Here is a 56,446-nt window from a genome sequence, read left to right as displayed (position 1 = left end):
TGGCCGTCCTGGTGGACGCCGCGCGGACCGGCGAACTGGAGGAAATCCTCGACGGTTTCGCCGAGCACTGGACGGACCGCGTACGCCTGCGCCTGCTCGGGCCGATGGCGTCGTACGACTTCGTCCTGGGCCCGGGAGCCGGTGAGGGCTGATGGGACTGTTCAGCATCCTGTTCACCTGGCCGCTGGCCCCGGTCCGCGGCGTCGTCAGGCTCGGCGAGCTGATCCAGGAGCAGGTCGAGCGCGAGCTGTACGACCCGGCGGCCCTGCGGCGCGAGCTTGAGGCGATCGAGGAGGCCAGAGACGCGGGCCGCGTCTCGGAACAGGAGGCGGCACGCGCCACGGAGGACGTACTGGCGCGCATGACCAGCGGCCCCGCCACGCCCGCGCCGCCCCCGGGGAGGACGACATGACCCAGGAGAACGCCGGGCGGGCACGCGCCTCGCGCAGCCTGACCGCGGGCGCCGCAGGCACGGCCGGCCTGCGGCACATCACGGAACTGACCGGCCGTGAGCTGGAGGGCATCACGCTGGTGAAGCCGCAGGACGACGGATGGCTGGTGCACGTGGAGGTGGTGGAAGACCGCCGAATCCCGTCCTCGGGCGACGTCCTGGCGCTCTACGAGGCCGAACTGGACGCGGATGGCGGCCTGCTCTCCTACCGGCGGCTGCGCCGCTACCGGCGCGGCAGCGGCGACACGGGATGAGGTGACGCGACGATGGAACCCCTGAGACCCGCAGGGCCCGCCGTCCACGCGTCCCCAAGGGGGGCGGCCGGCCAGCGCGAACCGGCCAACCTGGCCGACATCCTGGAACGGGTGCTCGACCGCGGCGTGGTGATCGCGGGCGACATCCGAGTCAACCTCCTCGACATCGAACTCCTGACGATCAAACTGCGGCTGATCGTCGCCTCGGTCGACACCGCCAAGGAGATGGGCATCGACTGGTGGGAACACGACCCGTGGCTGACCGGCCGCAACGAGCACCTGGAGGCGGAAAACCGCCGCCTGCGCCGCCGCCTCGCCGAACTGGAGGACGCTCCACCGCGTGGCCGCGCCATACGGGCGACGGCGGAGCCCGAACCGGCGGAGGCGTACGACGACGAGTCGGAGCCCGCCCGGCGACGTCCCGAGACCGAGAGACGACATGACGGGTGAGGCGACATGACGGGTGAGGCGGGCACCTACCTCTACGCATTCGCGCGACACCGGATCCGCCCTGTCCGGCGGCCTCCCGAGATCGGGAGTTGGCATGACGGGTGAGGCGGCATGATGAGTGCGGCGGGCACCTACCTCTACGCGGTCGCGCGCGACGCCGGCCCCGTCCCGTCCGACGGCCTGACCGGCGTGGCGGGCACACCAGTGCGCCGAATCGGCCATCGCGGCCTGGCCGCGTACGTGAGCACCGTGCCGCTGGACCGGTTCGGCGAGGAGCCGCTGCGGCGGTCGATGGAGGACCTGGACTGGCTGGACGACACCGCCAGGGCGCACCACCGCGTCGTGGAGGCGGTCGCCGCGAGCGGTCCCACGGTCCCGGTGCGCCTCGTCACGGTATACGGCGGCGACGAGCAGGTCCGCGCCCTGCTGGAGCGGCGACGCGACGGCTTCAACCAGGCGCTCTCCCGCATCGCCGGACGGCGCGAGTGGGGCGTGAAGGTGTACGCCTCGCTGGCGGAACGAGCCCCGAAGCCGGGCGCGGCATCCGGAGCAGGCGGTCCCGGAGCCGCGTACCTCAAAAGGCGTCAGGCGGGCCTACGCAGCCGCGAGGAGCTATGGCGTCAGGCGAGCGCCCGCGCGGAACGGGCACACGAGAGCCTCGCCGCCGTCGCGACCGCCGCCCGGCTGCACCGCCCGCAGGATCCACGGTTGTCGGGACGCAGAGACCCGATGATCCTCAACGGCGCCTATCTCGTCGAGGAGGACCGAGGCGAGGAGTTCCGACGCGTCGTGGACGAGTTGCGGGCCGGAGGCGACGCGGTCGAACTCACCGGACCGTGGGCCCCCTACTCGTTCGCCGAACTGGACGACGAGCCGGGCAAAGGGGAAGAACCATGACGATCCAGGAATACGCCCGCGCCGAGCCGTACGCGAGGGAACGGCCGATCGCCGAGCGGCTGGCGCTGGTGGACCTGCTCGACCGGCTCCTCGCCGGTGGCGTCGTACTCAGCGGCGACCTCGTCATCTCGGTCGCGGACATCGACCTCGTCCGCGTCTCCCTACGCGCGTTGATCATGTCGGTACGGAACCCGGAGTGGCCGGATGACCACGGCGAACGACGGTAACCTCCAGCCGCGCCCGCCCCGGATCCGCATCGAGACCGACCCAGAGGCGGTCCAACGCGACCTCTCGCGGCTGGTACTCACCCTGGTGGAACTGCTGCGCCAGCTCATGGAACGCCAGGCCGTACGGCGAATGGAACAGGGCGACCTGTCCGACGAGCAGATCGAAAACCTGGGCCTGACCCTGATGCGCCTCGAGGAGGCCATGACCGAGCTATGCGAACGCTTCGACCTGTCCCCCGAGGACCTCAACATCGACCTCGGCCCACTCGGCACCCTCCTACCGCAGGAGTGATCGGCCGCCACCGGGGCCGGATCACGTGCGGGATCCGCACGTGACCTCTACCTGTACAAGGGGTCGGACAGCGATCTTCCGGGAGCACTCTGCTCCCGATTTGCCCCCGTTTCCATGGTCAACGATCTGGACTTGGAGGATCCCCAGGCCGTTGGTGGTGGGCGATACTGGGATTGAACCAGTGACCTCTACCGTGTCAAGGTAGCGCTCTCCCACTGAGCTAATCGCCCTCGCGCGGATGCTGGAGGTGGAGACGGGATTTGAACCCGTGTACGCGGCTTTGCAGGCCGCTGCCTCGCCTCTCGGCCACTCCACCGGGCGCGGCCTCACCGCTATCCGAGCGGACGACGGGATTCGAACCCGCGACCCTCACCTTGGCAAGGTGATGCTCTACCAACTGAGCCACGTCCGCGTGCTTCGGCCTGGAGTCTTGCGGCTCCCGGCCTCACACCGTGAACTCTAGCGAATTCCCGGCGACTCCCCAAACCGGAGCCCGCCGTACCCGCTGATCCCGCCGGAACGGGCACGACCACCCGGTGCCGGTTCACCCCGGTTCGACCGGATCGGGCCCGGCCCCGGTCGTGACCGCCGCATCGGACGAAGGCTTTGTCACAGCCGCGTCTGCGGGAACCGAGCGTGCGAGGGACGGTCTCCACGCGCTCCATCCGGGAGTCACACCCCATCGAGATGTAAGGGGCTAGCATGGTTTACGGACATTACGGATTGGGGTGTGCCCGTGGGGCACGCCTCGGGTAACCGCCCGCAGAACGTGGTAGGGGAGCTCTTCCATGCACGACAACGAGGTGCACGACAACGAGGTCGTGGACGTCGGTCCCGCGCCGCTCACCCCCGAGGACGTCGTCAGGGTCGCCCGGTACGGCGCGCCCGTACGCCTCACCGAAGACGCCGTCGCCGAAATGGCCGCGTCCCGCTCCCGCGTGGAGGAACTGGCCGAAGGCGAACTCCCCGCCTACGGCGTCTCCACCGGTTTCGGCGCCCTCGCCACCCGCCACATCCCCACCGAGCTGCGCGCCAGGCTGCAACGCTCGCTGGTCCGCTCCCACGCGGCCGGCTCCGGCCCCGAGGTCGAGACCGAGGTGGTGCGCGCGATGACGCTGCTGCGCCTGCGCACCCTCGCCACCGGCCACACCGGCGCCCGCCCCCGGATCGCCGCCACGCTGGCGGCCCTGCTCAACGCGCACCTGACGCCGATCGTGCACGAGTACGGCAGCCTCGGCTGCTCGGGCGACCTCGCCCCGCTCGCCCACGTCGCCCTGACGATCATGGGGGAGGGCCGGGTACGCGACGCCACCGGCGCGACCCGCGACGCCGCCGAGGCCCTCAAACAGGCCGGAATCGAGCCGGTCGAACTCGCCGCCAAGGAGGGGCTGGCGCTGATCAACGGCACCGACGGCATGCTCGGCATGCTGCTGCTCGCCGCCCACGACCTGGAACGCCTGCTGACCACCGCCGACATCGCCGCCGCGATGAGCGTGGAGGCGCTGCTCGGCACCGACCGCGTCTTCGCCGCCGACCTGCAGGCACTGCGCCCCCACCCGGGCCAGGCCGCCTCCGCCGCGAACCTGCGCGCCCTCCTCGCCGACTCAGAGATCATGGCCTCGCACCGCGACGGATCGTGCACCCGCGTCCAGGACGCCTACTCGCTGCGCTGCGCCCCCCAGGTCGCCGGGGCCGCCCGCGACACCCTCGACCACGCCCGCGCCGTCGCCGCCCGCGAGCTCGCCTCCGCCATCGACAACCCCGTCGTCCTCGCCGACGGCCGAGTGGAGTCCAACGGCAACTTCCACGGCGCCCCCGTCGGCTACGTGCTGGACTTCCTCGCCATCGCCGCCGCCGACCTCGCCTCGATGTCCGAACGCCGCACCGACCGCATGCTCGACGTCGCCCGCTCCCACGGCCTGCCCGCGTTCCTCGCCGACGACCCGGGCGTCGACTCCGGCCACATGATCGCCCAATACACCCAGGCGGCCATCGTCTCCGAGCTGAAACGCCTCGCCGTACCGGCCTCCGCCGACTCGATCCCCAGCTCGGCCATGCAGGAGGACCACGTCTCCATGGGCTGGTCCGCCGCCCGCAAACTCCGCCGCTCCCTCGACGGCCTCACCCGCGTACTCGCCATCGAGATCCTCACCGCCGCCCGAGCCCTCGACCTGCGCCGCCCGCTCCGCCCCGCCCCGGGCACCGCCGCCGTCGTAACCGCCCTCCGCGACTCCGTCCCCGGCCCAGGCCCCGACCGCCACCTCGCCCCCGAGATCGAGGCCACCGTACGCCTGGTCGCCGACGGCACCCTGATCCGCGCCGCCGAATCCGCCGCGGGCCCCCTGCGCTGACTACGGCCGACCGCCTCGGCTCTCCCGGCGCCCCGCAGAGGGTGACGGGGCGCCGGGACCGGGTGTCACCTGGGGATGGCCGCCACCACGTCCACCTCGATGAGCAGGCCGGGGCGGAACAGGCGGGGCACCTCCACCGTGGTGCTCGTCGGGGGCTCGCCGGTCATGCGCCGCATGCGTACGGCCCCGTACTCCCGCAGGCGGGAGATGTCGGTGAGGTAGCTGCGCATGTTCACCACGTCGTGGAACGTGCAGCCCTGGTCGGCCAGGATGCGTTCGAGGCAGTCGAAGACGAACTCCGACTGGGCGGCCAGGTCGCCCTCGCCGACGACCTTGCCATTCTCGTCCAGCGCCGCCTGGCCGGACACGAACAGCAGGTCGCCGGTGCGGATGGCGTGCGCGTAGTGCCCGGCGGGGGCGGGGATCGACGGCGGGTTGATACGCACCGCGTGACGAGTGTCGTCTGAGGCGGTCGCGGAACTCGGCGCGCTGGACGCGGGGGCGGGCGCGGCGTCGCCCGACGCGGTCTCGGTGGCGAGTACGCGGGTGGGGGAGGGCAGGGCGCCGGAGGCGAGGGCGGCGGTCAGGTCGTGGTCGCCGTGGCCGGCGGTGGTCGCGGCGAGCAGGCGGTCGCGGGCGGCGGCGGCGAGGGTGAGGGACGGGTGGGCGGCCAGGCCGAGGTCCTTGGCGGCGAGGTCGAGGGCGTACCCGGCCCTGGTGGGGGCGGATTCGGCGGCCTGCCGCAGGCGTGCGGCGAGGGGGCCGAGGAAGGTGCCGTCGAGCACCTCGGCGAGGGCGTCCCGGGGTACGCCGGCCGCGTCCGCGTACGCGAACGTCTCGGCGAGGAGCACCTGCGCGGGCACCAGGGCGCTCATCACGGCGAGCTTCAGCGCGGCGCCGGCGCCAAGCGGGCCCGCGTGCCGTACCCGGCCGAAGACCTCCAGCACCTCGCGGCAGCCGGACAGGTCGGACAGGTCGCCTCCGGCCAGGACCGTGAGCGTGCCCTCGGCGGCGGGTCCCACGCTGCCCAGCACCGGGGCGTCCACCAAGCGCACCTCCGCGGGAAGCAGGGCGCGCAGCCGCGCCACCGCGTCGGGGCCGATCGTCGACATCTCCACCACGGTCGTGCCCGGGCGCAGCCCCGGCAGCGCCTCGGCGAGCACCGACGCCACCGCGTCGCCGTCGCGCAGCATCGTGATCACAAGATCGGCGTCGGCGACCGCGGCGGCGGGGGAGGGGGCGGTGACCGCGCCGTCGATCGTGCGCGGCGTCCGGTTCCACACGGTCGTCCTGTGCCCGGCCGCGACCAGCCGCCGGGCCATCGGCGCGCCCATACGTCCAAGTCCGAGGAAAGCAATCATGCGATTACGCTAAAAACCCCGAAGCCATTCCACCAATGAATTGTTCGTATGCTCGGCATGCCCGGGAGGAATGTGTACGAGACCGACGCCCTTCGCCTTCTCGACGCCGTCGCCCGCACCGGATCGTTCACCGCCGCGGCCGACGAGCTCGGCTACACCCAGTCGGCGGTGTCGCGCCGGATCGCGTCGCTTGAGCACCGCGCCGGCGGGCCGCTGTTCGAACGGCTGCCCCGGGGCGTACGGCTGACGCCCGCCGGGGAGCTGCTGCACCGGCACGCCCGGGAGGTGCTCGACCGGCTCGCCCACGCCCACGCCGAACTGACCGCGCTGCACGCGGGCACGGCCGGGCCGCTGCGCGTCGGCGCGTTCGCCACGGCCGCCGCCGCGCTGCTGCCCGCGACGGTACGAGCGTTCAGGGCGGCCTGCCCGGGCGTCGAGGTCGGCATCGCCGAGGGCCTGAGCCGGGAACTGATGGCCCGGCTCCGCGACGGCGACCTCGACATCGCCGTCGTAAGCGACTACCCCCTCGGCCTCGAACCGCCCGAAGGGACCCGGCTGCAGGCCATCCTCGAGGACGAACTGCTCGTGGCGCTCCCCGCCGACCACCCGCTCGCCGGCCGCGCCGCCGTCGACCTCGCCGAGCTGCGCGACGCCAACTGGATCGAGGGCGCGCCGCCCGCCCGCGAGACGCTGCTGGTCACCTCCTGCCGCCGGGCCGGGTTCACCCCACGGGTCGGCGTCCGCATCGGGGAGTGGACGGGCAAGCTCGGGTTCGTCGCGGCGGGCCTGGGCGTCACCCTGGTGCCGCGGATCATGGCCCCGGCGGTCCGCCCCGACGTCGCGTTGTGCTCGCTCGGCGCGTCGGCGCCCCGCCGTACCGTGTTCGCGGCCCTGCCCGCCGCCGCGCCGCTCCCGGCCGCCCGCACCCTGCTGCGGCTGCTCACCGAGACGGCCCGCGCGTACGGCGGACCCGAGCGCGTGGCGGCCGCGGACCCGGGCGTGTCGGCCGGGCCGCCTGCCGTACGGGAATAGCCTGGGAACGCGACGCGGAGCGGGAAGGAGCCGGTGCCGCCCCGCGTCCCCGGCCGAGGCGCCGGACGAAGCGACCGCGCCGGCGAGGAGGCGACGACAGGTGACGAGCACGGTTCCCATCTGGGTCAACGGGGAACTCGTTGACCCGGCCGAGGCGACGGTCTCGGCGTTCGACCACGGCCTGCTGGTCGGAGACGGGGTCTTCGAGACCATCAAGAGCGTGCGGGGCGAGGCGTTCGCGCTCACCCGGCATCTGGACCGGCTCGCCGTCTCCGCCAAGCGCATGGACCTGCCGCCGCCCGACATGGCGGCCATCGCCGGGGGCGTGCGCGCCTGCCTGGCCGCCGCCCCGCCGTGGGAGCTCGGCCGCATACGCATCACCTACACCAGCGGCCCCGGCCCGCTCGGCTCCGACCGCGGCCCGGGCGGCGGCACCGCGATCGTGATCGTGGCCGAGCAGCCGCGGCTGCCCGCCACCGCCGACGTCGCCGTGCTGCCGTGGCCGCGCAACGAGCACGGCGTGCTCGCCGGGGTCAAGAGCACCTCGTACGGGGAGAACGCCCGGGCGCTCGCCTACGCGAAGGAGCGCGGCTGCGGCGAGGCGATCTTCGGGAACGTCGCCGGCGACCTGTGCGAGGGCACCGGCAGCAACGTGTTCGTCGTCACCGGCGGGCGGCTGGTCACCCCGCCGCTGTCGGCGGGCTGCCTGGCCGGGGTGACCCGCGCCCTCGTGCTGGAGTGGTTCGGCGGCGAGGAGGCCGACGTGCCGCTGTCGGCCCTGTACGAGGCCGACGAGGCGTTCCTGACCTCGACGACCCGCGACGTGCAGCCGATCCGGCTGGTCGACGGCTCCGGCGATCCGGGGCGCGGGGCCAAGGTGGAGCTGCCGGCCGTACCGGGGCCGATCACCGCCGAGGCGATGGAGGTGTTCGCCGGGCGCGCCGCCGCCGACCTCGACCCGTGATCAGCTCTCCGGGTACGACGTCTGGGTCTGGGCGTTGAGCTCCTTCATCGTGACCTTCGCGGCCGGGTCGGTCAGCGGGTCGTCGATGCGGATCACGTCCAGGCCCTTGGTGATGTCGCTGGAGTAGATGTAGCCGTTGTAGTAGTAGGCCGACCAGGAGCCGCCGATGCCGCCCTCGTCCTCGCCGAGTGGGCCGCGCTCGAAGTAGCCGATCTCCTTGGGCCGGTCCGGATCGGAGAAGTCGATCACCGACACCCCGCCCAGGTACCAGGACTGGACCATGATGTCCTTGCCAGGCACCGGGATGAGCGAGCCGTTGTGCGCCACGCAGTTCTCCGACTGCGTCTGCTCCCGCGGGATCTTGAAGAAGCCGCGCCGCCGCAGCTTGCGGTCGGGCGTGATGTCGTACACGGCGTCGGCGCCCCGGGTGGGCCCGGTGCCGCGGTCGCAGGTGGGCGCGACCCCGCCGCCGAGCTCGTCGCCGAAGACGACCCGCTCGGCGTCGTTGTCGAAGATCGCCCAGTGCCAGATGGAGAAGTTCTCGGTGTCGGAGACCTCCTGGAGCACCCTGGGGTGCACCGGGTCGGAGATGTCCATCAGAATGCCGTTGCCCAGGCAGGCCCCCGCCGCGAGGTCCTTCTCCGGGTAGACGGTGATGTCGTGGCACCCGGTGGTGTCGGCGCCCTCCTCGCCCACCTCGTTCTCGGTGAGCCCGCCGTCGGCGAACAGCACCGGCTGCGCCACCACCTTCGCCTCCTGCGGCGCGTCGAGCGGCACCTCGACGATGGAGATGCTGTCGTGCGGCGGCTGGCAGTTCGGCGCGCCCGGAAGCGGGCCGAACGAGGAGACGTAGACGTACACCTTGTCCTTGTTGTCCCCCTTGCCCGGCACGAGCGTGTGGGTGTGCGAGCCGCAGGACGTGGGGATCGCCTTGACGTACCTGGGCTTGGCCTTGTCGCTGATGTCGAAGATCCGCAGGCCCTCCCAGCCGGAGAGCGGGTCGCCGCGCCCGCTCTCGCAGGTGTCGCCGGAGCGGGGTTCGTCGATCGACAGGATCAGCAGGTGGCCCGTGACCGAGATGTCGTTCTGCCCGCCGGGGCAGTGCACCCGTGAGACGATCTTCGGCTTGGTCGGGTCGCTGATGTCATGGACGGTGAAGCCCTCGTAGTTGCCCGTGAAGACGTAGTCGCCCTGGAAGGCCAGGTCCGTCCCCCAGTCCTCTCCCCGTTCGAAGGGCGCGCCGAGCGGCACGTTCGCCACGAGCCTCATGTTGGGGCTGGTCCCGATTTGATCCAGCTTGAGCGCCGTGCCGGAGAGCCCGGCGGAGGCGGAGGCCGAGGAGTCCGGCGTCGTCGCCGAGCCGCCGGTCTCGGGCGCCGCCGAGGGTTCGGGCGTCCCGCTCGCGCATCCCGCCAGCACCAAGATCCCCGCGCTCAGCAGTGCGCCCGCGGCGGTCCGCCACCTTCTCACATCGCCCCCATCGAGTCTCGCATTGTGCCCCAGTATGGAAACTATGTCGGGTTGGCGAGTCGCGGGCGGGCTTTTCGTGATGATTGCCGTGTTGTCGGTGGCGGGCGCGTGCTCCGGGGATCCGTCCGAGGGGGAGCGGCCGCGCGTGGCGGGCGGCGACGCGCCCGTGATCGTCCCCGGCGGCCCGGGGGACGCAGGCCGTACGGCGACCCCGGGGGAGCGGCTGGGAACCGCCCAGGCGCGCCTCACGGCCGCCGACGTCCTGTTCGCCGAGGCGATGGTCCCGCACCACCGCCAGGCCCTGGAGATGGCCGCCCTCGCCCCCGAGCGGGCCGCCGACAAGGAGGTCAAGGCCCTCGCCGCCCGGATCTCCGCCGGCCAGGGCCCCGAGATCAAAGTGATGTCGTCGTGGCTGCGCGCCCTCGGCCGCGAGGCGCCCACCGGGCACGGCGGCCACGCCGCCGCGTCCCCCCAGGCGTACGGCATGGCGACCGCCGACCAGCTCAACCGGCTGCGCGCGGCACGCGGACCCGAGTTCGACGACCTCTTCCTCCGCCTGATGATCACCCACCACGAGGGCGCCGTACGCATGTCGGCCGAGGAACTACGCTCCGGCGCGGACCGCGTAATGCTCAAAATGGCGCAAGACATCCAAAACGGTCAGCGCATCGAAATCTCACGCATGCGCGCCCTGCGGGCCAAGATCGCCGACTAGCACGGGCCGCCGTGCCGCTCAGGAACTCCACAACATGTTCGACAGTTCCTCGTCGAGATCCATGAAGTCGGTCTCCCGCCCCGCCGGCACCAGCTCATAGGTGCGGTGCAAAAACTCCGTCAGCGGCGCCAGCGGCACCTCGAAAAGCGCCTGCCCGAACGGCGAGGTCAGGCTGATGTTCAGCGTCCGCTCCCCGTCGGACCGCGCCGGCCACACCTGCACGTCCCCATCGCCCACCCGCCGGACGATGCCCACCGTCAGCAGCTCCCGCGCGAAGATCCACTCAACCGGCTCGTCGTTGCCCACGTGGAAGGCCATCCTGATCGCGTACGGGTCGGTCGCGGTGTAGCTCAACCCCGCGAGCAGAGGCACGGTGGCACGGTCGGGGACCACAAGCCGAAGGACCAGCTCGGCGGAGACGGTGGTGCTGTTCATCGTCAGCCAAACCTTTTCGTCGTCGGGTCCCCCGTACAGGGGCTTGCTCTGCTCCAACGGACCTCGTCCAGAGCCCATGACATCAGAACGAAGAAACCTCCAGGAAGGATTCCGCTCCCGGCCCCTCCTGTAACGCGCCTCCCAGCGCGACATTTAGGGTACTACCTGCGCAAACATGGACAGACCACCCCAAGTTTGCCCAGCTTTTGCGTGTCCTACCGCCCTCCCCATTGAGGTGCCTCGTCCTGTGGTCCAGGCCATGCGTTCCGGTTGAGTGTGGAGCATGACGATGCTATGCCACCAGAGCCCCTCACAGTGGGTCTCCGGCCAACCTTTCCTCCCCGAGTCGCGATTCCCCCCACCCACACCCTCCCCACCCCACCCCCCACAGGCCCCGCACCCGCGACCCACCCCGCCAATCGCTTCGCGACCACACCCTCAGGTGCGGTATGGTTTTCCCGTCGGCGCCACACGGCACCGGCCATCCCGGGCGATTAGCTCAGCGGGAGAGCGCTTCGTTCACACCGAAGAGGTCACTGGTTCGATCCCAGTATCGCCCACCCAGCTCGAAGGCCACTTGCGATCACCGCAGCCTTTTTGATCTTCTGGGTGACTAGGTGAGTGACCAAGGCTCGTCGGCGCCCGTCGAGAAGACGGCGTTCATGGCCTCTGCCCCCTCCAGGATGACCGGGCGGATCTGCTTGCGGTACACCTTCTCCGTCACAGTGGTCTTGCCGGCCCCGTTGCTGCCGATGAAGCCGAAGATCTTCCGGCGGGGACGGTGAAGGACATGCGATCGAGCGCCAGGCGGTCGCCGTAGCGTCTCGATATCGAGTCAATGGACAGGGCTTTCACCTGCGACCTCCCATGTTCGCGCGCTGACCGTCTGCGCGTTCCCCGCCGTCGGCGGCGTCGGCGCCTTCGTCCCGCCGGGGCGTCTCGGCGACCGGCGGGATCCGTCATGGTGATTCCTTATGGGAACAGTAATCCAAAGAGAATGAACTTGCCGAGTACTGGCGGGACGGCGGCCTCGACGCCGTACGGGTGCGTCGAGTACGCGATTACAGCAGTGCGCTCACCGGGGCGGGTCGGCGGCAGGCCGGCCATCTCGCGGGCCGGGCTCCAGACAGCTCAGGTCGGGCTCTTCGTGGACGATCCGGTACATTGCACGACATCGGAAACCCCCTGAATTTACGGTTCAGGGGGGTTTCTCGGAGTATTGGCGCTGGCGGGCGCGGACGTGGCCGCAGGACGATCCGCAGCATGTGCGGGACGTACTGGAGCTGCGTTACCACGCGCACGCGGCCGGTGACGTGCCGAGCCCGATGCTCTTGACCAGCAGGCTGGTGCCGTTCCCGGCGAAGGCCCACTGCCGAGAAGCAAGGCGTTCGCTGCCGATGCTCGCTCGGCACGGGGCAGGCACGACCCCGTACGGGCCCGATCAGGTGCCTTCGGTGGCCAGCCGTGCGCCGAAACCGAGCAACGCCGTGCCGATCACGGCGTCAAGCGCCCGCCGTACCGCATGCCGGGAGAGCACCACCCGCACCCGGTCCAGGATCGCGACGACGACCAGGAGACAGATGAGGGCCAGCACGGCGTGGCTCAGCGCGAACAGCAGCAGCACGAACAGCCCCGCGTCCGGCGTGATGAACTGCGGCAGCACCGCCAGATAGAACATCAGCACCTTCGGATTGGTGATGTTCGACAGGAAGCCCTCCCGCCAGCCGCCGCGGGCCGCGGCGGCGGTGCCGTCGCCGGTGATCGGCCGGTAGTACCCTCGCACCGCCGAACGCAGCGTCTGCACTCCCAGGTAGACCAGGTAGAGCACACCCGCCCACTTCACCGCCTGGAACACGGGCTGAACCTGCGTGATCAGGATGCCGAGACCGGTGGCGGCCGCTCCGCCCTGCAGCGCGGCGGAGAGGCTCACGCCTGCGGAGCACCAGACGCCGCGCCGCCGCCCGCCCGCCAGGGTGTTCTTCGTGACCACGGCGAAGTCGGGGCCGGGGATGAGCGCCAGCACCGTCGCAAAGGCGAGGAAAGCACCATATGAGGACCAGTTCACCTTTGACAGGCTAGAGGTCAACGTATCGCCCAGTCGCGGGGGCGTATGGGCAGGCCGAGCGGTGGTGCCGTCGCTCGCCGGCCATTCGGGAGGAGATCGGCGACCGAGCCGGTGTCGCCGTGACCATGCACCATTTGGGGTCCCATACCGGAAAGTTGTCGGGAGGGGGCCCTAGCGCTTATGCCGCAAGTGCGGCAGCCACTCGAAACCGGATATCTTCCTCACCGTGAGTGCCCGATACGCGTGGTCTGAACTCTTCCCTGCGAGGCATCCGGCGGCCGAGGATCCTTATCGCTCAGCGTTGAATGTCGACAGCGATCTACATCCCCCGGCCACCGAGGCGGAAATCAGTCGGCTTGAAGCGCGATTGGGCATGGAGCTGCCGCCGAGTTACCGGCGGTTTCTCCTGTTCTCCAACGGGTGGGGTAACGCCGATGACTGCTGCCTGCTAGGCGTTGAGGAAATCGGCCGGCTTCGCGATGTCGACCCCTCGGCGGCCGAGAGCTGGTCAGAACCCAAGCCCGAGGACTCATGGAGCGTGCCCGACGAGCTCTACTTCGTCTACGGACGCGAGCAGGCCTCCGGCAATATGAGAGGGGAGTATGTATCCGACACCCTCCTGGTCGGGTATTGGGACGACGGAGTCGTGCTCCTCAACCCTCACGTCAAAACTCCGGAAGGTGAGTGGGAAGCCTGGTATCTCGCGCCTTGGCTGGCCGGTGCCAGGCGTTTCACGTCTTTCTGGGACCTCGTTGCGCACGAGCTCAGGAGCGGTGCCTGAGGGGGCACCGGCCGGGTGTACTCGGCCAGGGCGTTGGTGACGGTCGGCTGATCGGCGGAAGACCGTCCAGTGCGCTGTGACGCGGTCGGGTGTTGTGGCGGTCACGGTGGCGGCAGGCCCGTACGCGGGCCTCGACGAAGGTCAGGCCGGGCCGAGGAGGTCCCAGCGGTTGCCGGTGATGTCCAGGAATACGGCGACCCGGCCGTAGGGCTCTGCGCGCGGTGTGGTGACGAACTCGACTCCTGCGGAGGTCATTCGCTCGTAGGCGGCGTCGAAGTCGTCTACGCGGAGGAAGAAGCCGACTCTGCCGGCTGCCTGGTTGCCCACTGCCGACTGCTGGCGTTCTCCGTCCGCGCGGGCGAGGAGGATGCCTGTTTCCGCTCCTGGAGGTCGGACGACGACCCAGCGTTTCGGGCGGCCGTCGTTTGTCAGGGAGGGGGAGTCTTCGACCAGGTCGAAGCCGAGTACGTCGACGAAGAACCTGATGGCAGGGTCGTAGTCGTGCACGACCAGCGTCACGAGATCGATGCGCATGTTTCTCCCGGAGGTCGCCGCCCGTCCACGGGGCCTCGATGGTGTGGTGTCGTTCGGCCAGTTCGGACTCGGTTGGGAGCCGTCTGCCGTCGGCGTAGCTGCCCCGGAGGATCTCGCTTCTGACCTCGCGGGCGAGAGCGGCATGGCCGCTTTCCTTTCGGCCGGTGCCTGTGGTCACGCTCACCTCACCTCACCGTCGATCAGCCTAGCCGGAGCGGGGCGGGCGGCGATGTTCCTCAAGCGGACGCGCGTGCGTGGAGGAGCGGCTGCGCGGCACGTCGGTGCCGTGGTCGCGGTATCGCACGTTCGCCGAGCTGGTCGGCGAGGGGGCTGAGGAGCTGCGGGCCAATCCGTTGATGGTGGAGATCGACCGGCCGGGCGTGGGGCCGTACCTCGCGCCGGGCCCGTCGATCGGGCTCGGCGGGGAGGCGCGGGTGGCTCCGGCGTACCGACATGGCGTTCAAGGTCGAGGCGGCGCACCTGATGATGGTGATGGCCGCGCGCGAGAAAGACTCCGGGCAGCCCAGGGCCGGGCGTGTTCCATTTGCGCGGTGCACCACGGCGGTGACCCGAGGCCACCGCCGTGGTGCGACGTTCAGACCCCGTCGTCGTCGGTGACGACCAGGCGGGCGAAGCCGTCGCCGATGGTGGCGTTCGCCGAGACGCCCGCGACCACCTGGTACGACTGGGTCGCCGTCGTGGGGGTGGTGTTGCCGATCAGGGGCACGGTGAAGACGCCGCCCGTCTGGCCGGGCGGGATCGTCACGGTGTGCGCGACCTGTGAGATGACCGGGCCGGCTCCGGTGGGGAGCGACTGGACGGTGACCGTCACCGGCTCGTTCGACGGCTTGGACAACTGCAGCGGGATCTGCGCCTCGCCGGGGCCGTCGCCCTCGGGGACGGTGAGGTCGCCGACCGACACCTGCGGCAGGTCCGCGATGGTGTCGTCGCCGACCCTGACCCGGGTGAAGGACAGGTCCGCCAGGTAGACGCCGCCGGTGGGGGAGGCACCGGTGAGCGTCACCTCCTTGATGTCCTTCTTGTCGATTCCGCTGAGGCCGCTCAGCGGCATCCGGACCGTCCGCAGCCAGGTTTTCGGCAGCGGGGAGGTGACGCCGGGGAGCGGCGTCAGCGCGGGGCTGAGCGTCGACACCGGCACGGTGACGCTGCGGTCGCGGCCGTCGACCAGGGTGATGGTCATGTCGAGCGGGGCGGACGCCGGGACGTTCTCGTCGCGGGCGACACGGAAGGTGAGCATTGTGGCCTTGGAGATGTTCCGCGAGCCCTCCGGGAGAGGGACGGTCAGTTTGCCTGAAGTGTCCTGCCAGGTGAAGCGCATCACCGGGGTGGCGACGGCGTTCGGCAGGTACGTCGCCGGGGCCCAGGACGGCGCCTGCGCGGTGGTCAGCCGGGTCGCGCAGGACGGCAGGCCGCTCTGCGGCGAGCGGTCGAGCATGCTCGCGCAGATGGCGCCGGTGGCGTTCCCGGACACGATGGCGGGGGAGGCGCCGGCGAAGGTGGCCACGTCGATCCGGCTGGAGGCCGGGGGCTGGGCGACGGCGTACACGACGGCGCGGCCGGTCGAGGCGACGGTCTTGCCGCTGCCGTCGAACAGCGGCAGCAGCGCGGTCTCCCGGCCCTGGACCAGGCGGAAGAACCCGGCGATGAAGGCGGTGCCGACGGCGTACTGCTCGGCCGCGCTCAGCCGGGGCGGCGCCTGGCTGCCGCAGACCGGGTCGATGGTGTTCGACCAGTCGTCGGACGCGGGCGCGGCCGCCACGCCGGGGGTCCACTCGGTGTTGAAGAAGTTGTGGTTGGCGCCCATCACCAGCAGCGCCGACCGGAACGCGGGGTCGCCGGGGAGGGCGTACAGGGAGTCGTCGTAGAAGTGCTGGCCCTGCTGGTTGGAGACGTCGCCGTCGCAGTACGGCAGCAGCGTCGCGGTCGGGATGCCGGGCAGGGACGCGCGGGCGAAGTCCGTCGGCGCGAGCGGCAGCACCGCGCGGATGCCGTACGGCTTGGCCCGGCCGGAGTTCATGAGCACCGCCTTGGCGACGCCCTCGCCGCCGCGCGAGTGCCCCATCAGGCCGACGTTGCCCATGTCGACGCGGCCGCGGAACAGCGAGATCAGCTGAGGGTCGCCCTTGCCGCGCTCGGCGTCGTTGATCAGGTCGAGGTGGCGCATGACGACCTCGCCGCGGGCCAGCGCGCCCCGGTCCTCGGAGAAGTTGGCGTCGAAGGCGTTGACGGCGTTCGCGCTCACCGACACGACCACGTACCCGTGGCTCGCCAGCGCGTCGGCCGGGCCCTTGTAGCCGGTGAAGCTTTCGATCGGCTGCTGTCCGGCCGGGCACGGCCAGGCGCTGTTGCTGGTCCGCCGGGTGACCGGGTCGTAGCAGGCGGAGTGGCGGCCGTGCAGGAAGAGCACCAGCGGCCGGCGTCCCTGCGCGCCCTTCGGCAGGTAGACGCGGGCGCGCAGTTCGCCCAGTCGGCCGCCGAGGCCCTCCAGGCTGATCGCGGTGTCGCCCAGGTCGTAGCCGGTCTCCTGGACCTCGTACGGCCCGGGCACGCCCGGGTCGACGTCGATCGTCGACGGCTGCGGGTCGACCGGCGGGATGTAGACGGCCCTGGGCGCGACGGTGGATTCGACGACGCCGTTGAAGGCGACCTCGACGCTACGGGCGGCGCCCGCCCGCGGGTCGGAGGTCAGCAAGGTGAGCGTGCGGCCGTCTTCGCTCTCGGTGGCGAAGCCGAGCGACTGCCCGTTCACCGCCAATTCCGGTGCGGCGTTTCGGACCGGAAGCGGTTCGTCTAAACGTAATGTAACCAGAAATCCGCCTTCGACCGGTATGACCGACCATTCGTCGGCGGCGGCGGCCGGTGGGGCGGGGAGCGCGACGGCCAGGGTCACCGTCGCGATGAGCAGGGCGGCCAGGCGGCGCCAGAGCGCAGCCACTAAAAGCCTCATGACGTTCCTTTCGCGCAAGCCTCGCGAGGACTCGCAAATCTGCGCTTAGTAGAACGTTGAAGCTTTTAGACCGCATTAACGCGCATTGCGGACACGTTAACGATCACCCGAAACCGGGGCGTCATCCGAGCGGCGCGCCCCCGGCGGGTCGGCCGCGCGACCTTGCCGGTCGGGTCCAGGCTCATGATCGCCACGTAGACGCACTTGAGCGCGGCCTGCTCGTTGGGAAATTGGCGGGCGGGTCGGCCTCCCCAGGGCCACCAGCCCCCGTCCGGTCCTTCGGGGGCCGGGCGGGGGGTTCTTCTTGCGCTTAGGACATGCGGTATTCGAGCCACTTTCGGCCGGCGGCAGCGGCGCGGGCGCGCGACGCGCGGATGCGCTCGGGGCCGTGCCGGGCGACGAATTCCCGGAAGAGGCTCCACACCGCGGCGAGCCCGGTCACCGCCTCCGGTGGCGCGTCCTTCCATGCCGGGATCCGCTCGGCGAGCTGCTCGGCGGCCTCGGGGGTGTGCCCGGCGAGGATCAGCCGGGGGATGAGCAACGCGGTTTCGACCCATGCGGCGCCAGCGGCGGCGAGGCCCCAATCGATCAGGTGCAGACGGTCCGATCCGGCAAGAAGGTTTCCCTCGTGCAGGTCGGTGTGCAGCAGTGTGCCGCCCGTCAGCGCGTTCTCGTCGAGGAGCGCCCGCGCGGCGGCGTACACGGCGTGGCCGTCCAGGTCGGCAGGGCGGGCGGCGAGTATACGGTCGGCTCGGGAGCAGAGAAAGCGGACGTTGTCGAACACGCCTGGAACCACGCCTGGAACGTCGCCGGCGGGGTTTGGGGTGAGCGCTTCGCCAAGCAGCCGAACCAGGTCGATCGCCGCGGCGCCGTCCGGTGAGCCCGGGCCGAGGTCGATTTTTCGGGCCGGCTCGATGTGGTCGAAGACGAGGCTGATCCAGCCTGCGTGGTGCCCGCTCCACCGCAGAGGCGGAGAGGGCACCACGGCAGGCAGTACAGGGGTGACGTGCGCCTCGCGCAGGTAGAGCGGCACCGACGGCGAACCCTGGGGAAGAGCCTTTATGAACAGCCGCCCGCGCGGGGTGTCCAGCCGCACGGACGTGCCTGCGGTGAGTCCCGGCGGCATCGGGGCCACGCCCGTGATCGGGCCGAACCGGTCGGTGATCGCCTCGCGTACCTCGGCCGGTGGGCCGTCCCAGGTGCTCACCCGCGGCATCAGATGCCCGTGCCGGGCGGCGGGTAGATCGCCTTGGCGGCGGTGAGCACGAAGGCGGTGACGTCCTCGACGTAGCTTGCGCTCTGCGCGGTCATCTCCGGGCGTAGTTCCTCCGGCGTGGCCAGGACATGGTTGAGGATGCCGCCGAGCAGGGTGTCGAGGATGAGGGTGGGGGAGGCGTGTTCGCCGAGCTCGCCGCGGGCGATGGCGCGGCGGACGATCGCGCGGGCCTCCAGCACGCGGGAGCGGCGGATCGTGGCGGAGAACTCGCTGAGCAGTTCGGGGTAGGCTCGCGCCTCGACGTGCAGGCGCAGCCCGGCCAGGCCGTAGGGGCCGAGGTAGTGCTCCATCATGGAGCGGGCCAGTTCGCCCAGGTCCTCGTGCAGGCTCCCGGTGTCGATGGTGATGGCGGGCAGCACCAGCGCCCATTCCAGCGTGTCGGCGATCAGCTTCTCGCGCGTGGGCCAGCGCCGGTAGACGGCCGCCTTGCCGATCCCGGCCCGGCGCACCACCGCGTCGAGGGTGAACTTGGCCCAGCCGAGCTCGGCGTAGAGCTCGATGGCCGCCCGCAGGGCCTTGCGATCGACCTCTGCGTCTCGGGGGCGACCGGGCCCGGCTGCCGTGGCCGCGGGTTCGCGCACGGGACACCTCCTGCTCCGACCTCAACGAACAAATTCTGCACGGCTCTCGCCTGAAGCTATTGCGGGGACTTATCGTCCGTAATAGCCTCGCGCTACCTGCCAGCCGCCTCACCCTCGGACATCCTGGACGACCCGCAGCTCGACGGCCACTTCATCGAGGTGCCGCACACGGTGTACGGGACGGTGACCGTGCAGGGATCGCGGTATCGCCTCTCGCGGACGCCCGCCGCGGGGGACCGCGCCGCGCCCACGTTCGGGCAGCACAACCGCGACGTGCTGGCCGGCCTGCTCGGCTACGACGACGACCGCATCCAAGCGCTGGCCGAAGCCCTGCGCTGAACACGACAAGGAGCGGAAAGACCCTTGACGGAGGACTGGAAGAAGGCCTGGCAGCCGATCGTGGACTCGCTCGGCGCGCCCCGCCCCGCCGTGACGCGCGTCTACGGCGCGGACCTGGTGGAACGGGGGGTGATCCGCCGCTACCTGGAGCCGCTGGAGTTCGACTGCGCCCTGCACTACGACCCCCACGTGGCCAGGCGCACGGCTTCCCCGACGTGATCGTCCCCTACACGAGCATGTTCACCTGGGCACTGCCGCCGATGTGGCGGCCGGGAGAGCGGCTGTTCACCAGCCACGAACGCGACGCCCAGCCGGATCGCTCGCCGATCAGCGCCTCGGGCGGTGACTACCCGGCCGAGGCGACCGGCTATTTCGCCACCGACATGGAGATCGAATACCACAGCCCGGCCATCGTTGGAGACCGGCTCGGCATACTGCAGGGCGGCCTGGTGGAGGTCAGCCTGAAGGAGACGTCGGTAGGCCGGGGCGCGTTCCTGAAGAACGAGTCCTCCATCGTTGATGAGCACGGCGCGGCGCTGGCGACCATGCGTACCGGGATGTACGTCTACGAGCCGCTGCCGAGCCGCCCCTGCGGTCCGCGTCCCGCTTCCGGCACCTCCTGGCAGACCGTCGGCCCAGGTCAGGTCACGGTGACGCTTCCTCGATGACCATCACGGGCCCGCATAAAAAGGGATATGAAGATGACCGCCCCGAACGGCATCGATGCCCGGTGGCGCAACCGCTGAACGCGCGTGACAAGGCCCCTCGGCTCGCGAGGGGCCTTCGACGCATGCGGCTCGGCGTGGTTCAGGCCGCGATGTCGATCAGGGAGCGGTCGCGGGTGCGTACGCCGAGGCGAATGATGCCGGCGGCGATCACGAGGAGGGCGACCATCACGAACGACGCGGGGCGCGCGCCGAAGCCGGTCAGGATGGGCAGGACCACGAACGGGGTGACGGCGCCGCCCAGATGGCCGACACCGTCGGCGATGGCCGCTGCCGTGCCGCGAGCGCGGGTCGGGAACACCTCGGCGGTGTAGGTGTAGGCCGGGGTGGCCATGAAGGCGATGCCGAAGGAGCTGAACAGGGCGCCCACGGTGGCGACCGTCTCGCCGAGGTTCAGGGTGATGAGCAGCAGCGAGGCGGCGAACACCAGGGTGCCGATGACGACCATGGTGCGGCGTTCCATCCGCTCCACCAGCAGCACGGCCGCGACGGCAGAGATCAGTGGCATGGCCCGGGTCAGCACGCTGACCAGGACCGCGTCGGAGGTGGAGATGCCGATGCCCTCCAGGATCAGCGGGAGGTAGCTGGAGTAGCCGTACATGGCGATGTAGAAGATGAACCAGAAGCCGAGCACGATGAGCATGCGGCTCAGGTACGGCGGCCGGAACAGGGCACGCGCGGCGACCTTCTCCTCGGCCGCGGCGGTCTCGTGGCCTTCCCGGTGGTGATCGGCCGGGAGGGCGCCACCTTGGGGCAGGCCGACCCGGGACTCCATCTGGCGGACGATGCGGTCGGCCTCCTGCGTACGGCCCATCGCGACCAGCCAGCGCGGCGACTCGACCAGCGCGTGCCTGCTGACGAGCGGCAGCACCAGGAGCACCAGGCCGCCGAAGGCGAGCAGGTAGCGCCAACCCGCGGGAGAGGCGGAGAGCACCGGCAGTGACGCGAACCCGATCACCAGGAGCAGGACGGTGCCCATCAGGTACAGACGCGACAGGTAGCCACCGCGCTGGTTCTTGGGCGCCAGCTCGCCGATGTAGGCCGAGCAGAGGGCGAGCACCGCGCCCATCCCGCAGCCGGTCAGGAAGCGGAAGAACGTCAGCGACCACACGTCCCAGGACAGCGCGGTGAGGAATCCGCCGGCGCCGAGCGCGGCGATGGTCAGCGCCAGGCCCTTCTGCCGGCCGTATCGGTCCGCGACGTGGCCGAATGCGTACGCGCCGACGCAGTAGCCGACGAGGTTCCAGGTGACGGGGTAGCCCAGCTCGGCTCCGGCCAGCCCGAACTCATCGCGCATCGAGGGCAGGGTGATGGTCAGGACGGATATGTCGTAATTGGCGAAGAAGAAGCAGAGCATGAGCGCGAACCAGGCGGCGCGGCTGAGCCCAACCTTCGGCATCGCGTCGATGCGGGCGTCCACGTCGCGGGCCGATACGGGAGCGGTCGAGGTGGCGGTGCCCGGGGATGGTTCGGGGGTTGGCGAGCCGAGCGGCGTGTGCGACAACGCGGCCTCCTTGGTGGAACGAAGGGAGCATCAGGTGGAGGCGCTCTCCCGCGGTTTCCGCGGCATGAGCGGGTGAGCGGCGGGCGTCGGCGGGTGAGGGTTCTCACCGCGAGGACTCGGATAGGGCCGGTGCGTGGAACCGTAGGCAGGCCAGGGCGACGGTGACCATCGCGGTTTGGCGCATGTGCACGTGTCCGAAAACGCAACGTGCCGGCGTTGACTAGAGGGTCAGGGTGCGGCCGCTCCACTCCTGCCGCACGGCGCGAACCAGTTCGCGCACCACGTCGTCCTGCTGTGCCCGTGAACGCCGCCACGCCACGCCGAGCAGGAACACCAGATCGTCGCGGAGCGGGACGACGGCGAAGGCCGGGTCGTCGAAAACGCGCGCGCTGCCGCCGTTGCGCGGGTGGAGTGTCAGGGCGACACCGTGGCTGTGGCGGATGTGGCTGGCCAGCTTCACGGCATCGTGGTCCGGCAATTGATGAAAGGAGGTGATCCCGGCCTCCTTCAACCGCCTGTGCAGCCGGTTCATCGCCAGCGGCTGCGGTGTGGGCGGGCCCACGGTCAGGGTCCGGTGCCAGAGGTCCTGCAAGCTCAGTTCGGAGGCGGTGGCGAGCGGGTCGTCGGACCGCATCACCAGAAAGAACAGGTAACGCGCGACCACAAGGCTGTCGAGCCGGGGCCGGTCGAGCGGGAGGTGGACCAGGGCCGCGTCGAGTTCACCACGCTCAAGCGCCGGCAGTAGTTCGGCTGACGGCGCGATCGTCGTGTCGAGCGGACGGGCGGGAAATCTCCGTTCGGTCAGCGCCACGAAACGGTCCATCACTGCGGGCGGGCACAGATGCGTTCCTCCCAGGCGCACCACGCGGTTCCCATTGGCCGATGCCTCCCGGAACACGTCTTTCAGGCCGTCGAGCTGCTCCAGGATGTCGCGTACGCGCTCGACCAGCGCCCTGCCGTTGGCGGTGAGCTCCACCTGATGGTAACGGCGTACGAACAGCTCGGCCCCCAGCTCCCGCTCCAGGTCCTTGACCGCGCGGCTCACCGGAGAGGGGGTCAGGTGCAGCCGCTCCGCCGCACGGCCGAAATGGAGTTCCTCGGCGACGGCGAGGAAACAGCGCAGCTGCTGTACGTCCATTGGCCGGAGTCTGGGACGCCCGTCACCGCACGTCAACCAAGCGGCGGGGGGCCTACATTGCCGATCTGGACGCGTGCCACATTGCCGAATCGGACGTTTTCAGACCGAAAAGGGCGTGGCATCCTCGCGCTTAACGAAACCTGTCGTTAACACGTCGGGCGAGCCCTTCTGCGCCGTCGACCGGGACAGGGCACATCTGGCGTACTCGCGCACGCCCAGCACACAGTGGGGTGATTCAGCATGCCCGCAGGCACGGGCCTTCCCCTCGCCGGACTCCGGGTCATCGACCTGGCCGACGGCAAGGCCGAGATGTGCGGCCGCTTCCTCGCCGACCTCGGCGCCGACGTCATCCGGGTCGAGCCGCCCGGCGGCGCGCCCACCCGTCGGCGTGAGCCGCTGCATGAGGGGGTGAGCCTGTACTTCGCCACCCACAACGCCAACAAGCGCGGCATCACCCTGGACCTGCACGAGCCCGCCGACCGCGACAGGCTCCTCGATCTGGCCGCGGGGGCGGACATCCTCATCGAGACCGAGCGGCCCGGGACGCTCGACGGGCTCGGTCTCGGCACGGACACGCTGCTGGCGCGTAACCCGGCGCTGGTGGTGGTCTCGATCACCGACTTCGGACAGACCGGCCCGTACCGCGACTGGGTCGGCACCGACTGGACGCACCTGGCCTTGGGCGGGGTGCTGTCGCGCTCGGGCATCCCGGGACGCGAGCCGGTGCTGCCGCCCGGCCCGCTGGCCTATGAGTCGGCGGCGGTCCAGGCCGCGTGGGCCGGCCTGCTGGCGTACTACAACCGGCTGGAGACCGGGCGCGGCGATCATGTGGACTGCTCGGTTTACGAGATGACCGCGCAGACCCTGGACCCGGGCTATGGCATCGGGGGCTCGGCCACCGGCGGCGTACCGGCCACCGAACTGCCACGCGGGCGCCCGCACGCGGGGAACCTGTACCCGATCTTCCCCTGCGCGGACGGCTATGTACGGATCTGCGTGCTGGCCAAGCGCCAGTGGCGCGGCATGTTCGGCTGGCTGGGCGAGCCGGAGGAGTTCGCCCACCCCAAGTACGACACCCTCGCGGCCCGGTTCGGCGCCTCCGAGCGGCTGCACGCTCTCATCGGGGAGCTGTTCCGGGACAAGACGCGCGATGAACTGGTGGCGCAGGGGCAGGAGCGCGGGGTGCCGATCGCGGCGCTGCTGGAGCCGGGTGAGGTGCTGGCCGGCCCGCACTTCCTGGAGCGTGGGGGCCTGATCGACGCCGAGGTCGCCCCGGGCCTGACCGGGCGCGTCCCGTCGGGGTATGTCGAGGTGAACGGCGTGCGGGCGGGGTTCCGGCACCGGGCGCCGGAGGTGGGCGAGCACAACGGCGAGGTGTTCGCCGAGCCGGTGCTTCCCGCCCCCGCCGCGGTCGGGCCGGTGGCTCCCCGGCGGCCGCTCGACGGGCTTCGGGTGCTGGACCTGGGCGTGATCGTGGTCGGCGCGGAGCTGGGACGGCTGCTGGCCGACCAGGGCGCGGAGGTCATCAAGATCGAGAGCCGGGCCTACCCGGACGGCAGCCGCCAGTCGCTGAACGGCGAGCTCATCAGCGTCAGTTTCGCCTGGGGACACCGCAACAAGCTCAGCGCCGGGATCAATCTGCGCTCACCGGAGGGCCTGGAGATCTTCAAGCGGCTCGCCGCCGAGTCCGACGTCATCCTGTCCAACTTCAAGCCGGGCACGCTGGAGTCGCTGGGGCTGGGCTACGACGTGATCAGCGAACTGAACCCGCGGATCATCATGGCCGACAGCAGCGCGCTCGGCGCGAGCGGGCCGTGGAGCAGGCGGATGGGGTACGGGCCGCTGGTACGCGCCGCCACGGGGCTGACCTGGCTGTGGCGCGACACCGGCGTCGAGGCCGGATTCTGCGACGCCATCACGATCTACCCCGACCACATCGCGGCCCGGGTCGGCGCGGTCGGGGTGCTGGCGGCGCTGATCGAGCGGCGGCGTACGGGCAGGGGCGGCACGGTGAGCGTGGCCCAGGCCGAGACGATCCTCACCCAGATGTCCACAAGCTTCCTGCGCGAGTCGCTGCGGCCCGGGACCTTCACCCCGCACGGCAACAGGGGGGAGTGGGACGCGCCGCAGGGCCTGTACCCGTGCGCCGGTGATGACGAGTGGTGTGTGGTGAGCGTGGCGGGGGAGCAGCAGTGGCGCGGCCTGTGCCAGGTCATCGGCCGGCCCGACCTGCTCGCCGACGGCAGGCTGGCCGACTCGGAAGGCCGCCGCGCGCATCGGGCGCTCATCGACGCCGCCGTCACCGCCTGGACCTGCGTCACCCCGCCGCGGGAGGCGATGAAGCGGCTGCAGGCGGCGGGCGTACCGGCCGGGATGATGCAGCGGGTGACCGAGTACCTGGAGGACCCGCAGCTCACCGCGCGCGGCTTCCTGCGCGAGATGCGCCAGCCCCAGATCGAGCACGTGCTGCGTACCGAGAACGCCCCGGCCACCTTCCGCGGGGTCGCCGATCCCGACCTGCGCCCGGCGCCGCTGGCGGGGGAGCACACCCGGCCGGTGGCGGCCAAGATCCTCGGCCTACCCGAGTCGGAGGTCCAGGCGCTCATCGAGGCCGGAGTATTGGAGGAAGCGGGCAAGTGACGTACTTCGACCGGGACGGCGACGTCCAGATCTTCTCCACCGATGAGGGCAGTGGGCCCGCACGACAAGGTCGAGGTCTGGCAGGGCGCGGGCCACTTCCTGCACCAAGAGCAGCCCGACCGGTTCAACGATCTGGCGCTGACCTGGATCAAAACACTTCCGCAGGAAACTTCTGAAGGAGCAGACCATGGGTGAGCCCGCCGCGCTCGTCGAGCGCCGCGACCACACTATGTTGATCACACTGAACCGGCCCGAGGTGCGTAACGCGGTGAACGCGGAGCTGACGCGGGCCGTCGGCGAGGCACTGGACGAGGCCGATGCCGACCCCTCCGTCCGCGCCGTGGTCCTGACCGGGGCCGGGGACAGGGCGTTCTGCGCGGGTGCCGACCTCAAGGCGGTGGCCCGTGGGGAATTCTCCGGCGAGGGACTCAAGCCGCACTGGGGTTTCGCCGGGTGTGTCACCCATCCGATCGCCAAGCCGGTCATCGCCGCCGTGAACGGGTTCGCGCTCGGCGGTGGCACCGAGATCGCGCTGTGGGCGGACCTGGTGGTGGCCGCCGAGACCGCCCGCTTCGGGCTGCCGGAGGTCAAACGCGGCATCATCGCCGGTGCGGGCGGCGCGTTCCGCCTGGCCGCGCAGCTCCCCACGAAGGTCGCCATGGAGATCCTGCTGACCGGCGAGTCCGTGACCGCCGCGGACGCACTGCGGCTCGGCCTGGTCAACCGGGTCGTCCCGCAGGAAGAGGTGGTGCCGGCCGCGCTCGCCCTGGCCGAGACGATCGCCGCCAACGCCCCGCTGGCCGTGCAGGCGAGCAAGCGCATCGCCCGCGGCATCGCCGGCGGCGCCATCCCTGGGGAGCAGGCGGCCTGGGAGCGCACGGCCGCGGAGACCGCCCTGATCATGCGGTCGGCGGACGCGAAGGAGGGGCCGCGCGCCTTCGCCGAGAAGCGCGCCCCGGTGTGGGAGGGCCGATGAACCGCGCACCCGTCATCGCCGGCCTCGGCATCACCGAGATGGGCAAGGTCTACGGCCGCACCGCACCCGAGTTCGCCGCCGAGGCCGTACGCCTGGCCGCCGCCGACGCCGGGCTCGACCTCCGCCAGGTGGACGGCCTGCTGACCAACACCGGCCTGTCCGGCGACGTCGGCCTGGGCCTGCAGCGCGACCTGGGGCTGCGCGAGCTGCGGCTGCTGTCGGAGGTGCAGGCGTACGGCTCCTCGGCCGGGGCCATGGTGCAGTACGCCGCCATGGCCGTGGCGTCGGGGATGGCGGACGTGGTGGCCTGCGTCTTCGCCGACGCGCCGCTGAAGGACCCCTCCTCCGGCGCCGGAGCCGCCTACGCCGGAGCGGGCCGGGTGCCGTCAGGCTGGCAGGGGCTGGCCGCGGCCTCGGGCATCTACAGCGCCAACACCATGTACGCCCTGGCCGCCCGCAGGCACATGCGGCGCTACGGCACCACCAGCGAGCAGTTGGGGCACATCGCCGTCGCCCAGCGCGCCTGGGCGACCCGCAACCCGCGGGCCCAGATGCGCGAGCCGATCACGCTTGAGGACCACCAGAACTCCCGGTGGATCGCCGAGCCGTTCCACCTGCTGGACTGCTGCCTGGTCAGCAACGGCGGCGTGGCGGTCATCGTCACCTCCGCCGACCGGGCCGCCGACCTGGCCCAGCCCCCCGTGCACATCAGAGGATGGGCCCAGGCGCACCCGGGATACGTCATGGGCAGGGGCAGCGAGTTCGGCCTGGTCAGCGGGGCGGCCCGGTCCGGGCCCGCGGCCCTGAAGATGGCCGGGGTGTCGCTTTCGGACATCGACGTGGTGGAGCTGTACGACTGCTACACCTTCACCGTGCTCATCTCGCTGGAGGACTACGGCTTCTGCGCCAAGGGCGAGGGCGGCCCGTTCGTCGCCGGCGGCGTCCTGGGGCCGGAGGGGAGCCTGGCGGTCAACACCGGCGGCGGTCAGCTGTCCTCGTACTACATGTGGGGGATGACCCCGCTGTCGGAGGCCGTCATCCAGGCCCGCGGCCAGGGTGGCGAACGCCAGGCGCCCCGGCACGACATGGTGCTGGTCAGCGGCAACGGCGGCGTCCTGGACCACCACTCCACCCTCATCCTCAGCCCGCACGCGCGATAGGAGCACGCCGATGCCCGTGGGAATCGTCCGCCGCGACGCGGCCACCGCCGAGTTCTTCGACGGCACCGCGCGCGGTGAACTGCTGATCCGCCGCTGCGAGGAGTGCGGCGGCACCTCCGCACCGCAGACCCGCACCTGCCCGCACTGCGCCTCGCCCGCCCTGTCCTGGACGCCCGCCACCGGTACCGGGACGGTGGAGAGCTGGTCGGTGGTGCACACCAAGGGCCTGCCGCCGTTCACCGTCGCGATCGTCGAACTGGACGAGGGGCCGTGGCTGCAGGCTCAGATCACCGGCGTCGAGCCCGGGCAGGTGCGCGCCGGCATGCGCGTGCGCGTCGCGTACGAACGCCCCGACGAGGGCGAGAGCGTCCCCGTTTTCCGCCCCGCGTCTCCCTGAGCCGGGCGCCTACCGGGTGCGTCTCACCCGCCATTACGCTGGGCGGGATGGACATCCAGCAGCTGCGGTACTTTGTGGCGGTGGCCGAGGAGCTCCACTTCGGCAGGGCCGCCGAGCGTCTGCACGTGACGTCCTCCCCGCTCAGCAGGCGCATCCGGGAGCTGGAAAAGGAGCTCGGCCAGGAGCTGTTCGACCGCCGCTACCACCAGATCGAGCTGACCCCCTTCGGGCATGTCTTCCTCGAACCCGCCCGCGACGTCCTGGCCCGCTTCGACGCCCTTGCGGGCTTGGCGGCCCAGGCCGCTCCGGCGCCGCCGGCCCGGGTGCGGGTGGGGGCCACGCCGCTTGCCCCCACCCAGGTCCTGGACCTGGTCCTGGAGACCCTCGAGAAGGTCAGCCCCGGCATCGAACTGCCGGTCACCCTGGAGCCGTCCGCGGGCCTGCTCGGCCTGATGGCGACGCACAAACTGGACATCGCCGTCGTGCATCTGCCCGTGGACGATCCCGATCTGGGCAGCCTGGCGCTCGCGGAGTACCGATTCGCCGTCGTCATGCGCCCCGGCGACCCGCTGGCCGACCGGGAGGAGCTGACGCTGGGCGACCTGGCCGACCGGCAGATGCTGCTCACCTCGCCCAAGGTGCACCCCCTGGTGATGAACCGGCTGCGCGATCATCTGCGAAGCGGCGGCGTCACCCGCATCCGCGAACTCCCCCACAACGACGTCGTCCAGATCGCCGCGCACGTCGCCCACTCCGATGCTCTGTCGCTGGTGGCGTCCAGCAGCCTCGCGGGCCGCGTCCTCGGCGAGAGCGGCCTGGTCCTCGTGCGGTTGAACGATCCGGACCTCCACTTCCAGCTCGGCGTCGTCTGGCCGGCGAGCCTGGAGGCACGGGGCGGCCCCGTGGTGGACGCCGTGAAGGCCCTGCGCGAGCGCCGGGGCGCCTCCCTCACCATCCTCTGATAGCGCTCGGTCCACTTCCGCCGACACGTTCACCATGGTGAAGAAGCCGTGCATCCGGCCGTCGCGGGTGTGCGCCCGCTCCCGCTCCACGTCCCGCACGACGAGCACGTGGCTGCCTCCGGCGGGCTTGCCGGGCTGCACGGGGGCACATGCGGATGAGGGGAATTGTGTCTTGGTCTAACTCCTGGCGCGTCCGGCGGCAATAGAGCGGTCCAAGGCTTGGGTGAACACACGAGAGCCGGGCCAAAGTTTCGGGCGTGTGAACACTGTACGAACGCGGGCGGGTGGGACCAGAGTGAAACCATCCACCACTTGCCGCGTTCCCGCCCCACGGGTCGGGCGCGTGTTCCCCCACCCCGACCGCTGCTCCCCGGCAGGAGGACCTCGCCATGCCATTCGCCCCGTTGGACGGCGTACGAGTCGTCGACTTCTCCTGGAACGTCGCCGGCCCGACGTCCACCAAGGTGCTCGCCGCCCTGGGCGCCGAGGTGTTCAAAATCGAGTGGCCGACCCGCCCGGATCCGGGTCGCATGTTCTCCTTCTCGCCCACTACCGAGGGAATCTACGACAGCGGCGGATTCTTCGCCGACCTCAACATCGGCAAACGCAGCTTCACCGTCGACGCTCGCTCTCCCGAAGGGCTCGCCCTGCTGGAGCGGCTCATCACCGCCAGCGACATGGTCGTGGAGTCGTACTCGCCCCGCGTGATGGCCGGATGGGGGCTCACCTACGAGCGCATGCGCGAACTGAACCCCGGCATCATCTATCTGAGCGTGTCCGGCTTCGGCCACAGCGGCCCGCATGGCTCCTATGTCAGCTACGGACCGACCGCGCAGGCGGCGTCCGGCGTCACCTACGCTTCGGGCGAGCCGGGCAGGGAACCCGCCGGATGGGGCTACTCCTTCCTCGACGTCATGACCGGCTACCAGGCCGCGTACGCCGCGGTGGCCGCGCTGCGGGGCAGGACGACCAGCGGCCAGGGCACCCGCATCGACCTCTCCCAGGTCGAAACGGGCGCGGCCATGCTCGGCCCGATCCTGCTCGACTGCGCAGCACGCGGCGCGGGAACGGACGAGACGGCCTTCCCGCCCGGCAACCGGGCCCGCTGGCGGGCGGGCGGCGGCGACGGGTACCGCTACGAACACGGCGCGCCGTACAACGTCTACCCGACCGCTGACGGCGACCACGACGCGTTCTGCGCGATCGGCGTGCTGGAGGAGGACGAGTGGAAGAACCTGCGCGCCTGCATGGGCGATCCTGAGTGGGCCAGGGACGAGCGGTTCGCCGACCTGGAATCCCGCCTGGCCAACCAGGACGACCTCGACGCCCGGCTCGCCGAGTGGACCGCCGGGTTCGGCAAGTACGAGCTCATGGACCGGCTCCAGCACGCCGGGGTGCGCTGCGCCGCGGTGCAGAGTGGACGGGACCGGCTGGAGTCGGACCCCTCACTCGCCGCCCGCGACGTCTTCCAGCGGCTGCGCCACCCGGTCGTGGGCGAACACCGCTTTGAGGCGCTGCCCCTGCACATCAACGGGGAGAGTCTGCCGCTGCGCGAGCACTGGCCCCTGCTCGGCCACGACACCGACGACATCCTGCGCACCGTCCTGCGACTCGACGAAGCCGAGATCGACCGGCTGCGCGAGGCCGGCGTGACCTGGCCGGCCGGACTTCCCTTCACCCGCCTGACCCCGGAGACCCACTGATGACCGAGCAGACCCTTCCCCTCGATGGCGTGACCGTGCTCGAACTCGACCTCGGCCTGGCCCAGTACGCCGGCAAGCTGATGGCCGACCTCGGCGCCCGCGTCATCAAGGTGGAGCCGCCCGAGGGCGCGCCCACGCGGCAGGCGCCCCCGCACCTGGAAAGCGGCGAGAGCGTTCCCTTCGCCCACTACAACACCTGCAAGCGCTCGGTCGTCCTCGACCCGGCGGCCCCGGAGGGACGCGAGCGCTTGCACGGCCTCATCCGCCGTGCGGACGTGCTGCTCGACGGGCTCGGGCCTGACGGAGCCGAACGGCTCGGCCTGACCGAGGACGTCCTCGGCGTCCTGCGGCCGGGCCTCGTCCACGTCGCGATCACCCCCTTCGGGCTCACCGGGCCCTGGCGGGATCTCGCGGCCTGCGACCTGGTCTCGATGGCGCTCGGCGGTGTAACCGCGCAGACCGGCTACGACTCCGTGGACGGCGCCCCGGCCCGGCCGATCACTCCTGCCGGAGGGCAGGCCGCGCACTTCGCCGGCGTGCTGGCCGCCACGTACGCGGTCGCCGCGCTGAACGCACCCCGCCCGGACAAGGTCACCATCCTGGACGTCGCCGTACACGACGCGATCGCCGTCTCGACCGAGATCGCGGTGTCGATGTGGGAGTTCGGCGGCCAAACCATCTACCGGCACACGGGGCGGCACGCTGCGGCGCCCTTCACCACCCCGCGATGGCAGTTCCGCTGCGCCGACGGGCGATACCTGTGCGCGCTCACCCTGTATCTCAACGATCGGCGCTTCGCGACCATCTGCGACTGGTTCGACGCAAAGGGCTTCGAGCATGACCTGCGCGATGATCGCTTCCGCACGGAGCGTCAGCGTGATGTGCGCATGCAGGAAATCGTGGACACCATCGCGCGATTCTGCGCCGCGTTCCCCAGCGATGACCTCTTCGCCGAGGCCCAGGAGCGCGCCATCCCGTGGGCGAAGGTGCTCACCCCGGCCGAGATCGCGGCCGACGAGCACCTGCACGCCCGCGGCTTCTACACCGACGTCGAGCACGAAGACGGCCGGCGCTTGCCGTACCCGGGCATGCCCTGGACCGGGATGCCGACCGCCTTCACATCGGCGACTCCGGGACGACGCCGACGCGCACCCCGGGTCGGCGAGGACAACGACCTGATCCTCTCCACACCCCCCACCCTCTGAATGGAGGCAGCCATGCCGATGGCCGTATCGCCGGGAGCGGAACGGGCACGCGCAGCCGCGATCAACGCCCGCCTGGACGGGCTACCGGGCTTCGGGCTCAACATGATGGGCCGGATCGCCCTGATGCTGACCTTCCTGTTCGCCAACTACGACATCAGCGTCCTGACGATCACGCTGCCGGCGCTGAGCACAGACCTCGGTCTTTCCGGCCTCGATTTGAGCTGGCCCGTGGCGGCGAACCTCGTCGCCTACGGCGTGGGCGCCTACATCTGCGGCCACATCGCCGACCGCCGGGGGCGCCGCCTCGGGCTCGGGCTGACCATCCTCATCCTCGGCATCGGCGGCGTGCTGTCGGCCTTCTCCTGGGACCTCGTCAGCTTCACTGTGTTCCGCTTCATCACCGGTTGCGGGATGGGAGCGGTCCTCGCGCTCGCCACGGTCTACCTCGGAGAGTTCGCGCCCAAGGGCCGCCGGGGGCGCATCATCAGCCAAATCTACCTCGTTCAGGCGATCCTACTGATCGTCATCGGCTTCGTCTCGTTGCCGGTGCTCGACCTGGACGGCGGCTGGCGGATCCTGCTCGGCGCGGGTGGTCTGGTCCTGCTGGTGCTGCCGCTGCTCAACGACCGCGCTCTGATGGAGTCGCCGCGCTGGCTCGCCGAACACGCCCGGCTCGACCGCGCCGAGAAACTGACCCGCGCCATCGAGACCCGCATGGGGGTCACGCCGTCCGCCGCCGAGCAGGCCCCACCCCCCGAGGAGGTCGGGGAAGAGGCCACGAAGGTGCCGCTGTCGGCCCTGCTGCGCAAGCCGTATGCCGGACGTCTGGCCGTCTCGGTGATCTTCTGGTTCGCCTACTACGTCGCCTTCTACGGTCTTAACAGCTATATGGCGATCATCCTCGAAGATCTCGGGGTGGCCCTGAGCGACGCGATCCTCATCACCGTCATTACGCGTCTCACCGGCCCGATCGCCTGCATCCTGCTCATCACCGTGATCGAGCGGGTCGAGCGCCGGACCATCATCATCCTCGGCTGCCTGGCCCAGGGGATAGGTCTGGCCTTCCTGATCACCGATCTCGGCATGGGTGTCTTCACCGCCGCCATGCTCCTGTACACCTTCGCGGTCGGCATCGTCACGCCTCCCGCCTTCACCTACACGGCGGAGATGTTCCCCACCCGCGCCCGGGGCACTGCGGCCGCGATCGGCGACGGTGTCGGCCACTTCGGCGGCGCCATCGCTCCTTTCTTGATCCTGCCCATTCTGCAGAGTTTCGGCGGCACCTGGACGGTCATCGCCGTCATCGCCTGCATCTGCGTCGCGGCGGCGGCCATCAGCGCCGGCGTACGCACCAGGAACCGGGCGCTGACCGAGATCGCGGCCTGACGACGATGCACCACCCCCCTCTCGTGACCGACGCGCTGGAATACCCTGCGATGAACGACGACGGGAGGGGAGGCGGTGTGGACTCCCGGCTCGATCTGCTGGAGTGGCTGGGGGCCCTGGGCAGGCTGAACGACGAGCTCAACCACTTCGAGGACATCGCCACCTTCCTCGATCGGATCGCCGAGACCGCCGCGCTGATGTTCGGCTGCGACTTCGCCCTGCTGCTCGTCGCCGACGCGGACGGCACCTTGCGTAAGGCGGGGGCGCACGGGCTCGACCCCGACTACCTCAGCTCGTTCAGACCTTTCCGGCCCGATGAGCGCAATGACATGTGGACGCCCATCCTGGAGGCGATCGACAGCGGGCAGCCCGTTCAGGTCCCCGACATCGACGCCGAGCCCCGGCTGCGCTACTGGCAGCCGATGGGACACCGCCAAGGCTTTCGCAGTTTCACCAGTGTTCCGCTCATCTCCAGGGCGGGGTGCCGCGGCGTGCTGAACGTGTACAACCGCATGACGCGGACCTTCGACGCCCTTGAGTTGGCGCTGCTGCGTTCGATCGCCGGATACGCCGCCGCGGCCGTCGAGACCGCCACCCTGCACCAGGAACGCGCCCAGCGTCTCAGCCAGCTCACCGAACTGCTGCGCCAGCGCGAACTGGCCGACGACGTCCACACCCTGCTCACCAGGACCGTGCTGGATCGGCAAGGCGTGATCGGCATCGCCCGCGCACTGGGGCAGGTGCTCACCGCCGCGGTGGTGATCGAGGACTTTGGCCAGCGAATCCTGGCCGCGGTGAGCCAGGACGAGGGACGCGCCGACGTGCGCGCCCTGATCAGGACCGCCCGGGCCGTGAAGCCGCCGTCGATCGGCGATGTGGACTCACGCCGCCCCTCCACCCTGGTCAACGGGGAACGTGAGGACGGGCGGGTCCTCTACGCCGCTCCCGTCGTGCTCGACCAGCGGATCGTCGGGACGCTGTGGGCGCTCGTGCCGGCGGAACTGGACGGCTCGCTCGTCCGTCGTGCCATCGAGCACGGCACCATGGCCGTCGCGCTGGACATGCTCGGCCACAAGGTGCAAGAGCAGTCCCGCGCGCAGACGGACGCGCAACTGCTGTCCGATCTCCTCGGCGCGGCCGGGCGTTCCTCGGCCGAACTGGTGATGGAGACCGCCGACCGTCTGGGCTACGACCTGCGCTCACCTCAGCTCGCGCTCCTGGCAGGCGACCCGGACGGCGTCGCCGATGGTGAAACTCTCCAGTCGGCGATCGAGGCCGTCAGATCGGGCCTCGGCGACCGCGCCTGCCAGCCGTTTACCGCCCGCCACGGCAACGTCGTCGCCGTGCTGCTTCCGGCAGGGGAAAACTTCGTCTTGTCGCCCGACCAGGCAGCCGCCGCGATGCGCAAGGCCCTTGACCCGCATCCCCGCACGGCCGCCTGGCCCGTGGTCATGGCGGGCATGTGCCAAGACCTCGCCGCCATCCGCGACAACCTCGCCCTCGGCGAGAACCTGCTGCGCCTGGCGCGCCGATCCCGGCGGCCCGGCACGATCCTCGACGCTCGCCGCCTCGGCGTCTACCGACTGCTGGTTGAGACCTCGGATGTCGAACGCCTTAGGGCACTGCGCGAGGAAGTACTGGGCTCCCTGCTCGCCTACGACGAGCGGCATGGCAGCTCCCTGGTGGACACGCTGGAGTGCTATCTGGCCAACGACCTGCGTGCCAAGGTCACGGCCAAGGAGCTGATGATCCACATCAACACGCTGACCTACCGACTCGGCCGCATACAGGAGATCCTCGGCGTCGAGATCAAATCCCCTTCCAACCTCGTCACTCTCCAACTCGGTTTGACGATTCACCGCGTCCTGGGCTGATCCGACATCGCGGAAGCGGGCGACGGAGACACGATGTCGAGGCAGCGCCGAGGTCCGACGAAGGTCAGGAATGTCAACGACCAAGAGCGTGTCGCCGCTGGTGGCCGAGCCACTTTCGGTCGGCGGCAGCGGCGCGGGCGCGCGACGCGCGGATGCGCTCGGGGCCATGCCGGGCGACGAATTCCCGGAAGAGGCTCCACACCGCGGCGAGCCCGATCACCGCCTCCGGCGGCGCGTCCTTCCACGCCGGGATCCGCTCGGCGCCTTCGCCGAGATGATGATGCACCGGCGAGGCCACCATCTGGATGCCTGGATGGCCGCCGTCGACGCCGACGATTTGCCTGAGCTGCACTCCTTCGTCGCCGGACTACGCAGCGACCACGACGCCGCCCGAGCGGGCCTGAACTTGCGCCATAGCTCCGGACCGGTCGAAGGGCACAGCAGCCGCATCAATGATTAAACGACAGATGTACGTCGGGGTTGGCCCGGCCGTACATCTGCCGTTTGAGCATCTTAGAAGTTACGTGGAATCTGGCCGTGGAGGTGATCATGTCTCCTCGGTCCTGACCACGGAACTGGGGAGATGGCTTGAGCGGCACGGTGGTGCTGGAGGAGAAGTGGCCGGTGCTGGGCCGGCATGCGCGGGCGGCCGAGTGGCTGCGGATCTGGGTGGACCTGGGAAGGGCGCCGCGGACGATCGATGCCTACGCGCGCGGGTTGGCCGAGTACCTGGAGGTGTGCGAGCGCGAGGGCGTCGACCCGGTAACGGCCAGCCGGGCGCACATCGGCGTATTCGTGCGGGCGTTGACCGAGCGTCGCAGCCGTCGGGGCGCGAACGTCGTCGCGCTCGATTCGGGCTCCGGCTTGTCGAACGCGACCATTCAGCAGCGGATCGTGCCGGTCAGGCTGTTCTACGACCACCTCATGGAGGAGGGCCTGCGGGATTCCAACCCGGTCGGCCGGGGACGGTACACGCCGGGCCGGCGCTGGGGCGGGTCTCGGGGCAGGCATCAGCGTGGTCTGGTGCCCCGGTTGACGAAGCTGCCGTGGATCCCCACCGAGCAACAGTGGAGGAACGTCCTGGCGGTCGCGGCCGAGGAACCCATCCGCAACCGCGTCATGCTCGCCCTGGCCTACGACGCCGCGTTGCGGCGCGAAGAGCTGTGCTTGCTGCGCACCGATGACCTCGACCCGGCGCACCGCACCCTGCGGATCAGGGCGGAGACCACGAAGAACCGGCTGGAACGTGTGGTGCCGTACTCGGCGGCGACCGGTGTGCTGTTGTCGAGGTATCTGGCGCACCGGATGAGGATCAGCAGGGCGCGCGGGCTGTTGTTCCTGTCGGAATCGCGGCGCAATCACGCCCAGCCGTTGAGTTTGTGGACCTGGTCGAAGGTCGTACGCCGGATCGCGCTGGCCGCCGAGGTCCCGCAGTTCTCCACTCACACGACTCGGCATCTGTGCCTGACGGATCTGGCCCGGATGGGCTGGGAACTGCACGCGATCGCGACGTTTGCCGGGCATCGTCATACCGACTCCACCCTGCAGTACATCCACTTGTCCGGCCGGGACCTGGCCGACAAGCTCAGCCGCGGCATGGAGCACATCCATGCGTGGCGCATCGCGATGCTCACCGGCATCGACACCTCTGCGGCGATCGCAACAACGGGAACGTCGCGATGATCGCCGTATTCCCCAGGGCCGCCGAGGCTCCCACGCCCCGCTGGCGCTCACCCCTTGCTGGTCACCGCTTCGATACGACGGTTGAGGTTCGCGCCGACGAGATGCGGGGCATCGCCGAGCTCGGCGTCCGTAACCTGCGGCGGCTGCAATATCATGACCGGTCCGCCCCCGGCTGGACGACGGTCGGACGGCTGGTGCGTCCGCTCGAAGTCCTCAACGCCGGCCTGGACGGCCCGGTCACGCCGCATCGGCAACGCGCCATGCTGGATGTCGTCGCGCTCTTGCTGTTGCGCTGTGCCGAGGAGGGCCGGACCTTCTGGGGCTGGACCGAGGACGAATGGGTCCACGTGCTGGGCCGTGACCAGGCGAGGTTTCGCCGCAACGCGCCCGCTTGGGCCGGTGATGAGGTCCGCCCCTATCTGGCGGCGCACGCCTACCTGCTGGGCTCGTTCACCGGCTTCGATCGCCTCGGCAGCTTCCAACGCCTCACCCTGGCCCGGCAGATCTTCGGGCGTGACCGGTTGAGTGAGGAGCTTGCTCAGGTTCGAGCCGTCCTGGACGAGTGGGGTTACCGGCTCGGTCGCGACGACGACACGCTGTTGCCGATGGTGGCCTGCCGGCTGTTCCTGCTCAACCGCAGCCCTCACATCGACGAGTTGACCACCGAGCTGTTCGATCGCGTCCGGCGGGAGCGTCTGCTGCCGGGCGCGCAAATGAACACCTTGCACGCCCTGCAACGGGCGGTGAGCGCGCTGGGGTTCTGCGATCCGCCCCGGCAGGGCACCGGCCGTCACTCGGCCCGCGCCACCGGCGGCGCACCAGAGTGGGAGCAGTGGGTCGACCGCTGGCATGCCACCTCGACGTTGACGCCCCGAACTCGCAGCGGCGTTCGCTCCAACCTGCTCAAAGTCGGCCGCTGGCTCCAGGCCGAACACCCCGACGCCGCCGACCCGGCCGACTGGACCCGGCAGACCTGCGCGGCCTGGGTCGCCGCGCTCGACCGGATGAACGTCGGCGACTACGTCCAGCGCACCGTCGGCCTCAAGGACCGCATCGGCAAGCCGCTGGAAGCCGGCAGCAAGGAGGGGCAACTCGCCGCACTGCGCAGGTTCTTCACCGACTGCCAGGAATGGGAGTGGCTGCCCCGCCGTTTCGACCCACAACGCGCGCTGGCGACCCCGCGCAGCATCGCCGCGCTCCTCGGCCCGAACCCCCGCGTGATCGCTGACGAGATCTGGGCCAAGCTGTTATGGGCCGGCTTGAACCTCGACCAGGCAGACCTGCCGCAGACCAGATCGGGGCACTTCTATCCGATCGAACTCGTCCGCGCGATCACCGTGACCTGGCTGTTCAGCGGGCTGCGCAGCGACGAGATCGCCCGGCTGCGCCTCGGATGCATCCGCTGGCAGCACCAGGACGCCCCGATCTCCGGCGACTCCGACCAGGTCCTGGCCCGCGACGCGGTCTGCCTCCTGGACGTTCCCACCCACAAGACCGGAACCGCCTTCACCAAGCCCGTCGACCCGATCCTGGGCCAGGCCATCGACGCCTGGCAGGCCGTCCGCCCCGACCAGCCGGTCTTCGTCGACCGCCGCACCGGCGAGCAGGTGCACCTGCTGTTCGCCTTCAGGGCCCGCCGGATCTCCTCCTCCTACATTAACAACACCGTCATCCCTATGCTCTGCCGCAAGGCTGGCGTCCCGGCCACCGACGTCCGCGGGAACATCACCAGCCACCGGGCCCGCTCCACCATCGCCGGCCGGCTCTACAACGCCAAGGAGCCGATGACGCTGTTCGAGCTGCAGGCCTGGCTCGGCCACCGCTCCCCGCAGTCCACCCGGTACTATGCAAAGATCACCCCGGCGACGCTGACGCGGGCCTACACCGACGCCGGATACTTCGAACGCAACGTCCGCACCATCGAGGTGCTGGTCGACCGAGACGCCGTCGAGAACGGGGCCGCGGCCGCCGGAGAGCCATGGCAGTACTACGACCTGGGACACGGGTTTTGCAACTACACCTTCTTCGAGCAGTGCCCGCACCGGATGGCTTGCGCCAAGTGTGACTTCTACACGCCGAAGGACTCCTCCAAGGCTCTGTTGCTGGAGGCCAAGGACAACCTGCAGCGCATGCTCGCCGCCGTCCCGCTCACCGACGACGAGCGGGCCGCGGTCGATGACGGTCAGGCAGCCCTTGACCAGCTTCTGGAACGTCTTGCCGACGTCCCCACGCCGTCCGGTGCGCCCCCGCGGCAGATCGGTATTCCGGCTCAGGCGACGCTGCTTCCGGTCATCGCTGTCAACCAGAAGCCGACGTAATCGACCTGCGGCAGGCCCCGCGACCAGGCAGCATGACGGCATGACGGATCTCCGATGGGACGAGGTCAGGGAATTCTTCGATCCCGACTTGATGGGCGCACTGCCGGACCTCTTTGTCCCGGACGCCACCGTCGAGGACTGATAGACCTTCCTGGACTTGGTCAGAGCGCGTGGATGGCAGTGGCAGTACTCGCAAGGCGACACGGTGCTGCCGCTGCCCACCGCCGCCGAAGTGCTCGCGCGTCCACCCGAGGCTGAGACGGTGTCGCTGCGAGTCTGGCCTGCTCCGGCCGTGCTCGCGATCTTCAGGCTCATATCGGAGACCGAAATCGACTTCGACGTCGACCTTCGTGAACTGCAAGGTCAAGAGGGCGTCGACACCCTCTGCGACTTCCTTCGGGCCATCGGGAGTGAACTCGGCAAGCCGGTGCTGATGACCCCCGGAAGGCGGAAGCCAAGAACACCCGGTCCTCGGCTTCGATCCCGTTGTCAGCAAGGTCGTCCTACTCGGGGATTCGGCACCCAACTGACCGCGACCGATCGGCACGGCTTGACAAAACAAATTCCACATAATGATGCGGTTGACGTGGCCTTCCACCTTGCCTGAGCTATAGGGCAAGGTCAGGCCGGCTCTGGCGGCGTCGAAGTCGCGCCGCAACCCTGCCACGAAGGAATGGAGCTCTGGCAGGTCATCAGCCTGAACCCGCTTCATCCACTGCTCCAGGCCGTCACCACCGAGCCGCAGCATCATGTAGGCGAAGGCGCGGACGTGCTTGCGGAGCGCGGCAAGGGCCGGGCAGGCCGTGGTCAACATCTGCAGGTGCTGTTGTTCGCCGGCCTTGAGGGTGCCGGGGTGGCGGAGGAACCAGCCGGTGGCCTGGCGGACGGTGGGCGGCGATGGCGGCGGCGACGCGATGGTGGCCGGTGATCTCCAGGGCCGGACGTACTCGCGTACCGACTTGCCTGCCCCGCGGTAGCCCATGGCCCTGATCTCCTGGTAGAGCTGCTCGGCGTTGGTGCAGCCCTGATTCCAGCGCCTGCGCAGGTGGCCGGCGAACTCCTCGATCATCCTGGGGCGTTTGCCGGTGCCGTTGTGCACGAGCAACTCCTCCGGATCGTTCGCTCGGGCGAAGCGGCGCACGGTGTTGCGGGCGAGCTTGAGCTCGCGGGCGATCGCGCGCAGGTCGTGGCCTTGCGCGAGCAGCTGGTGGATGAGGGCGTGCCGGTGGCGGGTCCGCTCGGCCAAGCGGCCCGACCGCGGCTCGGAGCCGGCGGACTCACCGGGTTCGCTGAGCCCGGACGCCGAGCAGTGGACCAACGTGCTGCGGGAGGAACGGCGGATCACCGAGGCCGACCAGGTGATCGACCTGACTCCGTACCTCGGCCCGGATAAGGCGGCGTACATGCGGGTGTCGGACTCCTTCCCGGACGACGACTGGGGCGGCCGCGTCTACCACGTCACCGCCACTGCCTCTGCGGGGTGGAGTTGTCCGCCAGGCTCATTCCGATGGCAGCCGAGTAGGTCGCCGAACCTACCGCCGACCGGCGTCGGCTTCGCCCGGGCCTTGGCGGTGGCATGCCGGGGTCGGGATCCGATTGTCCGCGCCGAGCCGTGCCAAACCGCGCATCGGAAACCGACTCCCGCCGAGCACGCGCGGCCTCATCGGGGCACGCCCTTCAAAAAAGTCGTCGGTCGAGCTGAGCGAGCATGCTACAACCGGGCCTGGGCGCCCAGATCAGTCCGTGTCGGTCGCCGCCAGCACCGCGACCGTCCGGCCTCCTGGGCGCAGCGTCGCGACGCCCACGTCCCAGGCGACCTCGTCGAACCACTGGGTGCCCGCGTCGAAGAGCAGCCAGGAGCACTCGTCGGCCAGGGCCGCCACCCCGTCCACTCCGTCCACCCCGTCCGTCGCGGACGCGCCGGTGAGCCCGGTTATGGAGCGCCAGGCGAGCAGCCGTCCGTAGGCCCCGCCGCGGGCGCTGCTGTAGGCCCCGCCGGTGGAGGCCGCGGCGAACAGTATCCGCATCACCTCGGCCGGTGTGGCCTGCCGTGCCGAGATCTCGCCGTCCCCCGCCAAGGCGTGCAGGCCGAGGGAGTCCAGCAGTTCAACGTTCAGAGGGGCCGGCTCGGGGAGGTGGAACAGCCGGGCCTCGGCCCGGCCGTTGGATTCCCTCGTCCAGTTCAGCACCGCCGCGGTGATCAGTTCCACGTCAGCCGGGGTGGTCACCTCCTCGGCCTGCGAAGCTGCGGTACGGGGGCGTGGCCTCCTGCCGTCGGAAGGTCCGAAGGGCATGCTGTACGCGGTGCCGTGCAGCGAGTAGTTCGGGAGCAGCAGGTCCCGTTCGATCTCCAGCAGGTGCAGCGGCAGTGCGGCGAGCGGATGCCCGGCCGCCGTCATCCGCCGGGCGCGTTCCCGTGCCTCGTCGGTCTCGCCGATATGCGGATGCCGGAGCAGCAGCTCGTGCGTCAGGCAGGCCAGCAGCTCCTGCGCTCCCTCGTCCTCCCTCACCAGCAGCGGCAACACGACCTCGGGCGGCTGCCCCGCCGCCAGCCAGGCGGCCAACGATCGCGCGGTGGACGGGCTGGCGCCCGTCTCGTGCACCAGGCGTACGGCGGTGGCGGCGTTGTCGCCGGCCGGGGTCAGGGCGAGCGCCTCCTGTACGAAGCCGAGCAGGTTATCGAACTGCCAGGCCTCCCCAGAGTGGGCGGACAGCCGCAGGCCCAGCTCGTACAGCTCCGCGGAACGCCCCTCCGCCGCCGCTCGCTCCACCTTTTCGCAGTGGTCGTAAACGCTTTCCTCCTCTGCCAGCCCGCGCAGAATCTCCTCCACTACCGGCTCCTTCCCGTATCCGGTGAACCGGTGCGTGCGGATCGCCTGGTCGGCAGCACCGATCAGGCGATCACCGTAGACCATGGCAACACAGCGAATAAGCGAATTTTGCTGATACGGATCGGTTGATCGGTGCGACGTGGGCATCACGTCGGCCGCTGCGGAACCTATGGCGCATCAGGCCTGGCGAGGGGCATGGTGGTCTCGGTGTTCCCAGGCTCGCCCGGCTGACGCGGGCGGGACGGGCATTACAGCTCGGCCTGCGCCTGGCGGACGTGACGCAGTATGCCGTGGGCCGGTGCGTCAGCGGCGATCGAGTCGGCCTCGTCGAGCAGTTTCCGCGCCTCGTCCCGGCGTCCCTCCTCGGCGGTGATGTAGGCCGGCCCCCGCGAGCTGGACCTGTTTGAACACGCGGCCGAGCTCTATCGGCGGCTCGGAGACGTACGCGGCGAGGCGGAGGCGCTGTTCTGGATCGGGTGTTTCCTTCAGGTCGTACGGGATGATCACGCCACGGCGGTTCCCGTGCTCAAGGAGTCTCACCACAAGGCCGTACAGGCGGGCGACCTGCTGACCGCGTCCTATGCCCTCCGTCATCTGGGCATCGCGGACCACAAGGCGGGGCGCTTGGAATCGGCGCGCGAACGGATGGAGGAGTCAACCCGCCTTCGCCGTGAGGTCGGATTCCTGCCCGGCGTCGCCGCCAATCTGCTAAGACATGTCCTAATCTCACTCGTACGGCTTCGCCGCAGTGAACCCTTCAAGGTAAATTCGCTGTGACGAGGGGTAGCAGAGCGTCTTGGTGCAGGAACTTCTCAACGTGCGTCAGTTCAGCTGCCCGATGCCTGGGTGATCTCTTTATAGCTCTGTCCTGAATGATCTGACAATGTGCTTTTCTGGTGGTTCAAGATCCGGTAGCGTGCGCTCCATCCCCCGGTACCCTTGGTGGGAGCGTGCGATGAACAATCATGCCTGCTTCTTGCCCACATCGGACCCGATGTCCGTGTTCAACTGAGGAGCGTGCGCAGTTGAACACCCCCGGGCATGCCTTGTCGCCCTCTTCGCGGCCTTGTTACCGTCCGACGCCGGAACAACACTCCACGGCATTCGCAATGGAAGCGACGACGTTTTTGGAGCGCTATGTCCAAGCCCTTTCCCGGCCACGATCTCTGGTGCCGTCGCTACCGGCCCGCCGACACGGCGGCCGCACGGCTCGTGTGCCTGCCGCACGCGGGCGGACCGGCGTCCTTCTTCCTGCCGGTGGCCAGGGAACTCGCTCCCCTGGTCGACGTGGTGTCCATCCAGTACCCGGGCCGGCAGGACCGTCGCGCCGAGACGCCCCTCACCGACCTGCAGGCGCTCGCCGACCAGGTCTACGCCGTCCTGCGCCATCAGATGGACCTGCCGCTCACCTTGTTCGGCCACAGCATGGGCGCGTCACTGGCGTTCGAGGTGGCGCTCCGGATGGAGGCCGACGGCCACACCCCGGTGCGGCTGTTCGCGTCCGGACGGCGGGCGCCGTCGGTGTTCCGGGAGGAGACGGTTCATCGGATGGATGACGCCGGGCTCCTCGCCGAGATCCGCCGGCTGAACGGGACGTCCTCGCTCGTGCTCGACGACGCCGAGCTGATGCGCGCGGCGCTCCCCGCGCTGCGGGCCGACTACCAGGCGGCCGAGCTCTACCGCGCCCTGCCGGGGGCCACCGTTAACTGCCCGATCACGGTGCTGACCGGCGACCGGGACCCCAAGACCTCACTCGACGACGCCCACGCCTGGGCACGGCACACCACCTGCGACTCATTCGAGGTCGAGGTGTTCCCCGGCGGGCATTTCTTCCTCACCGAACAGGCGGACGACGTCATCAAGCTGCTGCGCCGGCACTTCCGGCGATGAGAACTCACCTTCGGTCCGGGGACCCCGGACCGGATGGTTTTCGGGTCGGCCACCCCTTTCAACTGCGGCTTTTCAGCAGTCGAACACCAGGATGCGGCACGTCGACGGAGGATTGCCGCCCACAGAACAGGCCGAGGTTGTAGTCGGCCAAGCCTTCTGGGTGCCTTTGCGATGGCCGGTGAACCAATTTTCCAGCCGTTACCTGCCGACTTTCACCGAGAACATTCGTTGAAGATCTAATCCGCCATGCCACGTCGGCGACGGCCTGGTGAATTTGATCGCGGTGGCGGCGATGGCGAGCTGCTCGTCTTCCCGCACAGCGGCGTCTTCTGGCCGCAGGATCCGGCGGCCACGTTCCTCTATCCGGTCGCGGTCGCCAAGGGCGTCAAGAGATTCGACGTCATCGGCTGACCGGAGCCGAGGATCCGGTACGGCGCAGCGGCGCCTCGCGAGGCGTCCATCCCGGCATCCCGGCCTCCCGGCGGCCGGGCGGAGAGGTCGATTCGCTCCTGGAGCCTCGGTGTGCTCGGCATGATCGCGTCTGGCCGGTGCGTCGGCGGCGGGTGTCGGTTCATCTCCGCGTAACCCGCCCTTGACTTCGCCGACGGCTGGGGTCGATCCTATCTACATCGTGGAAGGGGTATCCATAATATGGAAGTTCCTGGGGCTCAGTCGGCGTACCGGGTGCTCGACCTGCTCACTCAGGTCTCGCTTCACCCGGAGGGGGTCGGCGCGTCGGACGCGGCGGCCACCCTGGGGCTCACGCTCCCCACGGCGCACCGGCTGCTGCGCGTGCTGGTCGACCGCGGGTTCGCCGTACAGGACGCCCCTGGCGGGCGCTTCCGGCCGGGGCCGCAGATCCGGTTGCTGGCCGGGGACGGCATCGATCATCAGCTCCTCGCCGACGTCGCTCGCCCGGCCCTGGTCCGGCTGCGCGACGAGACCAACGAGACGGTCTTTCTGTCTGTTCGTGATGGTTTGCAACTTTCGTACCTAGATGTTCTAGTGTCAACGCACTCGGTGCAGATGTACGGATCGGTGGGGATGCGGGTGCCACTCCACGCCACCAGCCAGGGGAAGGTGATCCTCGCCTTTCTCCCCGAAGGGGTCACCCAGCGCCTCGTCGACCAGCTCGAGTACCGGCGTTACACCCCGAACACCATCACCGATCCGGCCGAGCTCATGACGGAGATCGACAAGGTACGGGAGGCCGGGTACGCCGTGAACCTCGAGGAGCGGGAGATCGGCGTGCGCTCGGTCGCCGCACCGGTGCTGGGCGGCGGCGAAGGCGTCGTGGCGGCCGTGTGCGTCGGCGGGCCCATCTACCGGGTGTCGGAGGAGGACCTGCACGAGCGGCTCGGGCCGCTCACCCGCTCCGTCTCCCAGGAGATCACCGACCGGCTGAGCGCCCGAGCCACGGCCCACGCAACCGCCCACGCAAAGGCCCGCGCAACGGCCGGCGACGACGCCGGGGAGGGCTCGCGATGACCCGTCGCAAGAGCATCGCCGACATGTCCATCGGCCTCACCGCCACCCACGAGGCCGTGGTCGACGCCGAGAGCGTCGCGTCGTACGCCCGGCTCTGCGGAGATTTCAACCCCGTCCACGTCGACGAGGCCTACGCGGCGACGACCCGGTTCGGCCGGCCGATCGCCCACGGGCTGCTCGTCGCCTCCTACCTGCAGACCGCACTCACCTCGCTGGTCGCCCCCGGGGGCGTCTCCGTGAACTACACCTTCACCCTGCGGGCCCCTGTCCCCGTGGGGTCGCGTGTCACGGCGCGGGCGACCTGCTCTCACGTGGATTCGGGCCGTCGCCGGGCCCGGTTCACTCTCGCCGTCGTGGTCGAGCCTGACACGACGGTCGCCCTTGCCGGGGAGGCGGAGATCGCCTTCCCAAGAGAGGAACACCCATGAAAAACCCCGCCACCACAACCGCCCTGCCCATCGCCGGTCTGTTGCTCGCCGCCCTCGTCGCGTCCTCGTGCAGCGCCGACGTGAATAACAACGCCCCCACCGGCACCACCTCGGCCGGTGCCTCCGCGGCGGCTGGTCAGAGCACGGTCGACGACGGTGGCTGCACCAAGAACAGCGCGCGGATCGCCGAGCTCCAGGCCGAGCTCGACAAGAACCTGTACGGCATAGCCGCCGCAGAGTCGGACAAGGCGACCAACACCAACCCCAGCCCGGTCGCCTCCGACAAGAAGATCAAGATCGCGTTCTCCATCGAGGGCCTGTCCCATCCGTTCCTCGTCAAGCAGAAGGAGCTCGCCGAGGCCGAGGCCGCCAAACTCGGCGTCGACATCCAGGTCATCAGCGCCAACGACGACGTCAACCAGCAGTTCAACGACCTGCAGAACGCCATCACCCAGGGCGTGGACGCGCTGATGATGATGCCCGCCAAGACCCAGGGGCTCGACGCGGTGCTCAGCCAGGCGAGCGCGCAGAACATCCCCTACTTCTTCACCCAGAAGGGCATGCTCGGCGTCCAGCCCGCGTCCCAGGTGCTCGCCCCGTACGCCAACGAGGGCAGGCAGCTCGGCAAGTGGATCGCGGACCACTACAAGGGCAAGGACAACGTCAACGTGCTGGTGATCTCCGGGATCACCGGCGACGCCTCCAGCGTGGCCCGGGTCAACGCCTTCGAGATCGAGCTGCTCAAGGCGTGCAACTTCACCATCCTCGCCGAGCAGCCCGGCCAGTACCGCCGCGAGGAGTCGAACAAGGCCGCCGAGAACATGCTCGCCGCCCACAAGGACGCCGACCTGCTCTTCGGCGCCAACGACGAGGCCGCCCTCGGCGGCATCGCCGCGATCGAGGCCGCCGGCCGTACCGGCATCGACGTGGTCGGCCTCGACGGCCAGAAGGAGATGTTCACCGCGATCGAGCAGGGCAAGGCGCTCGCCACGGTGATCCACAAGCCGACCGCCGGCATCCTCGTCGACGAGGTGGTCAAGTACCTGCGCGGCGAGCCGGTGCCGCAGTACAAGGTCCTCGATGAGGACCTGGTCACCAAGGAGAGCATCGAGTCCGGGTCCGTGCAGCCGGCCTTCTGAACCACTGGCAACCGCTTCGTCATCCTCGAAAGGACCCTGATGCCCACCGCCGCGACATCCTCGGCCGCGGGGCCGCCCGTACGCCGGGCGCCCCTGGCCTGGCTGAAAGGCCGCGACCTGCGCGCCCTCGCCCAGGTCGGCCCGGTGGTCGCCCTGCTGCTGCTGGCGGCGTTCTTCTCGGTGCAGGCGCCGAACTTCCTGTCCGCGAACAACCTCACCAACGTCCTGCAACAGGTGTCGATCACCGCGATCGCCGCCGTCGGTGCCACCACGGTGATCCTCGTCGCCGGGATCGACCTGTCGGTCGGCTCGGTCGTCGCGCTCACCGGCAGCGTCGCCGCCCTCTACCTGCAGCACGCCACGCTGGGGGTGTTCGGGTCGGCCGTCGTCGCCGTCATCGTCGCCCTGGTGGTCGCCACCCTCTGCGGGCTGCTCAACGGCCTGCTCGTCACCGTGGCGAGGGTGCCGGCGTTCATCGCCACCCTCGCCACGCTGACCGGGGTCCGCGGGCTCGCCCTGCTGATCACCGACAGCTTCCCGATCTCGATCCGGAACTCCGACTACGCCGTGATCGGGCTTGGGAAGGCCGGCCCCGTGCCGGTTCCGGTGTTCATCATGGCGATCACGTTCGCGGTCGGCTACGTCATCCTGCACCGGCTGAAGATCGGCCGCCGTATCTACGCGGTCGGCGACAACGAGCAGTCGGCGCGGCTGTCGGGCATCAGGGTCGACCGGGTGCTGCTGTTCGTGTTCGTGTTCGCCGGGTTCTGCGCCGGCGTGGCCGCGCTCATCCTGTCCTCGCGGCTGTCGTCCGGCCAGCCGGCGGGCAGCGTCGGATTCGAGCTCAACGTGATCGCCGCCGTCGTGGTGGGCGGCACCAGCCTCTTCGGCGGGCGCGGCCGGCTGTCGGGAACGTTCCTCGGCGCGCTGCTCATCGGCACCCTCGGCAACGGGCTCACGCTGATGAACGTCCCCACCTACTGGCAGCAGATCATCACCGGGATCGTCGTCGTCGCGGCCGTCGTACTCGACCGGGTCTCCCGAGGGGAGAGCGGGACATGACCACCCTCGCCCCGGCCGGGACCGGGGTGCTGGCCGCGCGCGGCATGGTGAAGCGCTTCGCCGGCGTCGCCGCCCTCGACCACGTCGACCTCACCCTCGAACCCGGCCGCGTCCACGCCCTCGTCGGCGAGAACGGCGCCGGCAAGTCCACCCTCTCCAAGATCCTGTCCGGCTTCGAGACCGCCGACGCCGGTGAGGTGCTGGTCGAGGGCGAGCCGGTACGGTTCCACGGGCCCTCCGGCGCCGCCGCGCGCGGCATCGCGATCGTGCATCAGGAGCTCTCGGTGATCCGCTCGCTGTCGGTCGCCGAGAACGTCCTGGTGGGCAGCGAGCCGTCCCGGTTCGGCTTCGTGGACCGCCGCCGGCTCGCCCGCCAAGCCGCCGCCCACCTGGAGAAGGTCGGCCTCGACGTGGACCCGCGTACGCCCGCGGGCCGGCTCTCGGTCGCCCAGCAGCAGCTCGTGGAGATCGCCCGCGCCCTCGCCATGGACGCCAAGGTGATCTTCTTCGACGAGCCGACCTCGTCGCTGCCGCACAGCGACTCCCGCCGCCTCCTCGGACTGCTGCGCGAGCTGCGCGACGCCGGGCGGGCGATCGTGCTCATCAGCCACGACCTCGCGGAGGTCCTCCAGATCGCCGACACGGTCACCGTGCTGCGCGACGGCAGGCACATCGTCACCGCCCCCGCCGCCACCCTCGACGAGGAACGGCTCATCCAGCACATGATCGGCCGCGACCTCGATGTCGTGTACTCCGAGCACGCCACCGCCGCGGCGTCGGGGCCCCCGGCGCTCGTCGTCGAGGACCTCGCCGCGCCCGGGGTGCGCTCCGCCTCGCTGTCCGTGCACGCCGGCGAGGTGCTCGGCATCGGCGGGCTCGTCGGCAGCGGGCGCAGCGAGCTGCTCGCCGCCGTCTTCGGGCACACGCGGCCCACCTCCGGGCGGATCCTGCTCGACGGCCGGCCGTACCGGCCGCGTCATCCGGCGGAGGCGCTCGCCCGCGGCGTCGGGCTGGTGCCCGAGAGCCGCAAGGACCAAGGGCTGCAGCTCGGCCTCTCGATGGCCGCGAACATCGAGCTGTCGAGCCTGTCGAGCGTCGCAACCGGGCCCTGGGTGCGCCGCCGCCTCGGGCGGCGCCTCGTCGAGCGGTACATCGCCGACCTGCGGATCAAGACCGCGGGGCCGTCGGCGCCGGTGAACACGCTCTCCGGCGGCAACCAGCAGAAGGTCGTGCTCGCCAAGGTGCTCGCCACCCGGCCGCGGGTGCTGCTGCTGGACGAGCCCACCCGCGGCATCGACGTCGGGGCCAAGGCCGAGGTGCACCGCATCATCCGGCGGCTCGCCGACGAGGGCATGGCGATCGTGATGGTCTCCTCGGTGCTGCCCGAGCTGCTCAACGCCTCCGACCGGATCGTCGTGATGCGCGCCGGGCGGACCGTCGGCGAGCTGTCCCGCGCCGAGGCGACCGAGGAATCCGTGATGCGACTGGCCTTCCAAGGGTGAACCGGATGACGACTACGAACACCACCACCTCGACCACCCCCGTCGCGGTGATCACCGGCGCGGAGGGCGGCCTCGGCCGCGCCGTCTGCGACCGGCTCGCCGCCGACGGCTACGCGATCGTCCCCGGTCGCCTGCCCGGCGCCGGCGACGGTGGATACGACGGGGGGCAGGACGGGGGGCCGGGCGGTTGGACATACGTGCCCACCGATGTCACCGACCCGGCGTCGGTCCGCGGGTTGATCGACACCGCGCTCGACCGGCACGGCCGGATCGACGTGCTGGTCACCCTCGCCGGGGTGATGGAGCAGGTGCCGCTGGCCGACCTCGACCTCGGCACTTGGCGTACCACCATCGACGTCAACCTCACCGGCACCTTCCTGTGCTGTCAGGCGGCGGCGCCCGCGCTCGCCGCGACCGGCGGCGCGATCGTGACCGTCGCGAGCCAGCTCGCCTACACCGGGGCCGTCGACTGCGCCGCCTACGCCGCCTCGAAGGCGGGGGTGATCGGCCTCACCCGGGCGCTCGCCCGCGAGCTCGGCCCGGCCGTACGCGTCAACTGCGTCGCCCCCGGGCCGGTGGAGACGCCCATGACCGCTGCGTACGCCACGCCGGAATGGGTGGCGGAGAAGACCCAGAAATTGATCATGAAGAGGTTCGGGCGGCCGCCCGAGGTGGCCGCGGCGATCGCCTGGCTCGCCGGGCCGGAGGCGTCCTTCGTCACCGGCCAGACCTACAACGTCAACGGCGGAGGAGCGATGCCGTGACCGGCCGAACGGAGGAACCCCAACGCCACCCGGCGGCGGGCGCGGGGACGTGTGAGATCGGGGAGACACGATGAGACGGAACGGGGCCCTGCGGCCCGAGGTGCTCGACGCCGCCGACGCGGCGGACCTGGTGCCCGACGGGGCCGGCGTGCTGATCGAGGCGTCCGGCGGGGGAGTGCTCGAACCGTCGGCCCTGCTGCGCGCGATCGGCGACCGGCACCGCCGTACCGGCGGACCGACCGGGCTGTCGCTCTACTTCTGCAGCGGCATCGGCGACCGGCAGGGCTCGGGCGTGGACGTGCTCGCTCGCCCCGGCCTGGTACGGCGAGCCGTCGCCGGGCACTGGGCGATGACCCCGTCGCTGTCACAACTCGCCTACGAGGGACAAATCGAGGGGTACAACCTGCCGCAGGGCGTGCTCGCCCAGCTGCTGCGGGAGAGCGCGGCCGGGCGGCCCGGCCTGTTCACCCCGGTCGGCCTCGGCACCTTCTGCGACCCGCGGCAGGGCGGCGGCAAGCTGAACGACGTCACCACCGAGGACCTGGTGCGCCTGGTCGAGGTGGACGGCGAGGAGATGCTGTTCTACCCCAGCCCCCGGTTCGACGTGGCGCTGATCCGCGCCACCACCGCCGACGAGCAGGGCAACCTCACCGTGGAGCACGAGACGGCCCGGCTCGGCGTGCTCGCCGCCGCGATGGCCGCCCGCAACAGCGGCGGCCTCGTCATCGCCCAGGTGAAACGGCTCGCGATGGCGGGGACGCTGAACGCCAAGCACGTGGTGGTGCCCGGCCACCTCGTCGACGTGCTCGTCGTCGATCCCGACCAGTGGCAGACCGTCACCACCGCGTACAACCCGGCGTTCTCCGGCGAGGTCCGGGTGCCGTTCACCGAGGCCGAGCCGATGCCGCTCAGCGAACGCAAGGTGGTGGCGCGGCGCGCCCTCGCCGAGATCCCGCGCGGGGCGGTGGTGAACCTCGGCGTCGGCATGGCCGACGGGGTGGCGGGCGTCGCCCTGGAGGAGGGCCGGCTCGCCGACCTCACGCTCACCGTGGAGCAGGGCATCGTCGGCGGCGTACCGGAACGTGGCGTGATCTTCGGCGTGTCGTGGAACCCGGACGCGGTGATCGACCACAGCGCCCAGTTCGACTTCTACGACGGCGGCGGGCTGGATGTGGCCTGCCTGGGCTTCGCCGAGGTCGACGCGGCGGGGAACGTGAACTCCTCGCTGGTCAACGGCCGGATCATCGGCGCGGGCGGGTTCATCAACATCTCCCAGGCGGCGCGTACCGTGGTGTTCTGCGGCACGCTCACCTCCGGAGGGCTGCGCACCACGGTCGGCGGTGGGCGGCTGCGGGTCACCGCCGAGGGCCGCCACCGCAAGTTCGTGCCGCGGGTGCGGCAGATCACGTTCAACGCCGATCGCGCGCGGGCCCGGGGCCAGCGGGTGCTGTACGTCACCGAGCGCGCGGTGTTCCGCCTCGGCCCGGACGGCCCCGAACTGTGCGAGGTCGCGCCGGGTTTCGACGTCGACGACGTCGTGGCGCTGATGGACTTCCAGCCGAAGATCGCCGAAAGGGTCACGGAGATGGACCCCGCCCTGTTCGCGGAACCGTCCGCGCCAACGCTCGCCGGCGCGTCCGCCGGCGCCCAGACATCCACGCCCCAGCCGTCCAGGGAGGAATGATGCGCACGCGTGCCGCGGTCGTCTACGGCCTCAACCAGCGTTTCGAAGTGAAAGAGGTCGAGCTAGCCGACCCCGCCGACACCGAGGTCCTCGTCCACCTGGTGGCCTCCGGCGTCTGCCACTCCGACTATCACCACATCACCGGCGACCAGATCGCCCGGCTGCCGATGATCTTCGGCCACGAGGGCGCGGGCGTGGTGGAGCGGGTCGGCTCGAAGGTGACCCACGTCAAGCCCGGCGACCACGTCGTCATGTCGTACCTGCCGTCCTGCGGCACCTGCCGCTGGTGCACCGCCGGGCAGACCAACCTGTGCGATCTCGGCGCCCACACGGTGACCGGCCCCCAGCTCGACGGGACCTACCGGTTCCGCGACGACGACGGCGTCGAGCTCGGCCAGTTCTGCCTGGTCTCCACGTTCAGCGAGTGGACGGTGGTGCCCGGCCAGTCGGTGGTGAAGGTCCAGCCGCACCACCGGCTGGAGCGGGCCTGCCTGGTGGCGTGCGGCGTCACCACCGGCGTCGGCACCGCCATCTACCGCGGCGGGGTACGGCCCGGCGAGGACGTGATGGTCTTCGGCGTCGGCGGCATCGGCATGAACATCGTGCAGGGCGCCCGGATCGCCGGCGCCAGGCGGATCATCGCCTGCGACGTCGAGGACTGGAAGCTCGACAAGGCGAAGGGGTTCGGCGCCACGCACACCGTGAACCCCAAGGAGCGGGACCCGGTCGAGTACGCCATGGAGCTCACCTGGGGGGTGGGCGTGGACCGCGCCTACGAGGCGATCGCCAGCCCCGAGACGATCGGGCAGGCGGTGCGGGCCCTGCGCAAGGGCGGCACCGCGGCCGTGGTCGGCCTCACCCGGCACGACCAGCCCGACATCCCGGTCAACCCCTCCGACTTCGTGCTGTGGCAGAAGACCCTCACCGGGTCGCTCAACGGCGGCTGCAACCCGCGCAACGACATCCCGGCGATGCTCGCGATGTGGGAGTCGGGCCTGCTCGACCTCGACGGGCTGGTCACCCGCGAATACCGCCTGGAGCAGATCAACGAGGCGTACGAGGACCTGCTCGCCGGGCGCAACATCCGCGGCGTCATCCGCTACGAGTGGGCCGACGGCGGGGTGCCGGCGTGAGCGACATGACCGATATGAGCGACATGAGCGGCGCGACCGGCGTGCGCGGCTACACCGACGCGGAGATCCGCGAGCTGCTGCAGGTCGTCGGCGCGTTCTGCGAGAAGGAGATCGCGCCCCGGGCCCGCGAGATCGACGAGACCGGCGCGTTCTTCCCCGACCTGATGCGCAAGGGGGCGGAGATCGGCCTGCAGGGGCTGATCTTCACCGAGGATCTGCGGGTGGACCCGGCCGGATTCGCCCCCGCGCACGAGACCACCGAGCTGATCTCGTCGTACTCGGCGGCCGTGGCGCTCGCGTTCGGCATCGCCCGGCTGCACGGCTACCTGCTCGCCCGGTACGCCCCCGAGCCGGTCCGCGACCGCTGGCTGCCCGGCCTGATCGACGGCACCGCGTTCGGCGCCTTCGCCCTGTCGGAGCCGCACTCGGGGACCGACATCCGGGCCGGCCGTACCGTCGCGCGACGCACCCCCGGCGGCGACTACCGGATCAGCGGCGAGAAGGCGTGGATCACCCAGTCCCCGGCGGCCGACTTCGCGATCGTGCTCACCAAGCTGGAGACCGCCGACCGGAACGCCGACACGGCGGCGTTCGTGATCCCGCTCGACACCCCCGGGGTGAGCGTCGGCCGCGACGAGGACATGCTCGGCTTCCGCGGCATGCCGATGGCCGGGCTGGGCTTCGACGACTGCCGGGTGCCGGAGGAGTGGCGGCTGCACGTCGACGGCTTCCGGGGCATGCTCGAAGGACTCAACCTCGCCCGCCTCGACGCCGGATGCTACGGCCTCGGCCTGCTGCGCGGCGCCCTGCGGGAGACCACCCGGTACGTCCGCGACCGGCAGGCGTTCGGCCGTCCCCTCGCCGAGCTGCAACTCGTGCAGGAGAAGCTGGGCCGCATGTACGCCGACTACCTCGCCGCGCGGGGGCTGCTGCGCGCCGGGGTCGCGTCATTCGCCGCCGGCGGCGGCGGGGACGCCCACCTCATCTCGGCCGCGAAGATGGTCGCCACCGACGCGGCGATGCGGCACACCGTCGCGGCCGTGCAACTACACGGCGGATACGGCGTACACCTCCACTACGATGTGCAGCGCATGATGCGCGACGCCAAGATCACCCAGATCATCGACGGCACCAGCGAGATCCACGCCCTCATGCTCGGCCGAGCGGCGACCCGCGCCGACTGGACGGCCGCCGGTCTCTGACCGGCCTTCGCGGCTGGCCGGGGCACCGAATCACCGAATCCGCCGCACGATCCCTCCCCGGCCGCCGCCGCCCGCCGCCGTGACCTCGCGATGGGACTCCTCGCGATGGGACCTCTCGCGATGGGACCTCTCGCGATGAGCCGTGCCATCGCCGATCCCGGCCCGACCTTCCCCGCCCCGAGGCGGGGCCTCTCGGAGGTTTGCATGACGACCACCATCGACCCCGCCGCGCCCGCGCTGTTCCTCGACGGCGAGGCGCGGCCCGCCGACCACCGCGACGTGCTCCAGGTCCTGGACAAGTCCACCGGTGCCCCGCTCGGCACGGCGGCCGTGGCCACCCGCGAGGACGTGGCCGCCGCCGTCGCCGGGGCGCACCGCGCCCAGCCCGGCTGGGCCGCCACCCCCGGCCCGGAACGGGCCGCGATCCTGCGCCGCGCCGCCGCGCTGCTCCAGTCCGCCGCCGAGGAGTTCACCGTGGCGGTGATGCGGGAGAGCGGTGCCTCCCGGGCCGACGCGGCCGGCGAGGTGGCGGCGAGCGTGATCGAACTGTTCCAGGCGGCCGACCTCGCCACCGCCGAACTCGGCGAGATCATCCCGTCGGCCCGGCCCGGCCGGGTCAACCTGGTGGAGCGCCGCCCCGTCGGCGTGGTCGGGCTCATCACCGCCTGGAACGCTCCGCTGCACATCGCGCTGCGCGTACTCGCCCCCGCGCTCGGACTCGGCAACGCGGTCGTGCTGAAGCCCGCCCCGCCGACCCCGCTCGTCGGCGGCCTCATGATCGCCGACCTGCTCGCCGAGGCCGGGATACCCGCGGGCCTGGTCCAAGTGCTGCCGGGCGATCCGGCAGGCCCCGCCCTGGTGGACCACCCCGACGTCAACATGATCCACTTCACCGGCTCGGGGCGTACCGGACGGCGCGTCTACGAGGCGGCGGCGGCCGGGCTGAAGCGGGTCGCGCTCGAACTCGGCGGCAACAACGCCACCGTCGTGCTCGCCGACGCTGACCTCGCCGAGGCGGCCCGCGCCGGCGCGGCGGCGAGCTTCGGCCGCCAAGGCCAGGTGTGCATCGCCACCGGCCGGCACATCGTGCTGCGCCAGGTCGCCGAGGAGTACACGGCGCTCCTCGCCGAGCAGGCCCGCGCGCTGCGCGTCGGCGACCCGATGAGCGGCGAGGTCGACCTCGGCCCGATGATCTCGGCGGACGAGGTGGCGCGGGCCCTCGGCCTGGTGGAGCGCAGCGCCGCCGCCGGGGCGCGGCTGGTCACCGGCGGCGAGGCCGACGGCCCGTTCCTCACCCCGGCCGTGGTCGACCGGGTACGCCCGGGCATGCCGCTGCACGACGAGGAGGTGTTCGCCCCCATCGCACCGGTGATCGTCGCGGACGACGAGAACACCGCGCTGGAGATCGTCAACGCCACCCCGTACGGCCTGTCCGCGTCGGTGTTCTCCCGCGACCTCGACCGCGCCTGGGCGTTCGCCGACCGGGTGCACGCCGGCATGGTGCACGTCAACGACGCGTCGGCGCTGCACGAGCCGCACGTGCCGTTCGGCGGCGTCGGCGAGTCCGGGGTGGGGGAGCGGTTCGGCGGCCGGGCCTCCATCGACCTGCTCACCGAACGCCGGTGGACGAGCCTGCAACGATCGGCGGTCGTGCGATGACCGCCCGGCTCCTGCTGCCCGGGCCGGACGGGCGGGCCGTGCCGTACCGGATGAGCGGGGTGCCGGTCCCCGCGCCGCCCCGGCCGTGCCCGCCGCCCCGCAGCCGTGCGGTGTACGCGGCCGCGCACGTCGTGCCCGACCCGCGCGGCGACGCCCGCACGCCGATCATCGACTGGGCGGCGACCCTGCGCTTCCGGCACCACCTGTGGTCGCTGGGGCTCGGCGTAGCCGAGGCGATGGACACCGCCCAGCGCGGCCAGGGGCTGCCCCCCGCCCTCGTGGACGAGCTGATCCGGCGCACCGCGGCCGAGGCCGCGTCGGTCGGCGGCGAGGCCGTGTACGGCGTGGCCACCGACGGACTGCCGCCCGGCCCCGCCTCCTGGGTCGAGATCGCCGACGAGTACCTGCGCCGAATGGCGGTGGTGGAGGACGCGGGCGGCCGGGCGGTCCTGATGGCGAGCCGCCGGCTCGCCGCGACCGCCGCCGGCCCCGACGACTACCTCCGCGTCTACGACAAGGTGATCTCCGCCGCGGGGCGGCCGGTGGTGCT

At 70.7% G+C, this 56,446-nt stretch carries 53 protein-coding genes and 4 tRNA genes (2 of these 57 running past the window's edge); 42 read left to right on the top strand and 15 right to left on the bottom strand.

Features of this window, described 5'->3' with window-relative positions:
* The 7 genes from AB0K60_RS13885 to AB0K60_RS13855 all read left to right on the top strand — a co-directional run.
* A protein-coding gene (locus tag AB0K60_RS13885; protein WP_364053083.1) for a GvpL/GvpF family gas vesicle protein crosses the window boundary here: on the top strand, window positions 1–152 show its end. It extends 667 nt beyond the left edge of the window; only the last 152 of its 819 coding nucleotides appear in the window; its start codon lies beyond the left edge, outside the window; it ends in the stop codon at window positions 150–152.
* Window positions 152–412 (top strand): gas vesicle protein GvpG, encoded by a 261-nt coding sequence (locus AB0K60_RS13880; protein ID WP_364053080.1) that lies wholly within the window; start codon window positions 152–154, stop codon window positions 410–412. The genes AB0K60_RS13885 and AB0K60_RS13880 overlap by 1 nt, the downstream gene beginning before the upstream one ends.
* Window positions 409–705, top strand: coding sequence for a gas vesicle protein GvpO (gene gvpO, locus AB0K60_RS13875; protein ID WP_364053077.1), 297 nt, complete (start codon window positions 409–411; stop codon window positions 703–705). Before AB0K60_RS13880 ends, gvpO begins: the two co-directional genes overlap by 4 nt.
* A gap of 12 nt (window positions 706–717) precedes the next feature.
* Complete coding sequence (locus AB0K60_RS13870; protein ID WP_364053074.1) at window positions 718–1,155, top strand: gas vesicle protein; 438 nt, start codon at window positions 718–720, stop codon at window positions 1,153–1,155.
* A gap of 111 nt (window positions 1,156–1,266) precedes the next feature.
* Entirely contained in the window at window positions 1,267–2,052 is a 786-nt protein-coding gene (locus AB0K60_RS13865; protein ID WP_364053072.1) for a GvpL/GvpF family gas vesicle protein, read from the top strand.
* Window positions 2,049–2,279 carry a gas vesicle protein gene (locus tag AB0K60_RS13860; protein WP_364053069.1) on the top strand — a complete coding sequence of 77 codons (231 nt, stop codon included), beginning with the start codon at window positions 2,049–2,051 and terminating at the stop codon, window positions 2,277–2,279. The genes AB0K60_RS13865 and AB0K60_RS13860 overlap by 4 nt, the downstream gene beginning before the upstream one ends.
* On the top strand, window positions 2,257–2,571 hold the full coding sequence (locus tag AB0K60_RS13855) for a gas vesicle protein K (protein WP_364053066.1): 315 nt from the start codon (window positions 2,257–2,259) through the stop codon (window positions 2,569–2,571). Before AB0K60_RS13860 ends, AB0K60_RS13855 begins: the two co-directional genes overlap by 23 nt.
* 155 nt (window positions 2,572–2,726) lie before the next feature.
* Here AB0K60_RS13855 and AB0K60_RS13850 read toward each other — a convergent pair.
* The 3 genes from AB0K60_RS13850 to AB0K60_RS13840 form a co-directional block, all read right to left on the bottom strand.
* Window positions 2,727–2,801, bottom strand: a tRNA-Val gene (locus AB0K60_RS13850).
* 12 nt (window positions 2,802–2,813) lie between these two features.
* Window positions 2,814–2,887, bottom strand: a tRNA-Cys gene (locus tag AB0K60_RS13845).
* Window positions 2,888–2,910: 23 nt separating this feature from the next.
* Window positions 2,911–2,983, bottom strand: a tRNA-Gly gene (locus AB0K60_RS13840).
* Window positions 2,984–3,359: 376 nt separating this feature from the next.
* On the opposite strand from AB0K60_RS13840, the gene hutH reads away from it, so the two are divergent.
* Window positions 3,360–4,922, top strand: a complete 1,563-nt coding sequence (gene hutH / locus AB0K60_RS13835) for a histidine ammonia-lyase (RefSeq protein WP_364053063.1) — start codon at window positions 3,360–3,362, stop codon at window positions 4,920–4,922.
* A gap of 65 nt (window positions 4,923–4,987) precedes the next feature.
* Here the strand turns inward: hutH and AB0K60_RS13830 are convergent, their stop codons facing one another.
* Complete coding sequence (locus AB0K60_RS13830) at window positions 4,988–6,283, bottom strand: NAD(P)-binding domain-containing protein (protein ID WP_364053060.1); 1,296 nt, start codon at window positions 6,281–6,283, stop codon at window positions 4,988–4,990.
* Window positions 6,284–6,340: 57 nt separating this feature from the next.
* On the opposite strand from AB0K60_RS13830, the gene AB0K60_RS13825 reads away from it, so the two are divergent.
* Together AB0K60_RS13825 and AB0K60_RS13820 are read left to right on the top strand one after the other, a co-directional pair.
* Complete coding sequence (locus AB0K60_RS13825) at window positions 6,341–7,315, top strand: LysR family transcriptional regulator (protein ID WP_364053057.1); 975 nt, start codon at window positions 6,341–6,343, stop codon at window positions 7,313–7,315.
* Between the two features lie 100 nt (window positions 7,316–7,415).
* The gene (locus AB0K60_RS13820) at window positions 7,416–8,279 is read left to right on the top strand and encodes an aminotransferase class IV (protein WP_364053054.1); all 864 of its coding nucleotides are present in this window, start codon (window positions 7,416–7,418) and stop codon (window positions 8,277–8,279) included.
* Here the strand turns inward: AB0K60_RS13820 and AB0K60_RS13815 are convergent, their stop codons facing one another.
* Complete coding sequence (locus AB0K60_RS13815) at window positions 8,280–9,749, bottom strand: hypothetical protein (RefSeq protein ID WP_364053051.1); 1,470 nt, start codon at window positions 9,747–9,749, stop codon at window positions 8,280–8,282.
* A gap of 79 nt (window positions 9,750–9,828) precedes the next feature.
* On the opposite strand from AB0K60_RS13815, the gene AB0K60_RS13810 reads away from it, so the two are divergent.
* Complete coding sequence (locus AB0K60_RS13810) at window positions 9,829–10,464, top strand: DUF305 domain-containing protein (RefSeq protein WP_364053048.1); 636 nt, start codon at window positions 9,829–9,831, stop codon at window positions 10,462–10,464.
* 18 nt (window positions 10,465–10,482) lie between these two features.
* Here AB0K60_RS13810 and AB0K60_RS13805 read toward each other — a convergent pair whose 3' ends face one another.
* Entirely contained in the window at window positions 10,483–10,899 is a 417-nt protein-coding gene (locus AB0K60_RS13805; RefSeq protein WP_364053045.1) for an SsgA family sporulation/cell division regulator, read from the bottom strand.
* Between the two features lie 488 nt (window positions 10,900–11,387).
* Here AB0K60_RS13805 and AB0K60_RS13800 point away from each other — a divergent pair.
* Window positions 11,388–11,459: transfer RNA gene (locus tag AB0K60_RS13800), tRNA-Val, on the top strand.
* A gap of 881 nt (window positions 11,460–12,340) precedes the next feature.
* On the opposite strand, the gene AB0K60_RS13795 is transcribed toward AB0K60_RS13800, so the two are convergent.
* Complete coding sequence (locus AB0K60_RS13795; protein ID WP_364053042.1) at window positions 12,341–12,964, bottom strand: LysE family translocator; 624 nt, start codon at window positions 12,962–12,964, stop codon at window positions 12,341–12,343.
* A gap of 226 nt (window positions 12,965–13,190) precedes the next feature.
* Between AB0K60_RS13795 and AB0K60_RS13790 the strand changes: the two genes are divergently transcribed.
* Complete coding sequence (locus AB0K60_RS13790) at window positions 13,191–13,745, top strand: SMI1/KNR4 family protein (RefSeq protein ID WP_364053039.1); 555 nt, start codon at window positions 13,191–13,193, stop codon at window positions 13,743–13,745.
* Between the two features lie 141 nt (window positions 13,746–13,886).
* On the opposite strand, the gene AB0K60_RS13785 is transcribed toward AB0K60_RS13790, so the two are convergent.
* The 4 genes from AB0K60_RS13785 to AB0K60_RS13770 form a co-directional block, all read right to left on the bottom strand.
* The gene (locus AB0K60_RS13785; RefSeq protein ID WP_364053036.1) at window positions 13,887–14,279 is read right to left on the bottom strand and encodes a VOC family protein; all 393 of its coding nucleotides are present in this window, start codon (window positions 14,277–14,279) and stop codon (window positions 13,887–13,889) included.
* 595 nt (window positions 14,280–14,874) lie between these two features.
* The gene (locus AB0K60_RS13780) at window positions 14,875–17,247 is read right to left on the bottom strand and encodes a hypothetical protein (RefSeq protein ID WP_364053033.1); all 2,373 of its coding nucleotides are present in this window, start codon (window positions 17,245–17,247) and stop codon (window positions 14,875–14,877) included.
* A 310-nt stretch (window positions 17,248–17,557) separates the two neighbouring features.
* Window positions 17,558–18,454: a phosphotransferase gene (locus AB0K60_RS13775; protein WP_364053030.1), complete on the bottom strand. Its 897-nt coding sequence runs from the start codon at window positions 18,452–18,454 to the stop codon at window positions 17,558–17,560.
* Between the two features lie 8 nt (window positions 18,455–18,462).
* Window positions 18,463–19,104, bottom strand: a complete 642-nt coding sequence (locus AB0K60_RS13770; protein ID WP_364053027.1) for a TetR/AcrR family transcriptional regulator — start codon at window positions 19,102–19,104, stop codon at window positions 18,463–18,465.
* Window positions 19,105–19,287: 183 nt separating this feature from the next.
* Here AB0K60_RS13770 and AB0K60_RS13765 point away from each other — a divergent pair, with 183 nt between their 5' ends.
* Genes AB0K60_RS13765 through AB0K60_RS13755 form a run of 3 tightly spaced genes read left to right on the top strand, consistent with a single transcriptional unit; the run spans window position 19,288 to window position 20,111 of the window.
* On the top strand, window positions 19,288–19,443 hold the full coding sequence (locus AB0K60_RS13765) for a hypothetical protein (RefSeq protein ID WP_364053024.1): 156 nt from the start codon (window positions 19,288–19,290) through the stop codon (window positions 19,441–19,443).
* A 24-nt stretch (window positions 19,444–19,467) separates the two neighbouring features.
* On the top strand, window positions 19,468–19,662 hold the full coding sequence (locus tag AB0K60_RS13760; RefSeq protein ID WP_364053021.1) for a hypothetical protein: 195 nt from the start codon (window positions 19,468–19,470) through the stop codon (window positions 19,660–19,662).
* Window positions 19,659–20,111: a hypothetical protein gene (locus AB0K60_RS13755; protein ID WP_364053018.1), complete on the top strand. Its 453-nt coding sequence runs from the start codon at window positions 19,659–19,661 to the stop codon at window positions 20,109–20,111. The genes AB0K60_RS13760 and AB0K60_RS13755 overlap by 4 nt, the downstream gene beginning before the upstream one ends.
* Before the next feature lie 139 nt (window positions 20,112–20,250).
* Here the strand turns inward: AB0K60_RS13755 and AB0K60_RS13750 are convergent, their stop codons facing one another.
* Together AB0K60_RS13750 and AB0K60_RS13745 are read right to left on the bottom strand one after the other, a co-directional pair.
* Entirely contained in the window at window positions 20,251–21,672 is a 1,422-nt protein-coding gene (locus AB0K60_RS13750; protein WP_364053015.1) for an MFS transporter, read from the bottom strand.
* Window positions 21,673–21,892: 220 nt separating this feature from the next.
* Window positions 21,893–22,810, bottom strand: a complete 918-nt coding sequence (locus AB0K60_RS13745) for a LysR family transcriptional regulator (protein WP_364053012.1) — start codon at window positions 22,808–22,810, stop codon at window positions 21,893–21,895.
* Between the two features lie 240 nt (window positions 22,811–23,050).
* Here AB0K60_RS13745 and AB0K60_RS13740 point away from each other — a divergent pair, with 240 nt between their 5' ends.
* The 13 genes from AB0K60_RS13740 to AB0K60_RS13680 all read left to right on the top strand — a co-directional run bounded on the left by AB0K60_RS13740 (window position 23,051) and on the right by AB0K60_RS13680 (window position 39,114).
* Window positions 23,051–25,450 carry a CoA transferase gene (locus AB0K60_RS13740; protein ID WP_364053009.1) on the top strand — a complete coding sequence of 800 codons (2,400 nt, stop codon included), beginning with the start codon at window positions 23,051–23,053 and terminating at the stop codon, window positions 25,448–25,450.
* 51 nt (window positions 25,451–25,501) lie between these two features.
* A complete protein-coding gene (locus tag AB0K60_RS13735) occupies window positions 25,502–25,645 on the top strand; it encodes an alpha/beta hydrolase (RefSeq protein WP_364053007.1) in 144 nt (47 codons plus the stop codon).
* Window positions 25,638–26,426, top strand: coding sequence for a crotonase/enoyl-CoA hydratase family protein (locus AB0K60_RS13730; RefSeq protein ID WP_364053004.1), 789 nt, complete (start codon window positions 25,638–25,640; stop codon window positions 26,424–26,426). The genes AB0K60_RS13735 and AB0K60_RS13730 overlap by 8 nt, the downstream gene beginning before the upstream one ends.
* Entirely contained in the window at window positions 26,423–27,586 is a 1,164-nt protein-coding gene (locus AB0K60_RS13725) for a thiolase family protein (protein ID WP_364053001.1), read from the top strand. Before AB0K60_RS13730 ends, AB0K60_RS13725 begins: the two co-directional genes overlap by 4 nt.
* A gap of 10 nt (window positions 27,587–27,596) precedes the next feature.
* Window positions 27,597–27,983 carry a Zn-ribbon domain-containing OB-fold protein gene (locus tag AB0K60_RS13720; protein WP_364052998.1) on the top strand — a complete coding sequence of 129 codons (387 nt, stop codon included), beginning with the start codon at window positions 27,597–27,599 and terminating at the stop codon, window positions 27,981–27,983.
* A 47-nt stretch (window positions 27,984–28,030) separates the two neighbouring features.
* Complete coding sequence (locus AB0K60_RS13715; RefSeq protein ID WP_364052995.1) at window positions 28,031–28,945, top strand: LysR family transcriptional regulator; 915 nt, start codon at window positions 28,031–28,033, stop codon at window positions 28,943–28,945.
* Window positions 28,946–29,334: 389 nt separating this feature from the next.
* Entirely contained in the window at window positions 29,335–30,648 is a 1,314-nt protein-coding gene (locus AB0K60_RS13710) for a CoA transferase (RefSeq protein WP_364052992.1), read from the top strand.
* Complete coding sequence (locus AB0K60_RS13705; protein WP_364052989.1) at window positions 30,648–31,853, top strand: CoA transferase; 1,206 nt, start codon at window positions 30,648–30,650, stop codon at window positions 31,851–31,853. The genes AB0K60_RS13710 and AB0K60_RS13705 overlap by 1 nt, the downstream gene beginning before the upstream one ends.
* A gap of 12 nt (window positions 31,854–31,865) precedes the next feature.
* Window positions 31,866–33,239: an MFS transporter gene (locus tag AB0K60_RS13700; RefSeq protein ID WP_364052986.1), complete on the top strand. Its 1,374-nt coding sequence runs from the start codon at window positions 31,866–31,868 to the stop codon at window positions 33,237–33,239.
* A gap of 5 nt (window positions 33,240–33,244) precedes the next feature.
* Window positions 33,245–35,113, top strand: a complete 1,869-nt coding sequence (locus AB0K60_RS13695; RefSeq protein ID WP_364052983.1) for a GAF domain-containing protein — start codon at window positions 33,245–33,247, stop codon at window positions 35,111–35,113.
* 70 nt (window positions 35,114–35,183) lie between these two features.
* Window positions 35,184–35,573: a hypothetical protein gene (locus AB0K60_RS13690; RefSeq protein ID WP_364052980.1), complete on the top strand. Its 390-nt coding sequence runs from the start codon at window positions 35,184–35,186 to the stop codon at window positions 35,571–35,573.
* Window positions 35,574–35,713: 140 nt separating this feature from the next.
* The gene (locus tag AB0K60_RS13685) at window positions 35,714–36,796 is read left to right on the top strand and encodes a site-specific integrase (RefSeq protein ID WP_364052977.1); all 1,083 of its coding nucleotides are present in this window, start codon (window positions 35,714–35,716) and stop codon (window positions 36,794–36,796) included.
* Complete coding sequence (locus AB0K60_RS13680; protein ID WP_364052974.1) at window positions 36,793–39,114, top strand: tyrosine-type recombinase/integrase; 2,322 nt, start codon at window positions 36,793–36,795, stop codon at window positions 39,112–39,114. Before AB0K60_RS13685 ends, AB0K60_RS13680 begins: the two co-directional genes overlap by 4 nt.
* Here the strand turns inward: AB0K60_RS13680 and AB0K60_RS13675 are convergent.
* Both AB0K60_RS13675 and AB0K60_RS13670 read right to left on the bottom strand, forming a co-directional pair.
* Window positions 39,095–40,360: a hypothetical protein gene (locus tag AB0K60_RS13675; protein ID WP_364052971.1), complete on the bottom strand. Its 1,266-nt coding sequence runs from the start codon at window positions 40,358–40,360 to the stop codon at window positions 39,095–39,097. The two genes, AB0K60_RS13680 and AB0K60_RS13675, sit on opposite strands and share 20 nt — an antisense overlap.
* Before the next feature lie 490 nt (window positions 40,361–40,850).
* Entirely contained in the window at window positions 40,851–42,029 is a 1,179-nt protein-coding gene (locus AB0K60_RS13670; RefSeq protein WP_364052968.1) for a DUF6183 family protein, read from the bottom strand.
* A 1,053-nt stretch (window positions 42,030–43,082) separates the two neighbouring features.
* Here AB0K60_RS13670 and AB0K60_RS13665 point away from each other — a divergent pair.
* The 13 genes from AB0K60_RS13665 to AB0K60_RS13605 all read left to right on the top strand — a co-directional run.
* Complete coding sequence (locus AB0K60_RS13665) at window positions 43,083–43,835, top strand: alpha/beta fold hydrolase (RefSeq protein WP_364052965.1); 753 nt, start codon at window positions 43,083–43,085, stop codon at window positions 43,833–43,835.
* Between the two features lie 246 nt (window positions 43,836–44,081).
* Window positions 44,082–44,246, top strand: coding sequence for a hypothetical protein (locus AB0K60_RS13660; RefSeq protein WP_364052962.1), 165 nt, complete (start codon window positions 44,082–44,084; stop codon window positions 44,244–44,246).
* Between the two features lie 240 nt (window positions 44,247–44,486).
* Window positions 44,487–45,323, top strand: coding sequence for an IclR family transcriptional regulator (locus tag AB0K60_RS13655; RefSeq protein ID WP_364052959.1), 837 nt, complete (start codon window positions 44,487–44,489; stop codon window positions 45,321–45,323).
* Window positions 45,320–45,751 (top strand): MaoC/PaaZ C-terminal domain-containing protein, encoded by a 432-nt coding sequence (locus AB0K60_RS13650; protein ID WP_364052956.1) that lies wholly within the window; start codon window positions 45,320–45,322, stop codon window positions 45,749–45,751. The genes AB0K60_RS13655 and AB0K60_RS13650 overlap by 4 nt, the downstream gene beginning before the upstream one ends.
* Window positions 45,748–46,890, top strand: a complete 1,143-nt coding sequence (locus AB0K60_RS13645; RefSeq protein WP_364052954.1) for a substrate-binding domain-containing protein — start codon at window positions 45,748–45,750, stop codon at window positions 46,888–46,890. Before AB0K60_RS13650 ends, AB0K60_RS13645 begins: the two co-directional genes overlap by 4 nt.
* Window positions 46,891–46,929: 39 nt before the next feature.
* Window positions 46,930–47,952 (top strand): ABC transporter permease, encoded by a 1,023-nt coding sequence (locus AB0K60_RS13640; RefSeq protein WP_364052952.1) that lies wholly within the window; start codon window positions 46,930–46,932, stop codon window positions 47,950–47,952.
* Window positions 47,949–49,454, top strand: coding sequence for a sugar ABC transporter ATP-binding protein (locus AB0K60_RS13635; protein WP_364052949.1), 1,506 nt, complete (start codon window positions 47,949–47,951; stop codon window positions 49,452–49,454). The genes AB0K60_RS13640 and AB0K60_RS13635 overlap by 4 nt, the downstream gene beginning before the upstream one ends.
* A gap of 5 nt (window positions 49,455–49,459) precedes the next feature.
* Complete coding sequence (locus AB0K60_RS13630) at window positions 49,460–50,218, top strand: SDR family oxidoreductase (protein ID WP_364052946.1); 759 nt, start codon at window positions 49,460–49,462, stop codon at window positions 50,216–50,218.
* Between the two features lie 70 nt (window positions 50,219–50,288).
* Window positions 50,289–51,902, top strand: a complete 1,614-nt coding sequence (locus tag AB0K60_RS13625; RefSeq protein ID WP_364052943.1) for a CoA-transferase — start codon at window positions 50,289–50,291, stop codon at window positions 51,900–51,902.
* Window positions 51,902–53,035 (top strand): Zn-dependent alcohol dehydrogenase, encoded by a 1,134-nt coding sequence (locus AB0K60_RS13620; protein WP_364052940.1) that lies wholly within the window; start codon window positions 51,902–51,904, stop codon window positions 53,033–53,035. Before AB0K60_RS13625 ends, AB0K60_RS13620 begins: the two co-directional genes overlap by 1 nt.
* A 5-nt stretch (window positions 53,036–53,040) precedes the next feature.
* Window positions 53,041–54,237: an acyl-CoA dehydrogenase family protein gene (locus tag AB0K60_RS13615; protein ID WP_364053487.1), complete on the top strand. Its 1,197-nt coding sequence runs from the start codon at window positions 53,041–53,043 to the stop codon at window positions 54,235–54,237.
* 204 nt (window positions 54,238–54,441) lie between these two features.
* Window positions 54,442–55,896, top strand: coding sequence for an aldehyde dehydrogenase family protein (locus AB0K60_RS13610; RefSeq protein ID WP_364052937.1), 1,455 nt, complete (start codon window positions 54,442–54,444; stop codon window positions 55,894–55,896).
* Window positions 55,860–56,446, top strand: the 5' end (the start) of a protein-coding gene (locus AB0K60_RS13605) for a DUF993 family protein (RefSeq protein WP_364052934.1). It continues 607 nt past the right edge of the window; 587 of the gene's 1,194 nt are visible here — the first part of the coding sequence; it begins with the start codon at window positions 55,860–55,862; its stop codon lies off the right edge, out of view. Before AB0K60_RS13610 ends, AB0K60_RS13605 begins: the two co-directional genes overlap by 37 nt.

It is taken from the genome of Thermopolyspora sp. NPDC052614, from assembly GCF_040678635.1.
Taxonomy (GTDB): Bacteria; Actinomycetota; Actinomycetes; order Streptosporangiales; family Streptosporangiaceae; genus Thermopolyspora.
The sequence above is the reverse complement of the archived record's forward strand: the minus strand, read 5'-3'. Positions and strand labels throughout refer to the sequence as shown.

Bases quoted from the DNA above. Each gene is read 5' to 3' on its own strand.
- AB0K60_RS13830 (WP_364053060.1), bottom strand. From the start codon at position 6,283: ATGATTGCTTTCCTCGGACTTGGACGTATGGGCGCGCCGATGGCCCGG.
- AB0K60_RS13610 (WP_364052937.1), top strand. From the start codon at position 54,442: ATGACGACCACCATCGACCCCGCCGCGCCCGCGCTGTTCCTCGACGGC.
- AB0K60_RS13645 (WP_364052954.1), top strand. From the start codon at position 45,748: ATGAAAAACCCCGCCACCACAACCGCCCTGCCCATCGCCGGTCTGTTG.
- AB0K60_RS13805 (WP_364053045.1), bottom strand. From the start codon at position 10,899: ATGAACAGCACCACCGTCTCCGCCGAGCTGGTCCTTCGGCTTGTGGTC.
- AB0K60_RS13665 (WP_364052965.1), top strand. From the start codon at position 43,083: ATGTCCAAGCCCTTTCCCGGCCACGATCTCTGGTGCCGTCGCTACCGG.
- AB0K60_RS13660 (WP_364052962.1), top strand. From the start codon at position 44,082: ATGCCACGTCGGCGACGGCCTGGTGAATTTGATCGCGGTGGCGGCGAT.
- AB0K60_RS13620 (WP_364052940.1), top strand. From the start codon at position 51,902: ATGCGCACGCGTGCCGCGGTCGTCTACGGCCTCAACCAGCGTTTCGAA.
- AB0K60_RS13705 (WP_364052989.1), top strand. From the start codon at position 30,648: ATGACCGAGCAGACCCTTCCCCTCGATGGCGTGACCGTGCTCGAACTC.
- gvpO (WP_364053077.1), top strand. From the start codon at position 409: ATGACCCAGGAGAACGCCGGGCGGGCACGCGCCTCGCGCAGCCTGACC.
- AB0K60_RS13710 (WP_364052992.1), top strand. From the start codon at position 29,335: ATGCCATTCGCCCCGTTGGACGGCGTACGAGTCGTCGACTTCTCCTGG.
- AB0K60_RS13615 (WP_364053487.1), top strand. From the start codon at position 53,041: ATGACCGATATGAGCGACATGAGCGGCGCGACCGGCGTGCGCGGCTAC.
- AB0K60_RS13690 (WP_364052980.1), top strand. From the start codon at position 35,184: ATGTCAACGACCAAGAGCGTGTCGCCGCTGGTGGCCGAGCCACTTTCG.
- AB0K60_RS13640 (WP_364052952.1), top strand. From the start codon at position 46,930: ATGCCCACCGCCGCGACATCCTCGGCCGCGGGGCCGCCCGTACGCCGG.
- AB0K60_RS13650 (WP_364052956.1), top strand. From the start codon at position 45,320: ATGACCCGTCGCAAGAGCATCGCCGACATGTCCATCGGCCTCACCGCC.
- AB0K60_RS13655 (WP_364052959.1), top strand. From the start codon at position 44,487: ATGGAAGTTCCTGGGGCTCAGTCGGCGTACCGGGTGCTCGACCTGCTC.
- AB0K60_RS13725 (WP_364053001.1), top strand. From the start codon at position 26,423: ATGAACCGCGCACCCGTCATCGCCGGCCTCGGCATCACCGAGATGGGC.
- AB0K60_RS13855 (WP_364053066.1), top strand. From the start codon at position 2,257: ATGACCACGGCGAACGACGGTAACCTCCAGCCGCGCCCGCCCCGGATC.
- AB0K60_RS13745 (WP_364053012.1), bottom strand. From the start codon at position 22,810: ATGGACGTACAGCAGCTGCGCTGTTTCCTCGCCGTCGCCGAGGAACTC.
- AB0K60_RS13860 (WP_364053069.1), top strand. From the start codon at position 2,049: ATGACGATCCAGGAATACGCCCGCGCCGAGCCGTACGCGAGGGAACGG.
- AB0K60_RS13715 (WP_364052995.1), top strand. From the start codon at position 28,031: ATGGACATCCAGCAGCTGCGGTACTTTGTGGCGGTGGCCGAGGAGCTC.
- AB0K60_RS13825 (WP_364053057.1), top strand. From the start codon at position 6,341: ATGCCCGGGAGGAATGTGTACGAGACCGACGCCCTTCGCCTTCTCGAC.
- AB0K60_RS13630 (WP_364052946.1), top strand. From the start codon at position 49,460: ATGACGACTACGAACACCACCACCTCGACCACCCCCGTCGCGGTGATC.
- AB0K60_RS13785 (WP_364053036.1), bottom strand. From the start codon at position 14,279: ATGCGCATCGATCTCGTGACGCTGGTCGTGCACGACTACGACCCTGCC.
- AB0K60_RS13880 (WP_364053080.1), top strand. From the start codon at position 152: ATGGGACTGTTCAGCATCCTGTTCACCTGGCCGCTGGCCCCGGTCCGC.
- AB0K60_RS13720 (WP_364052998.1), top strand. From the start codon at position 27,597: ATGCCCGTGGGAATCGTCCGCCGCGACGCGGCCACCGCCGAGTTCTTC.
- hutH (WP_364053063.1), top strand. From the start codon at position 3,360: ATGCACGACAACGAGGTGCACGACAACGAGGTCGTGGACGTCGGTCCC.
- AB0K60_RS13625 (WP_364052943.1), top strand. From the start codon at position 50,289: ATGAGACGGAACGGGGCCCTGCGGCCCGAGGTGCTCGACGCCGCCGAC.
- AB0K60_RS13680 (WP_364052974.1), top strand. From the start codon at position 36,793: ATGATCGCCGTATTCCCCAGGGCCGCCGAGGCTCCCACGCCCCGCTGG.
- AB0K60_RS13695 (WP_364052983.1), top strand. From the start codon at position 33,245: ATGCACCACCCCCCTCTCGTGACCGACGCGCTGGAATACCCTGCGATG.
- AB0K60_RS13700 (WP_364052986.1), top strand. From the start codon at position 31,866: ATGCCGATGGCCGTATCGCCGGGAGCGGAACGGGCACGCGCAGCCGCG.
- AB0K60_RS13780 (WP_364053033.1), bottom strand. From the start codon at position 17,247: ATGAGGCTTTTAGTGGCTGCGCTCTGGCGCCGCCTGGCCGCCCTGCTC.
- AB0K60_RS13810 (WP_364053048.1), top strand. From the start codon at position 9,829: ATGATTGCCGTGTTGTCGGTGGCGGGCGCGTGCTCCGGGGATCCGTCC.
- AB0K60_RS13870 (WP_364053074.1), top strand. From the start codon at position 718: ATGGAACCCCTGAGACCCGCAGGGCCCGCCGTCCACGCGTCCCCAAGG.
- AB0K60_RS13740 (WP_364053009.1), top strand. From the start codon at position 23,051: ATGCCCGCAGGCACGGGCCTTCCCCTCGCCGGACTCCGGGTCATCGAC.
- AB0K60_RS13635 (WP_364052949.1), top strand. From the start codon at position 47,949: ATGACCACCCTCGCCCCGGCCGGGACCGGGGTGCTGGCCGCGCGCGGC.
- AB0K60_RS13730 (WP_364053004.1), top strand. From the start codon at position 25,638: ATGGGTGAGCCCGCCGCGCTCGTCGAGCGCCGCGACCACACTATGTTG.
- AB0K60_RS13670 (WP_364052968.1), bottom strand. From the start codon at position 42,029: ATGGTCTACGGTGATCGCCTGATCGGTGCTGCCGACCAGGCGATCCGC.
- AB0K60_RS13865 (WP_364053072.1), top strand. From the start codon at position 1,267: ATGATGAGTGCGGCGGGCACCTACCTCTACGCGGTCGCGCGCGACGCC.